This window comes from Lentilactobacillus parafarraginis DSM 18390 = JCM 14109, assembly GCF_001435895.1.
GTDB classification, from domain to species: domain Bacteria; phylum Bacillota; class Bacilli; order Lactobacillales; family Lactobacillaceae; genus Lentilactobacillus; species Lentilactobacillus parafarraginis.
This window is the reverse complement of sequence record NZ_AZFZ01000001.1, coordinates 1-57,671: the sequence shown is the minus strand read 5'-3', so window position 1 is coordinate 57,671 and position 57,671 is coordinate 1. Positions and strand designations below refer to the sequence as shown.

The following is a 57,671-nucleotide window of genomic DNA, read 5'->3' as shown; positions in this document are numbered from 1 at the left end:
ATAAAGGCGTTAAGGGCCTTCGAATTGGGATTCCGTCTGAGTTTATGGCTCAGGGGCTTGATGACGACGTCAAGCAAACGGTTTTAAACACCGCTGAAACCTTCAAGAAATTAGGAGCAACGGTTGACGAGGTATCATTACCACACACCAAGTATGGAGTTGCGGCTTACTACATCATTTCATCTTCGGAAGCTTCGTCAAACTTGCAACGATTCGATGGCATTCGGTATGGACGCCGGGCAAAAGATGTTAAGAACTTGGAAGACCTATACGTAAAGTCACGTTCTGAAGGCTTCGGTGACGAGGTTAAGCGCCGAATTATGCTGGGGACATTTTCATTGTCTGCCGGTTTTTATGACGCCTACTTCAAGAAGGCTGCTCAAGTTCGAACGTTGATGATTAATGACTTTAATAACGTCTTTAAAGACTTCGATTTGATTTTGGCACCAACCGCACCAACACCAGCATACGGAATTGGTGAAGATGTTTCTGATCCAATGACGATGTATATGAACGATGTGTTGACCCTTCCGGTTAATTTGGCCGGACTTCCGGGAATGTCAGTTCCAGCTGGCTTCTCAAAGGGTTTACCGGTTGGCGTTCAGTTAATCGGGCGCCCATTTGATGAATTGACGGTTTACCAAGCTGGTAATGCATTTGAACAGGAAACTGACTTCGGCAAACAAACCCCAACGATGGGAGGTAACAACTAATGAATTTTGAAACAACGATCGGGCTTGAAGTCCATGTTGAATTAAAGACCCACTCAAAAATTTTTAGCCCTTCTCCCGTAGAATTTGGTGATGAGCCGAACGCCAACACCAACGTGATTGATTGGGGCTATCCAGGTGTTCTACCAACGACCAATAAAGGTGTCGTTCATGACGGGATTATGGCTGGTTTGGCATTGCATGCCCAAATTGAACGACAACCCCACTTTGATCGGAAGAACTATTTCTATCCTGATAATCCAAAGGCTTATCAAATTACACAGTCGGAAACGCCAATTGCGCATGACGGCTGGGTTGAAATTGAAATTGACGGCCATAAAAAGAAAATCGGCATTGCTGAAATGCATATTGAAGAAGATGCGGGTAAAAATACCCATGCGACCGATCACTCATACGTTGACCTTAACCGTCAAGGAACGCCATTGATTGAAATTGTTTCCAAACCCGACATTGCTTCTCCTGAAGAAGCCTATGCCTACTTGGAACAGTTGCGACAGATCGTTCAGTTTACTGGCGTTTCCGACGTTAAAATGGAAGAAGGTTCCATGCGGGTTGATACGAACATTTCAATTCGGCCAGTTGGTCAAAAAGAATATGGAACAAAGGTCGAAATGAAGAACATCAACTCCTTCAACTATGTGCGTAAGAGTCTTGATTATGAAGAACAGCGCCAACAGCGGGTTTTGATGTCTGGCGGCTCGATTCAACAAGAAACCCGCCGGTTTGACGAAACGACTGGGCAAACTGAATTAATGCGGGTCAAGGAAGGCTCCGATGATTACCGGTACTTCCCAGAACCTGATCTGCCGGTTCTGACGATTTCACAAGAGTGGATTGATCAAATCGAATCTGAATTACCTGAGCCACCCGCAAAGCGTCGTGAACGATACGTTAACGAGCTGGGAATTACCGATTATGATGCGATGGTTATTACCCAGACCAAAGAAATGTCGGACTTCTATGAAGCAATGATTAAAGCCGGAGCCGATGCGAAGTTGGCAGCTAACTACCTTCAAGGCGACGTCAATGCATACCTCAATGATAATCAGGTTGAACTCCAAGATACGAAGATTACGCCTGAACATTTGGCGACGATGATTAAATTGATCACTGACGGCACGATTTCATCCAAAATGGCCAAGAAGGTTTTCAAGGCCATTACAAAGGGTGACGAGCCGAAAAAATTTGTTGAAGATAAAGGAATGGTCCAGCTTTCAGATCCGGCTCAACTTCAGCCACTAGTTGATAAAGTAGTTGGGGCCAATCCGCAATCGGTTGAGGATTTCCATAATGGTAAGGACCGGGCGATCGGCTTCTTAGTTGGTCAAATCATGAAGGAAACTCATGGTAAGGCTAATCCTCAAGTGGTTAACAAATTATTAAAGGACTCCATGAACAAGTAGAAGGTCAGGTTGTTATGCGAAAACGGGCAAGAGTGATTTACAACCCTACGTCAGGTAGGGAAATATTAAAGCAAAAAATGGTGGATATTCTGGATGTGTTTGAACACGCAGGATACGAAACCAGTGCATTTGCCACAACCCCGGAGAAGGATTCGGCTAAGAATGAAGCCCAACGAGTTGCCAAAGACGGGTTTGAATTAGTGGTTGCTGCTGGCGGTGATGGGACAATCAATGAAGTCGTTAATGGGATCGCACCATTAAAAAAACGGCCATTGATGGCGGTCATTCCAGCCGGAACAACCAATGATTATGCTCGGGCACTTCACATTCCGCGGGAAGACCCGGTTGAAGCTGCAAAACTGATCTTCAAAAAGCAGACCATCAAAATGGACATCGGCCATGCCGGCGAAAATTACTTCATTAATATCGCTGCCGGCGGATTGCTGACCGAGTTGACTTATGATGTTCCTTCAGATTTAAAGACGTTCTTTGGATATTTAGCCTACCTGGTCAAGGGGGCTGAACTGTTACCGCGGATCAAACCAATTGACATGGATATCAAATACGACGATGGTGAGTTTAAGGGGAAGGCTTCCATGTTTTTCCTCGCGCTAACTAATTCGGTTGGGGGATTTGAACAGATTGTCCCCGATGCCTCTCTGGATGACGGCAAGTTCACGTTAATCATTGTCAAAACAAGTAATTTGGTTGAAATTCTGCACCTTGCTTCGAAGGTCATTAACGGCGGACGTCACGTTGACGATCCAAGAATTATTTATAAAAAGACCCGGAAAGTGACAGCTCGGCCTGCCAAAAATGGCGATCGAATGCTGATTAATCTTGATGGCGAATACGGTGGTGATGCGCCGATGACCTTTGTTGATCTCAAGCAACATATCACCTTTTTCGCCAATACTGATGAAATTCCGGATGACGCATACTCTGAAGAAACCATTGAGATGAAACAGGTTGAAAAGAACTTTATCAAAGGTGTTGACAAGTTGCCTGATAAAGAATAGTTTAATAGATTGATGAAAGAAATTGCGAAGCGAATTTTCGTCTCGCAATTTTTGTTTGCAGGTCAAAAATAGGTGAATAAATGAAAACACAAGTACCAGTACAAAAGAATAAACAGTACGACGTTGAAGTTTCGGATTTAACGTATCAAGGACTGGGCGTTGCTAAGATCGATGATTTTCCAATTTTTATTGAAGATGCGTTACCAACTGAACTTGTTACGATACTCATCACGAAGGTGAAGCGGAACTTTGCCTTTGCCAAGGCTCTAACGATCAAGCGGAAGAGTTCTGATCGGGTTGATCCGGTTGATGGGGCGTATACCCAAACTGGCATTGCGCCGTTACAGCATTTAGCTTATCCAGCTCAACTGACGTTTAAACAACATCAAATCCAAGTTGATTTTGATAAAATGAAAGTGCCCGTTGAGGTTGCGCCAACCATCGGGATGGACAAACCCTTTCAATATCGGAATAAAGCGCAAATCCCCGTGAGAATGATTAACGGCAAACTCCAAACCGGTTTTTACCGCAAGCACTCCCATAGCTTAGTACCAATTGAGGATTTCTATATTCAGGATCCGAAAATTGACGAAGCCGTTGTGGTTGTTCGTGATATTCTTCGCAAATTTGGGATCCAACCTTACGATGAGGAGACTCACAAAGGGGTTATCCGAAATATCATGGTTCGTCGGGGCCACTATTCTCATGAAATGATGATCGTCCTGATTACTCGGTCGCGAAAGCTGCCGAGCCAGGCAGAAATCATCACCGAAATTATGGATCAGCTTTCGGAAGTTAAGAGCATTGTTCAAAACATTAATTCTAAAAATACCAATGCGATTATGGGAACTCGAAATATTGTCCTCTATGGTAAGGGGACGATTACTGATCAACTAATGGGATTGGATTTCGAAATTTCGCCGAATTCCTTTTACCAGGTCAATCCAACTCAAACCGAGAAGCTTTATCAGCTGGCCATTGAAAAAGCGGAATTGTCCAAGGACGACGTTGTGATTGACGCCTACTGTGGGATTGGGACAATTTCGCTGTCGCTGGCAAAAGTTGTTCGAAAAGTTTACGGTGTCGAAATTGTTCCCGAAGCCATTGAAGACGCTAAACGAAACGCTAGAATCAACCACATTAAGAATTGTAAGTTCGTGACCGCTAAAGCTGAAGACCAGTTGGCAAAATGGCAACAAGATGGTTTGGATCCCGATGTGATCGTGGTTGACCCGCCTCGTAAGGGGTTGGATGAATCATTAATCGACAGTGTCGCAGAAATGGGTCCTAAGCGCCTGGTTTACGTGTCCTGCAATCCAGCAACCCTTGCCAGAGATGCGCGGCTGTTAACCGCTAAGGGTTATCAAATTAACCAGCCAATTCAGCCGGTTGATCAGTTCCCCCAAACGGTCCATGTGGAATCAATTACCGTTTTTGAACGTGAAGATTCAGTGACAGATTAAATCAAATAATTAACGAGTGTGATGGTAGGCGATTATTCCGTGTTTTGGAATGGTCGTCTATTTTGTCCATGAGCGTGATCAAGAAAGTAAATCGTGGCGCTGTCGGGATCTGGTAGTCGGGGCAGGATTCATTTTTTAGGGGACCTTTAATCGGCGTCGCATTTATCGATGGTTGCTGGTAATCGCCAATCTGTTTTATCCCGCGGTGATTGAAAGAAGAATTTTCCGGCTCAAAGTGAAATCAAATTTGAAGCATGAAATTTGCAATCTCCGAAATTTTATTATAAAAAATATTCCTTTTTAATTATAACGGTTCAAAACCCTTATTTATCACCGATCATCACGATACGGTGGCTTTCGGAAGCAAAAAGGTGATGAAACCGGTTTAATGATTGGTGGTAACCTGCTGAGGCAATCTTTTTTCAGTTCCGTCAGGACGGCATTCCAACGAGGTAAATGTTTGAATCAAAACCGAATTTTTGTTACGGTAGAATAGTTATAATTTTTACGAAACCCGATATGACACCCCCTACGAGTGCCATTTTTTATCGGGTTATCGCGATGAGGAGGATCACATGACAGAAAAATTAAAAGTAGAACATCTTACCAAAATTTTTGGCAGAAGGATCCAAAAAGCCCAGGAATTACTTAATGAAGGTAAATCAAAAGCTGAAATTTTAAATGCCGTTGGGGCCACGGTCGGGGTTAACAACGCCTCTTTCACAGTTAATGATGGTGAAATATTCGTGATCATGGGACTTTCCGGAAGTGGTAAGTCCACGATTATTCGCATGATCAATCGGCTCATTGAACCGACTTCGGGGAAGATTTCCATTGACGGTGATGACCTGACCAAACTCGATAAGAAAGAGCTTCTTAACGTTCGGCGCAAAAAAATGAGTATGGTTTTTCAGAACTTTGCCCTCTTTCCGAACAGAACGATCGTTGAAAACACGGCGTACGGTTTGGAAATTCAGGGAGTCGATAAAGATACGCGAATTAAAAAGGCCCACGATGCCCTTGAACTGGTTGGGCTTCATGGGTACGACAACCAGTATCCAACCCAATTATCTGGTGGGATGCAACAACGAGTTGGCCTTGCCAGAGCGCTGGCCAATGATTCGCAGATCTTATTGATGGACGAGGCGTTTTCTGCCCTAGATCCGTTAAATCGTAAGGACATGCAGGATGAACTCCTGGATCTTCAGGAAAATCTGCATAAGACCATCGTTTTCATTTCTCATGATTTAAACGAAGCACTGCGGATTGGCGATCGCATCATGATCATGAAGGACGGGGAAGTTGTTCAGATTGGGACGCCTGAAGAGATTCTGACGCAGCCTGCTGACGAGTATGTTGAACGGTTTATTGAGGATGTTGATCGGACCAAGGTGCTGACCGCGGCAAACGTTATGATCCGCCCGAACACGGTGAACATTGACAAGGATGGGCCGCGGATTGCGATGCGGCGGATGCTTGAAAATGAAATTTCATCGGTCTACGTCGTTAATAATAAGCGGGAGTTTATCGGAATTGTGGATGCCAGCCACGTGATGGATTTAATCCGCCAAAAGGTCACGAAGTTGGACTCGGTTGTTCAAAAGGATGTGCCGACGACGAAACCTGATACACCAATTACCACAATTATGGAAAAGATTTCTGAAACGTCAATTCCGTTTGCGGTTGTTGACGATCAAAAACATTTATTGGGAATTATCATCCGGGGCGCCGTCCTTGGAGCAATTTCCGGAAACGAGGTGAATGCCGATGCCTAACATTCCACAAATCCCAGTTGCTGACTGGGTCAATCATTTTGTTAACTGGTTGGAAGGATTTACCGGCTTCTTCAATGCCATCACCAACTTTATTGGTGGGATCATCAATGGTTTTCAATGGATTTTTGATCTGATTCCAATTTGGCTGTTTATTGTGCTAGTGATTGGCGGCACATACTGGCTCAATCGTAAGACCAAGCATTGGACACTGATTGGGTTTGAATTAATTGGCCTGTTATATGTTTGGAACCAAGGTTACTGGCGGGACATGACCCAGACACTGACATTGGTATTGACTTCAAGCTTGATCGCGCTGGTTATTGGGGTTCCGCTGGGAATTTGGATGGCAAAATCCAAGACGGTTGAAGTGATTGTCAAGCCAATTCTTGACTTCATGCAAACCATGCCAGCCTTTGTTTATTTGATCCCAGCGGTTGCCTTCTTCGGCATCGGGATGGTTCCCGGTGTCATTGCGTCAGTCATTTTCGCAATGCCGCCAACAATTCGAATGACCAACTTGGGAATTCGCCAGGTACCTGCTGATTTAATTGAAGCGGCCGATTCCTATGGATCGACTTCTTGGCAAAAACTCATTAAGGTGCAGTTGCCGCTTGCCAAGTCGACGTTGATGGCCGGGGTCAACCAAAGTATGATGCTGTCGTTGTCGATGGTTGTGATTGCGTCAATGATTGGTGCCATGGGTCTTGGAAACAAGGTTTACTTCGCCGTTGGTCGAAACGACGCCGGAAGCGGATTTGCCGCCGGCTTGGCGATTGTGATCTTGGCAATCATCCTGGATCGAATCACCCAAGCGATTAATCGGAGCAAAACACCCAAAGCTTAGAAGGGAGTCAAAATGAAGAAAATTAATTTAAAATTATTTGGCTTTATTTCGGTCCTCTTTTCAATCGTGCTGCTCTCAGGCTGTGCCAGCCAACAGGCTAAGTACAATCCCAAAGAACCGGTTGGTAAGCAAATCAACTACACAATCACCGGGATTGAAGCTGGTGCCGGTGAGATGGCGACCACGCAGAAAGCAATGAAAGCCTACGGACTGGATAAGGGAAATTGGCAGCTGCAAACCAGTTCCACGGCAGCCATGCTGTCAACACTGGGTAAGTCGATCCGATATAAAACGCCAATTGTCATTACCGGTTGGACGCCGCACTGGATGTTCACAAAGTATAAATTGAAGTTCTTGAAGGATCCCAAAAACATCTACGGGAAAACCGAGCATATCAACACGATTGTTCGAAAGGGCTTGAAACAGGACAAACCAGAGGCCTATCAGCTTTTGAACCGCTTTAATTGGCGGCCGAAACAGATGTCTTCAGTCATGTTAAAGGTTAATCACGGTGAAAGCCCGAGGAAAGCTGCTAATGATTGGATTCGCGAAAATCGTCAGCAGGTTGATTCGTGGACTAAGGGGATTAAACACGTTCATGGCCAATCCATCAAGTTAACTTACGTTGCCTGGGATTCAGAAATTGCGTCAACCAACGTTGTTGCTAACGTGCTTCGGTCATTGGGATATAAAGTAACCATCCAAGCGATGGAGCTTCAGCCAATGTGGACGTCAATTGCCACCAAGGCAGCTGACGGAACGGTTAGTGCCTGGCTGCCAAACACGCAGGGCCTTTACTATAATGACTTTAAGGGCCGCTTCGATGATCTGGGAACCAATTTGAATGGTGCCAAGGTTGGCCTGGCAGTTCCAACGTATATGAAAAATGTTAATTCAATCGAAGATTTGAAGTAGTAACAGAAAGGGCCATTTTGTTGACAGCGCGTCGACGGAGTGGCTTTTTGTGATTTCAACCCATTGTCAAAAGCGGTTTTGCGAGAAATGGTTAGAATATGCCGATTTTCTTACCATGCAAAGGAGAAATCGCCCGGATGTAACGACCACTGATATTTCCAAGCTTGATGAACAAACAATGAAACTTCATAATCCGCCGCGGCTGGGATCAAGCATTTCTTGAAGGTTGAAATTTGCGGACCTGCTAAAGCCACCATCACGCCGTATCAGTCATTCAACGATCCATGGGCCTGCTCTTCGCGATCTTAGGCGCCATTCTTTGGTCATCAAGGTAAGTAAAGAAAACTTTTTCTCATTTTTTTGAGAATCCGCTTTATTTCCCAAGGTATCGGGGTTTTAATAACGTGAATTTAAGTTCTCATTCGAAAGGTAGTTTGATAATCAAACTATTTTAGTATATGATGTGTCTTGTTCAATTAATGAACGACGTGATGGCCATTTTTTGACAGTTTTTTTAAATAAATAGTTTGATAATCAAACTATTATTTGTTTCATCAGTTTGTTGCTGAAAGGAAGAAACCAATGAGTGTATTAGATGCTTCGGAAATTATGGATTTGATTCCCAACCGTTATCCGATCCTGTTTATGGACCGGGTTGATGAACTCAATCCTGGAGAGTCGATTGTTTGTACCAAGAACGTCACGATTAACGAAGAGTTTTTTCAGGGGCATTTCCCTGGGAATCCCGTTATGCCAGGGGTCTTAATTATCGAATCGTTAGCCCAGGCGGCGTCAATTCTGATTTTAAAGACCGAAAAGTACCTCGGCAAGACTGCCTATCTTGGTTCAATTGATAATGCTAAGTTTAGAAAAGTTGTTCGTCCCGGCGACGTTTTGAAATTGCACGTTGATATGGAAAAACAGCGTGACAACATGGGCAAGGTAAAGTGTGAAGCCAAGGTTGACGATAAAGTTGCCTGCTCGGCGACACTGAGTTTCATTGTGCCGGATCCCAAAAAGAAAATTTAAGTCGTCTCAGAAACTAGGAGAAAACCAATGAATGCTACGAGTGATGAAATTAAAGCTGACTACAACTTTATCAGCGATGCGCTAATCGACATTTATGACCAGATTATGCGAATTGAAGAAAGCGAGATTCGAAAGAGTCGTTTTAAGGACATCACTGCAAAAGAGTTGCATTTGGTTCATACGATCGGCCTACACGACCGGAAAACGACGTCGGAAGTCGCCCGGATTCTCCGCTTGAGTAAGGGAACCCTTACGGCAAATTTAAATAATTTGGAACGGAAGGGCTACATCACCCGGATTACCAACCTTCAGGATCGGCGAATCATCAACCTTGCGCTAACAAGTAAGGGGCGGCTGCTGTATCGGGCCCACTACGCGTTTCACCGAAAACTCGTTGAGCAGTGTCTCAAGGGATTCGGGGGTGCCGATATTAAAAAAATGAAACAGGCATTGTTAAATGTCGAAGATTTTATTGGCGAGGTCTCATCAAAATGAAGTTTGAAGATTTCAAAATTATGGCAACGGCCGCCGCGGTTCCCGACCACGTTGTTGACAATGATCAATTGTCAACGATGATGGATACATCCGATGAGTGGATCACCCAGAGAACCGGCATTAAGCGGCGGCACATTGCTACTCATGAAACCACCAGCTCGCTGGGGACAGCCGTTGCCAATCAGCTGCTGAAAAAGAGCGGCTTAATGGCTCGAGACATTGACCTGATTGTGGTCGCGACAATGTCACCAGATTATCTGACTCCGGCTACGGCCGCAATCGTGCAGGGAAACCTGGGGGCGGATAACGCGGTTGCAATGGATCTTGACGCTGCTTGTTCGGGGTTCGTCTATGGCCTCAAAGTGGTTCGCCAGATGTTGATGGGCGATCAACGCAAACACGCGATTTTAATCGGTGGGGAAACGCTCAGTAAACTGATTGATTGGCATGACCGGTCGACCGCCGTCCTGTTTGGCGACGGTGCTGGCGGTGTTCTAATTGAAAATGCCGAGAAGTCCGCCGGATCGTTTCGGGCCGAAGACTTGAAGACACTTGGCAGCATGGGACAGTACCTGACGGCTGGCCAAACCGGTCAGCCGACACCGTTCACCAAGGATCAGACCGCTACCAACCCGTTCTTTAAAATGAACGGGCGGCGGGTTTATCGGTTCGCGGTTAATGAAGTCCCCCAATCCATTAACCGGGCTTTGGCCCAAGCTTCTCTAAGCGTTGCCGACATCGATCATTTTGTGCTTCATCAGGCCAATAGTCGAATTGTTGAGCGGATTGCGGCGACGCTGAATGTGGCACCGGAAAAATTTCCCGTCAACATCGATGAGTATGGCAATACCGCCGCGGCCAGCGAGCCGATTTTGCTGAACCAGCTGGTCAAAGACGGGATTATCAAGCGCGGTGATGTCATTGCGCTGTCGGGATTTGGCGGCGGCTTAACGGTCGGCACCATGATCTTGACGTATTAACTTGTGTTTCACGCACCACTTAAAAGGGTTCAAAAAACTAAAAACTAACATTAAATTCGGAGGAATTACAAAATGACTAAAGAAGAAGTATTCAACCAAGTAAAGAATATCGTGGTAGACCAATTGGACGTTGACGCAGACAAAATTAAGGAAGATACCAACTTCAAGAATGATTTGGATCTTGACAGCTTGGACATCTTTGAAGTTGTTGACAAAATTGAAGATACTTACGACATCGAAATCGAAACCGATGATGGCATGGAAACGGTTGACGATTTGGTAAACTACGTTTTGAAGCAAAAAGCTGAATAGTGGGTTGATATTTTGAAACTAAGTTATTTATTTAGCGGCCAAGGCAAGCAGTTTGCCGGGATGGGCCAGGATATTTATCAGCAAGAATCGATCTACCGCGACACCATTGAAGAGGCCTCTGATATTTTACACTTGGACCTTCGCAATCCAGACGTGATGAGCGATCCTAAGAATACGCAGGTCGCAATTGTGACGATGAGCACCGGGATTTACCGCATCCTTGAAAAAGATGTTGGGGCCCCCATCGGCGCTGCCGGCCTGAGCTTAGGCGAATATAGTGCGCTGATCGCCGCCCGCGGAATTCAATTTGAAGATGCATTGCCATTGGTTCACGATCGCAGTCAATATATGGACCGGGCTGGACAAAACCATCCCGGAAAAATGGCCGCCGTGCTAAAGGCCAATCCCGATATTGTCCGGGAAGCTTGTCGTGTGGGTTCACAGGCCGGCGAGATTTATCCGGCTAACTACAACACAACTTCTCAAATTGTGATTGGCGGTTCGGAAGCGGGCCTTGCTGCCGCAACTGATTTTCTGCATGAACACGGGATTAAACGGGTGGTACCGCTCAAGATGACGGTTGCCTCCCACACCCCGTTTATGCAGGAAGCCAGCGATTTGTTGGCTGACCGGGTTGTCAATGTCGCATTTCATGATTTTAAATTCCCGGTTATCAGTAACACGACTAAGCAGCCGTTCGAACTGGCACACGTGAAGCAGACGTTGGTTGATCAACTGGTCAACCCAACGTATTTCGTCGACTGTCTGCAAGCCCTTCACAACCTTGATAGTCAGGCAATGATCGAGATCGGCCCTGGCGATACGTTGATGAAGTTCGCGTTGAAATCAATTCCCAACGTCCAGGCCTACCACGTGGATAGCGTGGCAACCCTAAACGAAGTAAGAACAAACATGAAGTTGGTGAAATAATGAGTGAGAAACAAGTAGCGTTAGTTACCGGTGCTGCCAAAGGAATCGGGTTGGCAATCGCCAGTCGATTGCTTCACGATGGCTTTTCGGTGATCATCAATAGTCATCATCCGTTAAGTGATGAGGTGAAGCAACAGTTGGCTGAGTTTTCCGATCAGTACATTAATGTGGTCGGTGACGTTGTTGACGAAGATGACGCTAAATCAATGATTGACACGGCCGTTGAAACCTATGGCCAACTTGACGTGCTGGTGAATAATGCCGGCATCACCAAAGATAAATTGTTGAGTCGCTTAAGCCTTGAAGATTTCAAAGCGGTTCTAGATACCAATTTAGTTGGCGCGTTTAACATGACTAAGTTTGCCATGAAGGTGATGCAAAAGGCGCGATCCGGCGCAATTGTGAACATTTCAAGTATTTCAGGGCTTCACGGAAACTTAGGTCAGGCCAACTACTCGGCCAGCAAAGCCGGCCTTGTGGGCTTAACCAAAACGGCTGCTCGTGAAGGCACACTGCGAAACATTCGCGCAAATGCGGTTGCTCCCGGCATGATCCGCACGGCCATGACTGAAAAGATGAGTGATCGCCGGCAGAAAGAATTTGCCGACCAGATTCCGTTGAAACGTTTTGGTGAGGCTGATGAAATTGCTGATACGGTCGCATTCTTGATTCACAATCAATACATCACCGGGCAGGTTGTTACCGTTGATGGCGGCCTGACGATCTAGGAGTAAAGGAGACATTTCATGAACAGAGTAGTTGTTACCGGAATGGGAGCCGTTACCCCCATCGGAAATGATGTTGAGACATTTTTAACCAACCTCTTTAATTCAAAGGTTGGGATTAATAAGATTACAAAGTTTGATTCTGAACCGACCGGAATTACGGTTGCTGGTGAAGTCAAAGACTTTGAACCAACCAAACGGGTGGATAAGAAATTTGCCAAACGGAACGATCTTTTCTGTACTTACGCGCTGTATTCAGCCAAGGAAGCAATGGAAGATGCTGGCTTGGACGAAACCAACGTTGCCCCCGAGGACTTGGGGGTCATCTATGGCTCCGGAATTGGTGGCCTGACAACTATCGAGCAGCAGGTCATTAAGATGCATGATAAGGGACCTAAGCGGGTGTCCCCACTCTTTGTGCCGGATTCAATCATTAATATGGCCGCCGGAAACATTTCAATTGCTTTTAACGCCCAAAATACCAGCCAGGCAATCGTAACTGCCTGTTCTTCAGGAACCAACGCGATCGGCAATGCTTTTGAGCAGATTAAGCTCGGTAAGGCTAAAGTCATGATTACCGGTGGTACCGAGGCCTCAGTCAATGAAATTGGGATCTCTGGATTTGCTTCACTGACCGCTTTATCAAAGGCCGAGGACCCAACAAAGGCTTCGATTCCGTTTGATAAGGATCGAAACGGCTTCGTAATGGGGGAAGGTTCAGGCACCTTAATTCTTGAAGATTACGATCATGCGAAACAGCGTGGTGCCAAAATTTTGGCTGAAATTGTCGGTTACGGAACTACCAGTGACGCTTACCACATGACTGCCCCTGATCCAGAAGGTAAGGGTGCCAAGCGGGCCATGCAGATGGCCATTGACGAAGCTGGCGTTGCCGCAGAAGACGTTGATTATATTAATGCCCACGGGACTAGTACCCATGCAAACGACAGTGCTGAGTCAAAAGCCATTAGTGAGGTCTTCTCAACTAACGATCACGTGAAGGTCAGCAGCACCAAAGGCATGACCGGTCATGCACTGGGCGCAGCCGGCGCGATTGAAGCCGTTGCCACGATCGGGGCCATTCAACGTAACCAGATGCCGGTTAACGTTGGGGTGCAGCACCAAGATGAAGAATGCACCGTCAACCTGGTTAATGATGACAATAAAAAGGCACCCGTTAACGTCGCAATCAGTAATTCATTTGGTTTTGGAGGCCATAATGCGGTGATTGCATTTAAGGGATGTGACTAATAATGGACGAGAAAGAGATTGAACGTTTATTAGAGAAGTTTGATAAATCAACACTTAAAGATTTTAAGCTGAGTCAGGACGACTTTCAGTTGGCGTTCAGCAAGCGAGAAGCTGCTGAACCGGATCAAACACCGCAGCCAACTGAAGTTGTTACCAGTAATGGGACACGGCCTGTACAAAACGGTCAGGAGCAACAATCCCAGACCACTACCAGTGGCCAACCAGTCGACGACAACGTTGCCGAAATCACGGCACCGCTAGTGGGCGTGATCTACTTTGCGCCAAGTCCGGATAAACCGGTTTTCAAAAAACAGGGAGATCAGGTAAAGAAGGGCGACGTCGTCTGTGTGATTGAAGCGATGAAGATGATTAATGAGGTTAAGAGCGACGTCACCGGAACGATTTCAAACGTGTTGGTCAAGGATGGCAGCATGGTTGAATATGGTCAGCCGCTATTTCAAGTAACGAAGGGGTAATCAGATGAAACCAGAAGTAAATGACATGATTCCACAGCGCTATCCCTTTCAAATGATTGACCGGTTCTTGGATGTTGAACCTGGAAAATCCGCCGAGGCGGTTAAGTTAATTTCAATTAACGAATGGTTCTTTGAGAATCAAAAACCCGGGCAACTAGTGGTGCCCAGACCAATCATGATTGAAGCGATGGCCCAAACCGGGGTTGCCGCAATTTTGAGTCTGTCTGAGTATCACGGCAAAAATGTGTTCTTTGGCGGCATCAAGAATGCCACCTTCAGCGACGATTTTCGGCCGGGTGACAAGTTGATCTTTAATGTGGAAATGAAGAAGCTCCGGATGAACATCGGCCTTGGTCACGGTAAAATTACGCGTGACGGTCAGGTGATTACTGAAGCTGACCTCATCTTTGCCGTTGAATAGCAGCGGGGCGGTTTTGCCGCCTAGATTTGATTGAACAGTAATTTGTAACTCGTTACGAGAGGTGAGCGTATGTTTAAAAAAGTATTAGTGGCAAATCGTGGCGAAATTGCGGTTCAGATTATTCGGGCCCTTCATGATCTGAATATTGAAGCGGTTGCGGTTTATTCAAGTGCTGACAAGGATAGTTTGTTTGTTCATTTAGCGGATGAAGCGATCTGCATTGGCGGTCCCCAGCCCGGGGATTCCTATCTGAACATGACGCAGATTATCAGTGCGGCAACGTTAACTGGCTGTCAAGCCATTCATCCCGGATATGGATTTTTGTCCGAAAATGCCGAGTTCGCGCAGCTATGCGAAACTTGCCATATTAAATTTATTGGCCCCAGTCACCAGTTAATTTCATTAATGGGTGATAAGGCCAATGCGAGAGAAGCAATGAAGTCTGCCGGCGTGCCCGTCATTCCTGGCAGTGAAGGGGACGTGACGTCGATTGCCCAGGCTGAGAAAGTCGCTGAGCGCATTGGGTTCCCAGTATTATTGAAGTCAGCTGCCGGTGGCGGTGGCAAGGGAATTCGCGAGGTTGATCGCCCTGATCAGCTGCGCGACGCTTTTGCTCAGGCGCAACGGGAAGCTCGCGCGTCATTTGACGACGACAGTATGTACGTGGAAAAGCTGATTCGGCACGCCAAACACGTTGAGATGCAGGTGATCGCCGATGAATTTGGTCACGTGGTTTACCTCCCGGAGCGGGATTGTTCACTACAGCGAAATCATCAAAAGGTGATTGAAGAAAGCCCCTGCGTCTTGATTTCTGCCGCTGAACGCCAAAAGCTCGGTGAAATTGTCGCCAATGCCACCCTGAAGTTGGGATATACCAACACGGGCACCTACGAATTTCTCATGGATGATGATCATCACTTTTACTTTATGGAAATGAACACGCGCCTTCAGGTTGAGCATACGATTACCGAAGAGGTGACCGGCATTGAACTGGTTAAGGGTCAATTGGAAGTTGCCAGTGGTGAAGCACTTTCCTTTACCCAAGAAGACGCAGCCGTTAAGGGACATGCACTGGAATGCCGTTTAAATGCCGAGGATCCGGACCACAACTTTGCTCCGCAGCCGGGAAAGATTACCCATTTATTCTTCCCAGATGGGTCGCTGGGCGTCCGGATTGACTCTGGCGTGACTAACGGCAGCTTCATTTCGCCATTTTACGATTCAATGATTGCCAAGCTGATTGTTCATTTGAACAATCGTGACGCCGTCATTTCCAAAATGAAACGGGTATTAGGTGAGCTCGAAATTACTGGGGTAACGACGAATCAGTCGTTCCTGTATGATTTGATTGCCACCGACCAATTTAACCAAGGAACCTACTCAACCAGCTTCATTGAAAACGACGTCCTTAATAACGGGAGGGGATTAGATGCTGCAAAGTCGGTTTAAGATGCCGAGCCGGGAAGAATTGAAGAAGCGGATGGACAACATCCCCGACAATATTATGAAGGAATGTCCGGTTTGTCATTCAACGTTCTTTTCGATGCGCGCCGGCAAGCAGCGAACTTGTCCGAACTGTGGCTTTGGATTTCGAATTACTGCCAAACGCCGGGCAAAAATTACCTTTGACTCCTTTGAGGAATTGGATAGTGATGTCACCGTTCCCAAGCAGTATACCGATGAAAAGTATATGGCCAAAGTTGCCAAGGCAAAGAAGGTCACCGGCATTAAGGAAAGCGTGCTGACTGGAATCGGGACGCTTGCTAAGATGAAGGTTGCTGTCGGGATTATGGATCCGTTCTTTGTAATGGGAAGCCTGGGCAGCGCAACTGGTGAGAAGATTGTCCGCTTATTTGAACGGGCAACTCGTGATCAATTGCCGGTGGTGATGTTTACCGCTTCAGGCGGGGCCCGGATGCAGGAAGGAATCAATTCCTTGATGCAGATGGCTAAAGTTTCTCAGGCCGTCGAAGCCCACAGTAAAGCCGGTCTATTTTACCTGGTTGTTCTGTGCGATCCAACAACCGGTGGGGTGACGGCCAGCTTCGCGATGCAGGGCGACATTATTTTGGCAGAGTCCCACGCGTTGGTTGGGTTTGCCGGTCGGCGCGTGATTGAGCAGACAATTATGAAACAGCCGCCAAAGGATTTTCAGCGAGCTGAAACCGTGATTCAACACGGCTTCATCGACGCCATTGTTCCCAGAAGCGACATGAAAAAGACGTTAACCAACCTGTTATCCTTACATACAAAGGAGAACGCGAATGGCGAATAAAACAGCTTATGAACGGGTCACCGCTGCTCGGAGTCCCAAAAAAATGACCACTGATGAACTAATATCAGGATTAATTTCCAACTTTTTCGAACTTCATGGCGACCGGTCTGATGGGGATGATCAGGCCGTCATTGGCGGCGTTGGCCGGTTAAATGATCAGCCGATTACGGTTGTGGGCATTCGAAAAGGCACCGACACGGAGGAAAATATCAAGCGCCACTTTGGCAGTCCGGAACCAGAAGGCTACCGGAAGGCGTTGCGTTTGATGAAGCAAGCAGAAAAGTTTCACCGGCCAATTTTGGCACTGGTGAACACGCCGGGGGCCTGGCCGGATGTTGATGCCGAATATCACGGCATTGGCTCGGCAATTGCCCAGTGCTTACAAGTCGGCATGCAGTTACGGGTGCCATACATTAGTATCATTGTTGGTGAAGGCGGCAGTGGCGGCGCAATTGCTCTGGCGTGTGGCGATCGGGTCTTCATGTTTGAAGACAGCATTTATTCCGTGCTATCTCCGGAAGGTTACGCAAGCATTATGTGGAAGGATTCGGCAAAGGTTAAAGAGGCCGCCGAAGCGCTGAAATTGACCCCGGAATGGTTATTGAAAACTGGTATTATTGATCAAATTATTCACGAATACCATTCTGGCGACGATTTGGAGCCGTTACGGGACTTTTTAGCTAATCAATTTAATGAATTAAAGAATCTGCCCGTTGATGAATTAATGCGTCAACGCCATAACCGTTATCGTAAGTTCTAGTGAAAATTAATTTGGAGGCCGAAATGATGAGTGGCTTTTTAGATGGAAAAACAATTGTAATTATGGGTGTTGCCAACAAGCGCAGCATCGCATGGGGATGTACCCAAGCGATTTTGGACCAGGGTGCCAACGTGATTCTGACGTATCAAAATGATCGAATTAAGAAGAGCCTTGAGCGCTTCGTGCCCGAAGATTCCGAATTGGTTGAATGTGACGTTTCAGATGACAAGAACATTGAAAAGGCGTTTGCAGAAATCGGGGAAAAGCACGGGAAAATTGATGGCGTGATTCACGCGATTGCCTATGCGGATAAGGACACGTTGACGTCGGGCTTAGTGAATACGACCCGTGACGGGTATGATTTGGCTCAAAACATTAGTGCTTACTCACTGATTGCGGTGAGTCGCTATGCCAAACCATTCTTGACCAATCCCGGAAGTATCTTGACGTTGACCTACTTTGGGTCAACCCGGGCAATTCCGAACTACAACATGATGGGGGTTGCCAAGGCTGCCCTCGAATCAAGCGTCCGCTATTTAGCATCTGATCTAGGGGATGCCGGTGTTCGCGTTAACGCCATTTCTGCTGGCGCGGTTAAGACACTGGCCGTTACCGGAATCAAGCACCATGGGGAACTCCTGAAGGAATCTCAATCACGAACCGTTGATCAGAAGAGTGTGACCACCGCAGAAATCGGCAATGTTGCCGCCTTCTTGATGAGTGATTTGGCAACTGGGATGACTGGCGATATTGTGTATGTTGATAAGGGTGTTCACTTAATTTAAAATTTATGGGAAAAGTCGCCGATCGAGAAGAAGAGGGAATGCTGAAGTGTCAGACTATCAATCACAAATTCTACATGAGCTTCTCAGATGCGATCGGCGATACGTTTCCGGTAATGATCTCGCAAAAAAGCTCAATATCAGTCGGCCGGCTGTCTACCATAATATCCTTAAATTGGAACGTCAGGGCCACACCATTATCACCAAGAAGGGACTGGGGTACGCTTACAAATTCTCGAGTACCTTTGACCCCCAGGTGATTGCCCACCACCGACTAACCACATTTCCGGTGGATGTGAAGTGCTTTAAAACCCTGACCTCGACGAATGACTATGCAAAGGCGTATAGTTCGACCTATCCGCTGGCCAAGCCGGTGGTGTTTGTGACTGATACGCAAACCCGCGGCCACGGCCGTTTAGGCAGGCGTTTTTATTCACCTCCTCAGACCGGGATCTATATGAGCGTTCTGATCCCGCTGCAGGACCGGCGAGAAATTCACTCCGGCCTAATTACCACTGGGACGGCGGTCTGCGTGATCCAGACGCTGCAGCATTTTTTCCCGGAAGTTGATTTTCGGGTAAAATGGGTGAATGACATTCTGGTGCACCATCGAAAATGTGGCGGCATTTTAACCGAAGCCATTTCCAGTTTGGAAGATGGGGTTCACGAAAACGTGATCGTCGGCATCGGTCTCAACGTTAGTTCCAGTGACTTTCCCTGTGATATTCGGGACAAGGCTGGCGCGGTCGTCCGGCAAAGTAACGTGGATCGTAATCAGATTGTGGCTGGAATCATTGATAACTTTTTCTATATGTATCAGACATATCATACCGGCCAGTTCTTGCCGGAATATGCTAAATTATCCGAAACTCTGGGTCAAAAAGTTGAGATTATCATGGGCAATCAGACCATCGTCGGCACGGCGATCCGGTTTAACGATCAGGGAGCTTTAGTGGTTCAGCAAGAAAATGGCCTGCAGGTCACCGTTAGCAGTGGTGAGGTTAAAAAAGTTTTCATGCCAAACAGTCACTATCATGGCTAATCAATTGCGCTTGATTGTGAATCAGTTTGTTAGTGATGGGCGCTGAGACAAAAGCATCGATTGTCTTAATGGCGTTATCCCACCATGGTAGCGAACCATTTTTTCTCTCACTCGCGATTTTATTGGAGGTTTACGTGAAAATTCATGACATGACTCAAGTTGCTCTGATGACGGCAGTGATCATCATTCTCGGGTTGATTCCGCCGATCCCACTGGCTTTTGTCCCGGTACCAATTGTCTTGCAGAACCTCGGGATTATGATTGCCAGCATCGTCTTGGGACCAAAACGGGGAACCATCGCCGTCGGATTATTTCTGTTACTCGCCCTACTTGGGTTTCCAATTCTAAGCGGCGGCCAAGCGGGACCGGCCGTCTTTGTGGGTCCCACGGCTGGCTATTTAATTGGTTGGCTGCTAACGCCGGCATTTATCGCCAGTGTCAACGCGAGTGCGTTCATGCATCATCCCGGTCGTCAGGCAGTGGGGACCTGGATTGGGGCCGTTCTTCTGGTTGACATTCTCGGCTCCCTTTGGCTGATAATTGGCTCGGGGATGCCTTGGCTGCCAGCGGTAATGGCCAATCTGGCCTTTATCCCCGGCGATACGCTCAAAGTAGCTGTTGCCGTTATCGTGGGGCAGCGGGTGCGAATTCCAAGAATTAATCGGGTATAAGGACTTAAAATAAATTAATAAAAGTAAGCGATCCACCAGTCAAACCATTGTTGGTTACTGGTGGGTCGCTTGTTTTACGAGAATTGGTTAATCACGCTTCGATTTCATTGAGAGGTTATCGTTGGGCCATTACGGCCAGTGCCTGGTTCAAGTTGGCCAGATCCAAGGACGTGATTTGGCCAGAGGGGGTAATCTTCAGGATTGTGGGCAACGATTGCTGTTCAAATCGGGTGGGAATGAGTGACGGATTGGAAGCAATCGCCGGATTTGCCTCATAATAGCCGCTCTCAACTGAATTGGCGGCAATTGCGAATAGAATCTTTGGCATTGTCAAACGGGCCGCCTGAGACGTTTGGTTGCCAATGATCACCAGTGGGGGAATCCCTGATCGAAGGGCGGTTTCAAATTCAGCGTGTGAAAGCCGCGTTACCCACTTCGACTCGGCTATGGAAGCCCGGTAACGATGGATTTCAAGCTTTTGGACCAGTATTTTGACGATGGGTTTACCCATCAATTGACTGAAAATCAGTCCCAGGGCAATTGGTATTGCGATAATGTAGGCCAATAACCCGCTCAGCAGCTGATTAATGAATCTGATGGGAAGAATGCCGAAACTTCCCGGTATTAATGGGGCAATGAAACTGGATTGGACGGCTGTGTAGAACGTCGCGCCAGCGTTGGCACGGACAGTGGAACTTTGGCTTGGCTGCCTCTGGGTTGGCTGGTCGCGAAACTTTGCGATTTGATTTTTGAGGGTTAGATAGGTTATCGGAAAAATCAGAATACCGTTAATTAGGTTGAGCCAGTCAAACCAAGTAAAGTTACCGGCAAGGTGGTCAAGGGATTTGATGTGGGCGATCAGGTAAACACTGAGAAAGCCCATTCCGCTGAGGGGGATGGTTGAAATAATTTGTCGGAATCGATGCATCAGAAATCGCTTCTTTCGAAAGCTTTATTGGGCTAGTATAGCAGAATGGGGCTGCCGGAAACAGGCCAACCACTTTAGCCAAAAAATGATTCCCAAAAAGGGATTGACGCGAGTTTTTACTTTGCGTCAATCCCTTAATTTTTTTGATCAATTAAATTCCAGAATAATCAATTACGCTAACCATTTTAATGGAAGAATAGATTCATGACCATGACTAACGCAATCCCGACAACCGATATGATCGATTCAAGGACTGTCCAAGTCTGAAGGGTTTGCTTGATTGTTAAATCAAAATATTCTCTAAACATCCAGAAGCCGGCATCGTTAACGTGAGATGCGGCAAGTGAACCAGCACCGATGGCCAGTACCATTAGGGCCGGGTCAACACCGGAAGCCGCCATCAGTGGGGCAACGATTCCGGCGGCCGTCAATGAGGCAACCGTTGCGGAACCCAGGGCGATTCGCAGAACAACGGCGATCAACCAGCCAAGAAGCAGTGGTGACATTGAAGAACCCAAGAAGATCTTGGCAACTTCTTTACCAACACCGCCATCGATTAGAACCTGCTTGAAGGCGCCACCACCACCAATAACCAAAAGCAGCATGGCAATTGATTTAACGGCGTTTTCAAGGGATTCCATAATTTGAGCAGTCGTTCGTTTCCGAGCCCAACCCATTGACCACATTGCGAAGAATAATGAAATTAACATGGCAATACTTGGTGAGCCAATGAATTCAATGATTGAGTCCAGAAGTGACGGGTTCTTTGGTGTTGCACCACCGTTAACGGCCATTTTATAGATCGTCGCGATTGCCAGCAATAGAACTGGGAATAGGGCGGTTAAGACTGAAAGCCCAAACGATGGGGATTCTTCAGGAGTGAATTGCTTCACTTCACCAATTGATGATAAGTTTCCTCGACGATTAAAGGCCTCCGGAGCGTATTTACGCGCTAATTTGGAGAAAAGTGGTCCGGCAATGTAGGCAGCGATGATGGCGATGATAAATCCGAATAGCAATACTCGGCCATCATTGGCGCCCAATACTTGCGCAATGGCAACTGGTGCCGGGTGGGGTGGCAAAAATCCGTGGGTAACTGACAAAGCAGCTGCCATTGGAATTCCTAGATAAAGAATTGGCACACCGGCTTCAACGGCAATTGCGAAGACGATTGGAACCAGTAAGACCATCCCGACTTCGAAGAACAACGCAATCCCAAGGATGAACGAAGCAATCATAACAGCGATTTGAAGGCGGGCCTTACCAAATCGTTTGATCAGCGTGTTGGCGATCATGTAGGCACCACCTGAATCAGAAACCAGGCGGCCAAGCATGGCCCCAAACCCGAAGACCATTGACAATTCACCTAACTGGCTGCCAATTCCGTTGGTGATCGAATCAGCAATTTTTCCCAGCGGCATGCCAAGCATGATTGCCGTTACGGCAGCGGTTAATACCAACGAAACGAAGGTATTAATTTTGAATTTGATGATTAAAACCAGTAAGAATATGATACCGATTAATAGCGCAAGAAGTTGCATTTCATCAATCTCCTTTCGAATTTAAACCCTTTTGTATTCTTTCGTACTTATTTTCCCGATAAGTCGTCTTTGTGTTCATGACGTCGTTGATAGTCAGCGATATTCTTGTATTCCGGCTGCAGCGAACGACTCAGCCGAATGTAGATTGGGATTAATTCCCGGTAGGCTGGGAAGTTCTTTGGATCCGGATGATGGACAACCGTCGTGCCCACAAAGTTTGAAACGTCTGAAAGATTGTCAATAAGGCCAAGGCTGTACATCCCCAGTGTGGCAGCTCCGAGTGCGGTACTTTCAAAACTTTCAGGAATGGCAACGTCCTGTTCAAAAATATCCGTGAGCATTTGCCGCCAAAGCGGGGAACGGGCGAAGCCGCCATTTGCCTGGATACTGGTTGGGCGCCCAACCACTTCTTCAAGCGCAAGCATCACGGTGTATAGATTATAAACAATTCCTTCGAGGACGGCACGAATCATGTGCGCTCTGGTATGGGTTCGATTGAGGCCGAAGAAGGATCCCCGGGCGTTTGCATCCCAGATTGGCGCTCTTTCGCCACCCAAGAATGGGAAGAACAGCAGGCCGTCAGAGCCGGCTGGAATTCGGCCGGCAATTTGGGTTAACAGGTCGTAAGGATCAATGCCCATCTGTTCGGCAGTGACCTTTTCAGGGGCGCATAATTGATCGCGGACCCAGCGGAAGACCACGCCGCCGTTGTTAACGGGGCCGCCGATGACCCACATGTTCTTGGCAAGGTAGTAACAGAAAACCCGGGCCTTTGGATCGGTATGGGGTTTGTCTGTAACCACCCGAACGGCGCCGGAAGTACCAATGGTAACGGCGACGACTCCCGGTTTGATCGCGTTAACCCCAAGGTTTGCCAGCGGACCATCGGAAGCGCCGATAATAAATGGCGTATTGGCATCAATTCCCAAAACCTTGGCATACTGGTCGTGCATTCCCTTGAGCTGATAAGTGGTGTCAACCAGCTCTGGTAACTGATCGCGGGTAACGCCAGCCAGCTTCAAGGCCTGCTCATCCCAATCCATGTTATAGATGTTAAACATCCCAGTCGCGTTGGCGATCGAATAATCTTCCTTTAAAACCCCAAATAGGCGGTAGAGAATGTATTCTTTGATGCCAACGAACCAGCGCGCTTTTTTGAATAATTTCGGATGATCGTTTCTCAACCAGATCAGCTTGGTTAACGGCGTCATTGGGTGAATCGGGGTGCCGGTATGCTGATAAATTTCCATGCCTTCGGGACTGGCCTTCAAGTCGTCGGCATACTGAACTGCTCGGTTATCCCCCCAAGTAATGGCTCGGGTGAGCGGCTTGTAATCCGAATCAAGAAGAATCAGACTGTGCATCGCGCATGAAAGTGCAACCCCTTTCAATTCTCCAGACTTTAAATTGGCCTTACGAATCAGTTCGGTGATGCCATCCTGCATTGCAGAAAAAATTTCTTCTGGATCCTCTTCAGCCATGTCCGGCGTATCCTGATAGAGGGGATAACCGTTGTTGGAGTACCCATGGACCTTGCCATTGGTGTCATAGAGCACTGTCTTAACACTTGTTGTCCCAATATCGACACCCAGTGTATAATCCATCAATATAACTTCCTTTCTGTCTTAAACTGATAATTTTCGGTTGGCGAACATGAAAAATGACGGTAAAATGATTAAGATAATGGCCAAGAAATGGATTTGTTCATAGTGTTTTCAAATCCATAACCAAGTAAATAAAATTCGCAACCGCCCTCAACTAAATTTACCATGTTGGTTAAATTGCATCAAATATAAGCATCTTAAAGTTCACCTCATGTAAGCGACTTCAATATTATATGAAAATCAATTTCACAATGCAAGCATTTTGTTGTAAAATATTTACAATAGCTATCCGTTACTTCTACTATAATCTGTCAGTAACTAATTCAAGAAAAGAAGGGTGATTAAATGAGCTCGCCAGTTCAAATGCTCAAACAGTCGTTTGACAATTTAAGTCGAACAAATAAGAAAATTGCCAAGTACGTCATCGAAAATCCCCAAGCGGCCTCAGAGGCCAACATTGAAGATTTGGCCGCGGTGACCGAAACGTCAACGGCCTCGGTTTCACGACTCGTCAAGACGTTGGGATTTGCCAACTTCCGGGAATTTACCCTCTCGCTTGCTTACACGCAGTTGCGGCCCCAAAACCTACCAATTTTTAAGGATATCGATGCTAACGATACGTTGGCAACAATTGCCGATAAGATTTTTACCAGTTCGCAAAGAGCCATTCAAGACACGCGGGAAGGCATTGACGAATCTGAATTTGCCCGGGCGGTTCTGCGAATCATTCACTGCCGCCGACTGGGATTCTTCGGCCTTGGCGGGTCGTCGGTTGTTGCGTTGGACGGTTATCACAAGTTTTTGCGGACTTCGATTGATTCGTTTTATTATCCTGACTTTGACGTCCAGCTCATGGAAGCGGTAAAATTGACAGAGGACGATTGCGCGATTGTGATATCCCATTCTGGAAAGAATCGGCAGACAATTAAAATCGCCGAAACCCTGAAGCGCCGGAAGGTTCCGGTTATTGGGGTGACCAGTTATCAGGACTCCCCGTTAGCCACTCACTGTGATATGGCTTTTATTTCATCAAGTGACGAGTCAAATTATCGCTCAGAAGGGATGTATTCGCTGCTTGCCCAAATGACCATCGTGGACACCCTGTTCATGATGGCGTCGGTTCGAATGGGACCAGCCACTGAAGATACAATCCGCAACGTCCAAAATATAATTGAAAGTACCAGGGGCTAAAATAAGCGTCAGGTCTTTGTTTGAATGGATCACGCTGCCCAGCACCAACCCGGTCATGATAATAAACCCGTGGCCGACCCCTGTAACTGAGATGACGATATTAAATGAGACGTAAAGACGTTCAACCAATTTATGCTGAAACTTACCGACGGCGTGTCCGAACTCGGCGGGTTGTTTTCGGCATTTTTTTGGTGATTTTGGCCCTTGTGGCGGCCTTTTCAATTTGGCGTTGGCACGCTCAACAAGAATTGAAAAAGTATCCAATTAAGGGCGTCATGATTGATCAGAGCAACGGCTACATTGATTTTGAAAGTTTAAAGAGCGATGGGGTGAAGTTTGTTTATTTAAAGGCAACTCAGGGAGCGGCCTTTACCGACGACAATTTTCAAAGTAACTTTCAGCGCAGTCAGGGTTCTCAGCTGCCAATCGGGGTTTACCACTACTTTAGCTTCACCAGCTCCGCGACCGCCCAGTTCAAAAACTTTGTTCGCCAGGTGACGACCAATACCGGGGGACTGCCAATTTGCATTGCCGTTCAGTACTATGGCACCTTTGACGCGAGTTCGCTTCACTGGCCCCTGGTTCGAAAACGCCTGCGGCAGCTAATGGATGAATTACACCGCTACTATCAGCGGCCGGTCATGATTTCTGCCTCACGGGATATTATTTCCCGCCTTAAAATTGCCGCGACTCATAAGCACCAATTCTGGGTGACCAATGGGCAACTCGGCAAACCGAATGCCGATGATACGTTTATTCAGGTAACCGATAAGCAGAGTTTTAAAGTTGACCGACAAATCCTCTTTTTACCGATGACCGTGTTCAACGGTAACGAGAAGCAGTGGGCCCGGTACTTAGACGAAAACTAACCAAACACAAGTTGTGGCTTGGATATTATGGGCCGCAAACCAAAAAATCAGCAACCATCCATAATTGGATAATCGCTGATTTTGATTTTTCTGGGCCTAGTTAAGCCTCGCTGAATCGGGTCGCAAGTCGAAGGTCATGTTTTCTGATTCATCATAAAATTTTACTGGCCGCGTTTCATTAGCCCGAATTTCTAATTTATAACCATAGCGGTCAATATACGAAACTTCGTACTTTTGAATCTCTGAGACCTTAGCTGACAAATTTTCCCCATCAATTGTCAGCTGTAAATCCGGGCCAATCTCAATTCGATGTTCTCGTTTCCGCCGATCCGTAAAATACCAGGTACCGGCAAAGAAAAGCGGATCAATCTGGTCGGTCGACTTGGCCGGCCGTTTCGGGGTGTGAAAAACCCCCACTAAAAATGACACTAAAAAAATAGCAAATTTACTTTTGCGCAACAAAAACATCCCCTACAATCAATAATTGCAACCCAGTAGCATTATAGACGTTATTATATATGCATAGAAGGCATTTTAGATGTTAATCACGTTAAAACCTTGTTACAATTTAATCAGGAAAGGCGGTTATCTAAATGATTAAATTAGGCATTATCGGTACCAACTGGATTACCCAGCAATTTGTTGAGGCGGCTCAAGCAACCAAGCAGTACCAATTAACCACGGTTTATTCCCGGCATCAGGACACAGCAACCCAATTTGCTGAAAAGAATGGCGCCACGGCAACCTTTGATGACTTGAACGCGTTCTTTTCTTCGGATCAATTTAATACGGTTTACATCGCGTCGCCCAATAGCCTGCACTTTGAACAGGCAAAGCAGGCGATTGCCCATCATAAGAACCTGATTGTTGAGAAACCGGCATTCATGAATCAGAAACAAATGGCTGAAATTCAACGACTGTTAGATCAGAACCCTGACGTTATGTATTTTGAAGCTGCTCGAAATATTCACACCCCAAACTTTCACGCGATTGCCAAGCAATTAGGTGAGTTAAAGACCGTTTCCGGTGCGGAATTTACCTATTCCAAGTACTCTTCGCGCTACGATAAGGTCCTCGCCGGGGAGGTTCCCAACGTCTTCTCACCGAAGTTTGGCGGTGGCGCACTGCAGGATCTCGGCGTTTACACGGTTTATGATGCGGTGACACTCTTTGGCATGCCCGAAGAAGTTGCCTACTTCCCGCAGTTAATTCGGACCGGTGTTGATGGCAAGGGCACCGCCGTGCTCAGCTATCCTGAATACACAGTCACGTTAAACTTCTCCAAGATCTCCAATTCTCACATGACATCTGAAATTTATGGGTTAAAGGACCTCATTGAAATTGACGATGGTGGTGAAATTCAGCACGTTAACTATGTGGATGCGGACGGTCAACGCCACGTCCTTGGTGAGGATGACGGCACTAATCCGATGATTCCCGAGGCTCAGGATTTTGCCCGGGTGATCAATGACCCCGAAAATCCTCAGAATCAAAAGGACTACGCATACTGGCGTCAATTAAGTGTTTACGTGAATAAAATTCTGTTTAACCTTCGTCAAGATGCCCACATTTTCTTTGTTGGCGAGGGCGAGAAGGTGATTGGAGATCAACGTGATTAGTGAATTTCAAACGCATGCCGAAAAGTTAGGTTACCAATCATGGACCGCAATTCAAAAAGCGGTTTATGAACCGTTACTTGCCGGGCAGAATGTCGTCGGGATTGCCCCGACCGGCTCCGGGAAGACGGTGGCCTTTACCTTGCCGTTGTTATCAAGGATCAAACCTGAGGACGACACCGCCCTGATTGTGGTGGAACCTTCTGCAGAACTTGCCATGCAAACTGAGAAGACAATTCAAGAGTGGGGCCGACTGATCAATTTAACCACTCAGGGAATTGTCGGTGGCGCAAACATGAAACGCCAGATTGAACGACTGAAAGATCACCCCAACATCATTGTTGGCACAACCGGACGGCTGATGGATCTGATTAATTTAGGCAAGCTGAAGTTAACAAACGTGCAGACGATTGTGATTGACGAGGCCGATAACTTACTGAGTGAGGACACGCTACCGGCGATTCGTGAATTGGTCGATAAAGCGCCTGAAGCCACTCAGTTAGGCTTTTTCTCGGCGACTGAAAATGATATTCTTAAAAATGTTAATCGGTGGTTTGTTCAGGATATGAAAACCTTCGACGTGAGTGCCATCGATGATACCCAAGGAAACGTTAAGCATGGTCAGCTGCAGGTATCCAGCCATAAAAAGGCGCAGATGTTACTGCGGTTTCTGCACATGAAAGATTTTAAAGCGTTGGTTTTCTTTGATCAGCTCAATACGTTACAGAAGGTTTCCGGGTTTCTCATTCACCGCCACGTCCGTGAGGCTGCCAAATTAACCAGCGAACAGAGTCAAACCAGCCGCCAGAACGCCCTTCGCGATTTTCGTAAGGGCAAGGTGCGCCTGCTTTTGACGACCGACGTTGCCGCCCGGGGAATTGATGTTCCTAAATTGCCGGCGGTGATTAACTTTGATCTGCCCAGGGATGCCAAGACCTATACCCATCGGGTTGGGCGCACCGGGCGGATGCACGAAGATGGCCTGGTCATTAATATGGGTGACGATCATGATCTGCGTCGTTTAAAGCAGATGGTCCGCGATCACTTTGACCTGCAGAACATCTACTTTGATGGGAACCAACTTTCCGATACCAAGCCCGAGATGTCCGAAAAGTTATCCGCAGAAGATGAATCTGGAACCTCGCAACCCGAAACACCGCCAGCTACCAAATCACCGACCCACAAGAAAGCTGACAAGCCTCGGGGGCATCAACTGAAGCCTAGACCTCATCATAAGAAGAATAAGCACTCAAAGCGCAAGGGCATGCACCATAAGCGCACTGAAAAATAATTCGCTTTACATGCCTGCTAATAAATGAGAAAATTGTTGTGGTTGTTTTTGGCCCCATAGCACAACTGGATAGGGCACCCGCCTCCTAAGCGGTTGATCCCGGTTCGAGTCCGGGTGGGGTCATAAAATGGTCACACTAAAAGAATAGAGAATGCCGGAAACGTTGATGTTCCGGCATTCTCTATTTTAATTTCCATCGAAAAATGGTCGCCCCCCAAAACAATTACTGGCTTTTTCGCCGCTGGCAATTGTTTCTATGATTGGGGAAAAACAGATTCCAGCCGTGACACCATCATAAGCATGGCCTCGCCAACCGGCATTTATCCTGTTAAGCGCGGGCCTTTTAAATCGTAAGTGGAAACAATTGAAATCCCTGGTTTCCTATCGTAAACTCTAGCTAGTTTCTTATCAAAGATGATCGCTAGTTAGAGGAGGCCGATAAAAATGCCAAAAAAATTAACTACTGAAGCAGGTCAACCCTGGGCCAATAATAACCATTCCCAAACCGCTGGCGAGCGTGGCCCGGTTTTAATGCAGGACTACGCATTGCTTGAAAAATTAGCCCGTTTCAACCGGGAAAGAATTCCTGAACGGGTTGTCCATGCAAAGGGTGCAGGCGCTAAAGGGTATTTTAAACTCACTCACGATATGTCAGCTTATACCAAGGCGGATTTATTTAACGGTGAAGGTAAGAAAACGCCTGTACGAGTAAGATTCTCACAGGTTGCCGGAGAATCCGGTTATCCAGATACCATTCGGGATGTTCGTGGGTTTGCCATTAAGTTTTATACCACCGAAGGCAACTATGACATTGTCGGTAATAATACGCCGATCTTCTTTATAAATGACCCGCTCAAGTTTCCGGATTTTATCCACTCGCAAAAAAGAGATCCGCAAACCCATCTGCGGGATAATGAGATGCAGTGGGACTTCTGGGCTCACTCACCTGAAAGTACTCACCAGCTCACCTATTTGATGGGAGATAGAGGCAATCCAGAAAGTTATCGAACCATGAATGGGTATGGAAGCCATACCTTCAAGTGGGTCAACGCTGATGGAAAGGCGTATTGGGTGAAGTACCACTTTATTAGTGAACAAGGGGTTCATAACATGAGTGCCGAAACTGCGGCAAAGGCTGCCAGCCAGGACACGGATTACCTGCTGCACGATTTATACGAGGCGATCGATCAAAAAAATTACCCTAAATGGGATGTTGACGTTCAGATCATCCCGTATGATGAAGGATTCGATTATAAATCTGACATTTTTGACGTGACCAAGGTTGTTTCTCACAAAGATTACCCCTTAATCAAAATTGGGGAATTCATTCTCAATGAAAATCCACTCAATTATTTTGACGAGGTTGAAGAATTGGCCTTTTCACCAGCCAACTTTGTTCCGGGAATTGAAGCGTCTCCAGATAAATTACTTCAGGGCCGATTGTTTGGCTATAAGGACGCGGCTCGGTATCGCTTGGGATCAAACTATGAGAGCCTTCCAGTTAATCGGCCCCTTAACGAAGTTGCCAATTATGAGCGGGACGGGTTTATGTCTTCCGGCCAAGACAACAGCGTGAATTATGAGCCGAATAGTAAGGGCGGGCCCCAGGAAGACAATGAGGCTGAAATTCACGGCGACAAGGTTGAGGGGGTTACTGGGCATTTCAAAGCTTATGACCAGGACTTTTACTCCCAAGCCGGTGATCTGTATCGACTGATGACCGCGGAGGAGAAAGATCGCTTGATTCAGACAATTGCTGACTTGTTTGGGACGTTTAATAATGATGAAATCAAAACCCTGGCGATTCAGAATTTTTATAATGCCGATCAGGAATATGGTGAACGAATTGCCAAGGCAGCTGGCATTCCGATTGACAAAATAAATACCAAATGATCATTGGCGAGAATTGACGACGTTCTTAAGTGAGATTCTGGCGAATATAAAGGATCCGGCGGCGAGCTTTTACAGCTCAGCGGCGGATCCTTTGCGTTTATGATGATAAGTTACATTAACGCTTTAGCGGCGAATACAAGAATCGCAATAATAATTGCGGCCATTCCCAACAGCTTGAAGCCGTCGGCAGTGGTGTAAAACCCTTCCGGAAATTCTTCCCGGCGTTTACGTAATGTTTGTCGGTTAATGTGACGGGGCATGCCAAGGCCTCCTTAATTAAAAGCTTCGGTAAAGTTATTAGTGACTCATTTTTTTCTTATCCCGGAAGACGGCCCATTTAGACCAGAAGTAGTTTAAAATCACCACGATAACGTTGTCAATGATTTTGACAATGAAGGGGCCGCCATGCATCAGGGTGATTCCGACGAACAGGATTCCTTGTTCGAGCACCAAAACGGCCAGGCGTCCGCCAAAGAACGACGTAATCTCGCGGAGATAGGCACTCAGGCCGGTGGTGGTCGAATGGAAGACGTATGCCCGGTTGGACAGGTACGCAACCAACACGCTAATGAACCAGGCGATCGTGTTATTAATCATGTAATTCCAATTGGTGAAGACTTGGAAAATCTGGAACACCGCCAAATTGACGACGGTGGTGACGACTCCCCAAAAGAGATATGAAATGACTTCCTGGTATTGATGGTAAAGGGTTATGATTTTTTTCATGGCCTATTTTCTTTCTGCAATAATGAACTTTGGTCGATGTTTGGTTTCCAGATAGATCTTACCAATATACTTGCCAACAATTCCGAGACAGAATAACTGGACCCCGCTCAAGAAAAGGATGATTGATACCAGTGAAGCCCAACCGTTAACGGATCCGCCAAAGAAGATTGCCCGAATGACAACGAACAACAGGCCAATGACTGACAGAAAACTAATGATTCCGCCAATTAAAGTGGCCATTTTCAGCGGAACGTCTGAAAAGTCAACGACGGCCTCCAAGGAGTATTCAAACAACTGGAAAATCGACCAGGAACTGGTGCCGGCTGCCCGGGGAACCCCTTCGTACTTCAGGTACTTTGTGTTAAACCCAACCCATGAAAACATGCCTTTACTGAACCGATTATATTCAGGCAGCTCCAGTAACGCGTCGACGTACTTGCGGGTCATTAAGCGGTAATCGCGGACGTTTTGTCTGATTTGAACCCGGGACATTTTATTGATGACCTTGTAGAAACTGGCGGACAAAAATCCCCGAATGGGGTTTTGTTTCCGCGATGTTTGAACGCAGCCGACAACTTCGTAGTCCTGGTTTGGGTCTTCCAAAATCGCCACCATTTTAAGCAGCAGCTCTGGGGGGTCCTGCAAATCCACATCCATGACGGCAACGTAATCACCGTGGGCGTTGCTGAGCCCGGCTGCTAATGCTGACTCCTTACCGAAGTTCCGGGAGAACGAGAGGTAGTGAACCGTTTCCGGATGGGCCTGATGCAGTTTGCGCATGACGGCGAGGGTTTTGTCAGCCGATCCGTCATTTACAAACAAGTAATCGGGTTGATACCGTTCCTCACGAGTGTCATTCAGCTTTTGAAATACCTTTTCTGTTGTATTAAAGAATAACTCAACAGTCGGTTCCTCGTTATAACAGGGAACAATTAGACTGATTGTCTTCAAAATAGAGCCTCCAATATTTTCGATCTACGAACGTGATTGTAACGAGATGCTTGATTTACCAGGGATAACGACCTGAGTAAAATTCGGATGGGAATGATTATCCAGCGCCAATCCCACCCTTTGGAAAAAATGATCCCTATGTACAACAAATGATTATACCATATACATAAATTCGAAAAGTTTACGGAGTGGTTAATTTTTGATAAATAAGCGCCTAGCTGATTGATTTAGACGGTCGGAAACTGAGTGTTCAAGGGCCCCGTTTGCCAAAATTTAAGTTAGGGTCGTCATCGATGTCGATTTTGTTAGTGACTGGTCTTTTTCAACTGCTAATTTTTGCTATAATGAAATCACATGTCAAAAGGAGCGCTATATATTGAAACCAATTAAAGTCATGACAATCTTTGGAACCCGCCCGGAAGCCATTAAAATGGCTCCGATTATTTTACTGATGAAACAGCAGGACGACTTTGAGCCAATTACCGTTGTTTCCGCCCAGCACCGGGAAATGCTCGACCAAGTGTTAGATATTTTTCACATTCAGCCGGACTATGATTTAAACATCATGAAAAAAAATCAGACCCTGAGTGACATTACCACCCGGGTTTTGACTTTATTAGACCCAATCGTGGCCGAAGCCAAACCGGATATCATTCTGGTTCATGGTGACACGACCACCACCTTCGCGGCAAGTGTCAGCGCGTTTTATCATCAGGTTGAAATTGGCCATGTTGAAGCTGGTCTGCGGACGTGGAACAAGCTGTCGCCGTATCCCGAAGAAATGAATCGGCAACTCACCGACGTGCTTTCTGATTTATACTTTGCGCCAACCCAGGTCAGCCGGAATAATTTGTTGAAAGAAAATCATCCGGACGACAAAATCTTTGTGACGGGTAATACCGCCATCGATGCGTTGAAGCGAACCGTCTCGGCCGACTATCAACACTCGGTCCTTGATGAGCTGAAAACCAATTCGAAGATGATTCTCCTGACGATGCACCGGCGCGAAAATCAGGGAGAGCCAATGATTCGGACGTTCAAGGCAATTGCTGACGTCTTAAAGAAACATCCGGATGCCGAAGTTGTTTACCCGGTTCATTTAAGCCCGGTTGTGCAGAAAGCCGCCCATCAGGTGTTTGACGGCAATCCGCAAGTTCATTTGATTGAACCGCTGGACGTGCTAGACTTTCACAACATGGCCGCTCGAAGCTACTTCATCATGACGGATTCCGGTGGCGTGCAGGAAGAGGCGCCCTCGTTGAAGAAGCCGGTACTGGTTCTTCGCGACACCACTGAACGGCCGGAAGGGATTAAAGCAGGGACGCTTCGGCTAGTGGGGACCGATCCCCAAGTGATCCGGACGAACATGGAAAGCCTTCTGGATGATCCCCAGGAATATCGTCAAATGGCTGAGGCGCAAAACCCGTATGGAGATGGGAAGGCGTCAATGCGCATTTTGGCTGCCATCAAAAATCAATTTACCAAATCAGATAGTTGAACCAGGTAATCAATGATGAAATCATTTTTTCTGAAAACCAAACAATTTATTCAATTGTTAATCAGCCATTATTCACAGGGAGACGTGTCGGATTCCGCGGCAGTCCTCGCATTTTATTCGCTGTTATCAATTTTTCCAATTCTTTTCATTGCCGGCAGTATTTTGAATTTGTTTCATTTTCATACCGCCGACATTATGCTGTATCTGGAGCCCATTTTCCCGGACCGCATTTACGCCATTCTGAAGCCGGTGATCGATTCAACCCTTACCAGCGGTGGCACCAGCCAATTATCAATCGGGCTGATTGTGACGATTTGGTCTGCCAGTCGGGCAATTGCGGCCTTTCAGCGCAGTATTAATAAGACTTATGGGGTGGCGGTCAATCAAAATGCCATCTCTAATCGGGTGATTTCATTTCTATGGATGCTGGTCCTGATTGTGATTGTTGTGGCCGTCATGCTGGTATTCGCATTTAGTCAGTTGGTCTTTAACTGGCTGTCACCAATTTTACAGATTCCAACCTGGATTATTAGTTTTATTTCAACTGCCAAGTGGCCGACAACCTTTCTCATTGTGTGGCTGCTATTAAGTGTGTTGCTTTACGTTGTGCCAACCGCGAAGGTGAAATTTCGTTACGTCTGGGTCGGCGCGTTGCTGGCAACGCTGGGGTTAATGTTGCTGGCCCAGGCGTTCACAATTTACCTGGGATTTTTTGCGCACCGAATTGATACCTACAAAACAATCGGGACCTTCATTGTGCTCATGTTCTGGTTGGACTTTTCGGGCGTGATTATGTTGTTTGGCGGCGTTGTTAACGCAACGATTCAGGAACTGCGCCTGGGTAAAATTCCCGAACAGCAGGATGCGTTGGAAACCGTCATTCGCCGGGCCAACTCTGCGCGCAAGCACCATCATAAGCATCGCTAATTACCTGTGGCAGGACTTGCTGGCCACCATTCAGTGAGAACCTAATTGGACACAAAAGGAGGTTGCCGCAAAACGAACCGTTTTGTGGCAGCCTCCTTGGAGTTGACTCATTGAAATTACTGATTCTTCTTGGCTGCTTCAATCAATTTGTCGGTGAACGCATCCAGCTTCTTGATGTCGTCTTCGTCGGGCTCCAAATTAATTTTGACCGAATCGGCCCCCTTGGTAGCACCGGTTTTTTCGAACGTTTCTTCGAACTTATCGACCGAAACATTGTAGTATTCTTCATAGAACGTGTCGCCAGAGCCAGCAACGCCATATACTTTACCGGAGAGGTCCTCATCGGCTAAATCTTCATAGAAGTCCAGCCCTTCTTCTGGCAGGGCGCCTTCATCGTAAGTGTAGGGACAAACGACGCAGATGTCGACGTCCTCAAATGCTGAGGGGTCTGTTTGGGAGATTTCGGTTTCTTCAACCTTGACGCCGCCGTCTTCGAGATGCTCGGTGACAATGTCGGCGATATCTTCATTGTTCCCGGTAATGGTTGCAAAAACAACGTGTGCAGTTATCATATTTTATGCCTCGATTTTTTTAGTTTAGCTCATTCAAATTATTTTCAGTATAGCAAATTCATCCCTTAAAGTGAACGGAATCTGAAAGATGACATAGAAAGGACCGACATGATGCCTAAGTCAATTACCAAAATTGAAGCTCAAAAACGCAAGGGGCGCTTTAACGTGTACGTAGATGGCCACTATGCGTTTCCGGTGAGTGAGGAAGTGCTGATCAAATTTCGATTGTTCAAGGGAATGGAAGTTGACGATCCGCTGATTGAAAAGCTCAAGGCCGCTGATAACGTGTCTAAGCTTCATAATCGGGCCCTAAACTACCTCGCTCACCAATTACGAACCGAAAACGAGGTTCGTACCAAATTAGCCGAAATTACCGAGGATCAGGACGCAATCGATGCGGTGATCGCTAAATTAAAGGACCAGCAGCTGGTTAACGACCAAAAGTATGCCGGCAGCTATGTTAGAACGGTGGTCCGGGAGGGGAAAAATGGCCCCAATTGGATTCGCCAGCGGCTCGGCCGGAAAAAAGTTGCCAAGCCAACGATTGAAGCGGCTCTGGCTGATTTTTATCCGGTTGATCAAGTGATTGAAGTCGGCGTCGCGGTTGCCCAAAATTTAATCGCTCATCACAAGCAAGATTCCGAAAAGATGGCCGTCAATAAAACCAAGGAAACGTTGGTTCGCCGGGGGTTCGGATTTGACGTCGTCGGTGAGATTATGACCCAAGTGGACACGAGTGAATTGGCGGGGCAGGATCAAGAACTCATTGGTAAAGTTGCTGAAAAATATTGGCAAAAGTATGCCAAGCTCGAAAAATATCAGCAGCTGCAAAAAACCAAACAGGCACTTTTCCGCAAGGGATTTGCGATGGATGACATTTCACAAGTCTTGGAATCCCTTAACGCCGATTAAATTCATTCGGCAATTATGCATTACTCTGATATAATTACCAATGGATTAGTCACAACTCGTAACTAATCGGTTAATCAGAAAGTGGGTCACACAATGCCACGTGAACAAAAATCACCGAAGGAAGGCGACTTCATTGCGATTCAGAGCTACAAGCACGATGGTAGCCTGCATCGGGTCTGGCGAGACACGATGGTGTTGAAAAACGGCGAGAATTCGCTTATTGGTTGTAATAATCATACGTTGGTTACCGAAGATGACGGCCGTCATTGGGTAACCCGGGAACCCGCCTTGGTTTATTTTCATAAACATTACTGGTTCAACGTTGTCGCGATGATTCGTGAGGACGGAATTGCCTACTACTGTAATTTGGCATCTCCGTATGTATTGGACAAGGAAGCATTGAAATACATCGATTATGATCTGGATGTTAAAGTTTTCCCGGATGGCCGGCGGAAATTGTTGGATGCTGATGAGTATCTCGCGTTCAGCAAGCGCTGGAATTACGGGCCGGAGATTGATCGGATTCTCAAGCGCAACGTTCGAATTCTTGTGGACTGGATTGACAACGAAAAGGGCCCGTTTTCCAAGGCCTTTATCGCAATCTGGTACGAGCGCTATTTGGCACTTTCTCGTCAACAATAATGAAGCCCCAAGAAGTGACCGGACAGTTAATTGTCACGGTCATTTTTTATTGTTGTCAGTGCGGCTGGCTGAAATTCAAGGCAATGGCATTTTTTGGGGACCATTGTTGGTACTAAAATTATGCTACAATAACGATATTAACTTATTTTGAGATAGGAGAGGTCGCTGAATGTTTGATAGATTAAAAAATTCTCCCCTCATGTTTTGGTCCCTGGAAATCTTGTTGGTCGTCGGGATCATCTGGGGATGTACGCAAATCAGCTTCATTTTCTCGCCAATCGGGGTCTTTTTCTCGACCATCTTTGTCCCGATCCTTCTGGCAGGTATTTTATTTTACATGTTAAATCCAGTTGTTAATCTGATGATCAAGGTGCCTCTGGGCAAGCGGCATATTTCACGAACGTGGGCTGTTACCCTGGTATTTCTGCTGCTCATCGGCGTGATTGTGCTGCTGGCGACCGTCTTCATTCCCAAGCTGCTGAATCAGATTGTTAATTTAGCCAATACCGTTCCCGGAGCGGTAAATGATGGTCAACAAATTCTGGATAAGATTTTAAAGGAAATGAACTCTCAGCAGATGCTCAAATCCATCGACCTTTCTCAGCTGACCAAGAAGTTTACCACCAACATTACCGATTATGCCAACAGCTTCTTTAACGGCTTAACCAGTGGGATTGGGGGAATCATTTCTGCGGCGGCCAATGCGGTGATAATTGCGGTGACCGTTCCGGTGGTTCTGTTTTATATGTTAAAGGACGGCAATCGCCTGGCCCCAAACATTAAGCGAATTCTCCCAGCCCGTCACCGGGAGCAAACGATGGAGCTGCTGGCTGCCATGAACAGAACCATTTCAAAGTATATTTCCGGTCAGATGATCGAATGTTTATTTGTCGGCACGTTTACCGCCATTGGCTATCTGATTATTGGGCTGCCGTACGCGCTGCTGCTGGGAGTCATTGCCGGTATCTGCAACATTATTCCTTACCTGGGACCTTACATCGGCATTGCGCCGGCTTTAATGGTGTCATTTTCCCACGGTGGGTGGATGAGCCTCGTTTACAACGTCATTATCGTCTTAATTGTTCAGCAGATTGATGGGAACCTGGTTTACCCGAACGTTATTGGAAAATCCTTAGAGATTCATCCGCTAACAATTATCATTATCCTGCTTGCAGCTGGTAACATTGCCGGACTGATGGGCATGATTTTAGCCATTCCCCTTTACGCAATTGTAAAGGTCATTTTAGTTCATCTCTATAACATTTATCAACTGGACTAAGTTTAATTATTATTAATAATGGTTAATTCATATTGACGTTGAACCTGGTTATGCTACTATTTAAGTTGTGTTTATTTTAATTTTACGAAACAGATAAGTAGGAGATTTTATGAAAAAAGTAATTACGTACGGGACGTTTGACCTGCTTCACAAGGGGCACGTCAGACTATTGAAGCGTGCCAAAGCGCTTGGTGATCATCTGACAGTGTGCCTGTCTTCCGATGAATTCAACGCTGAGAAGGGCAAAAAAGCCTATACATCATATGAAGATCGCAAGTACATTTTGGAAGCCATCAAATACGTTGATGAAGTGATTCCCGAAACCAATTGGGATCAAAAGATTCACGACGTCCAGGACCGCAATATCGATGTCTTTGTGATGGGTGACGACTGGGAAGGCAAATTCGACTTTTTAAAGGACTATTGCGAAGTCGTTTATTTGCCACGAACGGAAGGCATTTCAACCACTAAAATAAAGGAAGATTTGGGCCTGACAGATACCAAGGATTGGCAAGCTTAGATTGACGAAACCGAAAAGAGGCTGTTCGCAAAACAAGGTGTTTTGCACCAGCCCCCTTTTAGTATGAGGAGGATAATAATGAAACGGGCAATTTTCTTGGTGACCACCATTCAGGGGATCAGAAAGCCAACTTTTTTAAAGCAATTATTGAGTTTGATTAATGACAAGTTTGAAATTGCAATTTTGTTTGCAATGATTAACTTCGATGAAGTATGGCAGGCCCAGTGGGAATTCACTGACATTCAAACGCGGGAACATTTAACCGGGATTCGAATGATCACACTGGCAGACGTCTATGCAAACCACACCGGCATTCCGTTGAAGGAAACTGAGGTGCTCAAGCCGGATTTAGCCAAGCTGACCCCGTATGAAACGCATTCTGGTAAGAATAAGGTGACCCGATACGTCAACACCGATGGTAATATCGTTGCCGAAGCCCTCTTTGATGAACAGGGCAGTCGGTTACATACCATTTTCTTTGATGATAACAGTCGCATTCGCCAAATTAATAATTATAATTCGCAGGACCAGCTGACCGGCATTGAAAAATGTCAGGATGATGAATTAGTTGAAAGCTTGCTGCTGAATGCCAAGTCTGAACTGGTTTTTCGCTTCACCAACTATGTGATCCCTCAAAAAGTCAATTACGGGGTGGCTGATACCTCATTGATCCCGGTTCCGGCGGGACTCTCCGAAATTGAAAAAAATAGCAAGGAGGATCCGTTGACCCATTACGAAGCAAAGGGCCAGCTAACGGTGACCAAGGCGACATCATATAGTGACTATCACCGCTATGACGACATCAATGCTTTCTATCATCAAGTGTTGGCGAATTTAAATACGGATGATGCCAGAATTTATCTGGATATTAATAATATGATCGATGCATCCAAGTATCTGCCTGGAAAACAAATCTTTAACTATTAAGGGGACGTAAAAATTGCGAGCGATATTGTCGGGAGTCCATCAAAAAAGGGGCACCCAAGTTTTAGAATTTGAGTTACTGGACGTCACCAGCTCTTTAGAACACGCATACATGCTGTTTGTTGAAAAGAATAGTTTGGCTTCGGTAATGAAGCCGATTACGAAGCTGCTCAACCACAACATTATCCGGGTTAAAATCAACGCCCAGGATTTTCACTTTGAAGCCGCTGATCAGACGGAGTTTGAATGGCAGATTTTCTTAGTGGATAACGCGACCGATCAAAAAAATGTGATTCAGGTTGAAAGTGAATATTTAAGTGATCGCCACCAGCTTGAATTAACGAGTTACTACCAGTTCAACAGTGATGCGGCGGGGATGGCGTTGTTTAACATTCGCACCCACCAATCCGATCAGGACTTCATGATTAACTCGGTTAACTTGACCGATACCGATTTGGAAATTACGGGTTATAACAAGATTAACGGAACCCCGATTAAAGACCAGCGGATTATTCTGAAGAATCGGGTTAACGATGGCAAGTTGGATTATCCGGTTTCTCAAACTATGTTTGCGGGGATGTTCAAAGTTGCGATCCCGCTAACCGATATTCCCAAGGATTCTGTCGGCGAACTCTTTGTGGAGTACACATTAAATGATCGGCAGATTCTCCAACGGATGATCATTTCCAAATCACTGGCTGGCCAGTCGGTTGAAGCCGACTTACCGAATAACCGGGTGATCACCATTGAGAAGCGGTTTGACAATGGCATTCTTGTTAAGGAGTTCCAGGGCGCATCGCTGCTGCAAAAAGTTGCCGCTGCCGGTGGAAAAGCCCACGGTGTCCTGGATGTCTGCCGAATGGTTCAGGATAAGCTGAACTTAGCCAGAATGCGATTCCTCTTCAAATCTGGGCATTCACCCTATGAGAATACCACCATTATTTTTGAAAGTTTTGGCGGTCGGCAGGTCAGTGACAGCCCCTACGCCATTTACCAGTTATTTAAAACGCTCTATCCGGGAATCCGGATGGTTTGGTCAATCGATCGTTCGCAGAAAGCCTTTTGTAAACAGAATCAGATTAGCTACGTGATTCGGCGGACCAATAAATGGGTGCGGGTTCTGGAAAAATCCCAGTTTTGGATCAGTAACGCCCGCTTCCCGTCATGGGTTAAGAAGCCCAGTTATGTAACCTATATTCAGACCTGGCACGGAACGCCGCTCAAGAAGCTGGGCCTGGACATTGAAAACGTTTCAATGCCAGGAACAACAACGGCTAAGTATCATCGTAACTTCGTTAAGGAAGCCAACCGATGGGACGCGTTGGTATCACCTAACGATTATTCCACCCAAATTTTCCGGTCGGCATTCGGGTTTAACAATCAGATCCTGAAGATTGGTTATCCACGAAATGACGAGCTTATCAATACGGCTCCCGATGATATTACGGCAATCAAGAACCAGCTTGGAATTCCGCTGGACAAGAAAGTGGTCATGTACGCGCCAACCTACCGGGATAATCAGTTTGCCGAGAAGGGGAAGTACACCTTTGAGTTGCCGTTTAGTCTCGATGATTTTCGCAAGTCGTTTGGTGAGGACACCGTCTTAATTCTACGAATGCACTATCTGATTTCCAACGCCTTGGATATTTCGGACTATTCGGACTTTGTTTATGACTTTTCAAACTATCCAAATATCAGTGACCTGTACCTGGTGTCAGACCTTTTGATCACTGATTACTCGTCAGTCTTCTTCGACTATGCGTATTTGAAACGGCCAATTCTGTTCTATCCTTACGATTACCATCTGTATAAGGAAGAATTACGGGGCTTTTACCTTAATTACGAACGAGATTTACCGGGCAAAATCGCCCATAACTCCGAAGAGTTGCTGGCAGAAATTCACCACGCCCTGGGGCATTCCGATATGAGCGCCAACCAGCGGTTTATGAACTTCTATAACCGGTTCTGCGCGATCAACGATGGGTTGAGTTCGCTAAAGGTTGTTAATTATGTCATGCATCAAATTGAAAGTGGCGTTTAATCAACTTTCTTTGAAGCGCGTGAGACAAAAAGCGAGTTATTTATCCGGCAGGAAGTTGCTTTTAGTCGCCCGTTTTGTCATAGAAGATTCGGACAGATGCGAAAGGGCTGAGACAGGATATCGGTTTGTCTCAGCCACTTTTTCGAACTGAACTGTGTTAAACTTAATGAGTTATTTTACGCTTGAAAGGAAGGCAACATGAGTAATCAAACATTACAAACCAGGGACAACACGCGGCGGACCTTTGCGATCATCTCCCATCCGGATGCCGGAAAGACGACGATTACCGAGCAGCTGCTGTTGTTTGGCGGGGTGGTTCGTCAAGCCGGAACCGTTAAGGCCAGAAAGACCGGTAACTTTGCCAAGTCAGACTGGATGGAAATTGAACAGAAGCGGGGCATCTCAGTTACCAGCTCTGTGATGCAGTTCGACTACGGTGGTAAACGGATTAACATCCTGGATACCCCTGGACATGCGGATTTTTCAGAAGATACTTATCGAACGTTGATGGCTGTTGATTCAGCTGTCATGGTAATCGATTCCGCAAAGGGAATTGAGCCGCAAACGAAAAAATTATTTCAAATTTGTAAGATGCGGGGGATCCCGATCTTTACCTTTATGAATAAACTGGATCGGGATGGCCGTGACCCAATGGATCTCATTGACGAATTGGAAACGGTTTTGGGGGTCCAAGCTTACCCCATGAACTGGCCAATTGGAATGGGCAAGACACTTGAGGGAATCTTTGATCGGTATAATCACCGCGTTGAACTTTATACCCATGAGCAGAAAAGCAAAATGGTTGCCCTGGATGATGACAATAATCCAGTAGATAATCCGGAATTAGCCGAAGATGACCAGTTCAAGGAAACCAAGGATAGCGTTGATTTATTAGATATGGCGGGCAATAAATTTGATGAAGCAAAGATCGCGACTGGGGATTTAACCCCAGTGTTCTTTGGCTCAGCCCTAGTTAACTTTGGGGTGAAGACTTTCTTCGATGCCTATCTTAAATATGCGCCAGCGCCAAGCGCCCACAAAACTCAGGAGGGCAACGTGATTGCTCCCGATGCTCAGCAATTTTCTGGATTTGTGTTCAAAATTCAGGCGAATATGAACCCCAACCATCGGGATCGGATTGCGTTCGTGCGAATCTGTTCCGGTGAGTTTGAGAAGGGAATGGACGTTAACCTGTTTCGGACCGGCAAAAAGTTACGTTTATCCAATGTGACTGAATTTATGGCCAATACTCGGGAAAATGTCAATACCGCCGTTGCCGGCGATATTATTGGGCTGTACGATACTGGCAACTTTCAGATCGGCGATACGATTTATACCGGGAAATCTCCGGTTGAATTTGAGAAGCTCCCGCAATTTACTCCCGAGCTTTTTGTGCGGGTTTCTGCGAAGAACGTGATGAAGCAAAAGTCGTTTCATAAGGGAATTAACCAGTTGGTCCAAGAAGGAGCGGTTCAGCTGTACAAGTCAACGACCACGAATGATTACGTGCTTGGGGCCGTTGGCCAACTGCAGTTTGAAGTGTTCCAATTCCGGATGAAAAACGAATATAATTCCGACGTTAACATGGAACCACTGGGGCACAAAATTGCCCGCTGGGTTAATCCTGATCAGTTGGATCCAAGAATGGCCTCATCGAGAAACCTGCTGGTCAAAGATCGGGCGGGTCAGCCACTCTTCTTATTTGAAAATCAATTTGCAATGCGTTGGTTCAAAGATAAGTATCCCGACGTTGAATTAACGGCTAAACTATAATTTTTGAAAGAAGCGATTCTTAATGGCATCAAAGCATTTATCAGCTTGTACAACGGTATTGGTAGGAAAGAAAGCATCGATTGACGGATCGACCATGATCGCCAGAAATGACGACACATTTCTCCCGTTAACCCCGCAGCGCTTTTATGTGAACCCAGCGGTTTCTGACCGGCACGAAACTTGGAAATCCAATCAAAATGGGTTCACGGCGCCATTGCCGACCAGCGGCTACCGCTATTCACTGACCCCCAACGTTGAGGTTGACAAGGAGGGCGTATACGCTGAAAGTGGCTTTAACGAGAAAAACGTTGCCATGAGTGCGACCGAGAGTGTCTACGGGAATGAACGGGCGCTGGCATATGATCCGCTGGTTGTTGACGGGCTTGCCGAAGACTCATTACAATCGATGGTTCTGCCGTACATTGACTCCGCGCGTGATGGCGTTCAGTACCTCGGTAAATTAATTAAGCAGTATGGTTCCCCTGAGGGTAATGGGGTGCTCTTTAGTGACAAGGATGAAGTTTGGTACATGGAAATTGTGACTGGCCATCACTGGGTTGCCCAGCGAATTCCTGACGATGCTTACGCAATTGCTGCCAATCAAGTTGCGATTCAACAGGTTGACTTTGATGATCCGGATAACTTTATGTATTCTGACGGTATCCAGGCGTTTGTTGAAAAATATCATCTTAACACCAATCACAAAGGATTTAATTTCCGGCGGATATTTGGAACCGATAACGAAAAGGATCGTCATTACAACACGCCACGCGTTTGGTTTGGCCAACGTTATCTCAATCCGGAAATTGCCCAGTCACCGACATCGTCCGACCTGCCCTTCATTTGCCGAACTGACAAAAAGATCAGCGTTGAAGATGTTGAGTATATTTTAAGTTCTCACTACAATGAGACCGAATACGATCCGTTGAGTCGGGGAAATGAAGAAACTAAGACCCTCTTTCGCCCGATCTCAATGAACCGAACTCAAAATTCCCACGTTTTGCAGATCAGAAACGACGTGGATACGGATTGTAGTGCGATTATGTGGTTGAACTTCGGTGTTCCCGCATTTTCACCATACGTCCCATTCTTTGCTAATTCTGACCGGACTGATGAGAGTTACGAAAACACTCCGGTTCACTGTGATGACAAGAGTGCGTACTGGATGTATCGGAAATTGTCTGTCTTGGTTGAGGCCCACTATTCGGAGCTGATTCAAGACGATGTTGATTTCTTGACTGATTCTAAGGAAAAGCTACGCCGACATGTTCAAGAAACCATCGATGAGGCTGCTGGCCTTTCAGGGACTGAATTATCCAACTATTTGACTGAGCAAAATCATCAAATGGTTAAAATGATGCGGATTGCCACTGAGCACATGATTCACACCCTTTTTGAAAAGTCACTCAATCTCTCAAAGTTAACGTTTAACATGGATAAAAATCTATAAAAAACCAACGATAAAACGAAGTGCCCACCAATGATTAGACTGACTTGTCTAAGCATTGGTGGGCACTTTCAATTTTCTGCCAGTTTATTGGGGGCTTTAGAAGATAACGTGTGGACGGTTTGCCATCCGATGAGACCCGCCAGCTAATAACAATGCCGGCGGGTAGTCACGGGGATCATAGGTATTTGAAATCGATTTTTCCCCTTATTGATCAATTTTCAGATATCGTTGGGGAACAATGCGATGATCCGCCAGCTCGTACCAAATTAAGTCCTGATCGTCCACAATCGTCGCCGAAATTGACACGCGACTGCCGTCCGCTAAAGAACCGACTTGATTGCCATATGGCTGATCGAAGAGGGCAATCGATTTTCCGGGCACAAATGAAATGGTGCCCGCCAGCCGGACGGGGTTTCGTGATGTTTTGGTAATGTCGGCAACCAGCGCGTAACTCGGTAAATCACTGGGTTCCAAGTTGGCATTTAAAATCCATTCGGAACCGCCAATATTCAACCAGCTAACATCATCAGTTGTGTCAATGCGGGCAAAGATTTTAATAATCACGTTTGCCGGAAGGCCTGTGCGCAGTGCTTGACCGCCCGGATCGCCAAAGACTTGGTGATTGGCGGTTAACTTAACGTAATAGGTCACTGGTTGGACAACCCGCCAGTTGGATTTTCGATAGTAAAAAACAATACCGTGAGTTTGATTGTCGAAGTTGCCATATGTCTGACCAGCACTGCTGGTTAACCGATAGCCGTCAATTTCTGGAGCCGTTACCGAATAGTGTTTTCCAAGTTTTCCCGACAGCAGTTGCACCGACTGTAAAATGGTGCGGGTATCGGTGTCCATGGTGTAAACCATCACAGGTAAGCCCTCTTTTCGGGCAAAGTGAAGGGTGATTTCCTGATCCTGAGAGTCAAAGGTCGCCGTAAAGTTGTCAATCGCGGTGAGGTAGTAGTCGGAAAAATCCGGAATTTTGAAATGAATTGGTTCGCCGGCAACCCCGTTTAAAATGTCGGATTGACCAATTGGGGCATCGTCTTCGTCTAGGTAGCTGAAGATGACCCGTGAATTGGCTGCGGGGCCGCTGGTGGCCTGTTTCGCTGCCGCAGTGGGCCTCTCACCATTGAGCTCATCGTTTTGGTTTTGGGTATCGGGCTGAGGCTTAGTGGGCGCCTCAGGTTTTGAAGCCGAATTTGGCTCGGTGAATTTTACCCGTTTTTTGCGATGGTAATCCATGTGGCGAGCGTGGCGCCGGTGTTCGGCTGGATGGATACTCGGTGTAATGATGTTTAGTTGTTTTTTTATCCAACTCAATAGTGTCATGTCAATTTGCCCCCAGGAAACGTCCTACAGAAAATTATATCATAGCCCGCTGACCGGAAAAGCTTCGGAGCCGTTTTTGATAATTTTTTTAAAAAATGAGCTGGGCGATTGTATGTATTAAAAAAGGCGAACCGTAGTCCGTCTTTTTTTGATAATTTTACTTACTTTTTAGTGTCTGAAGCCGTTGAGGAAGCGGTTTGACTCTGACTGTCAGTGGTAATAAAGATATTTCCATCTTTATTGACGTCAGCAGTTAAGCGAGCCGAACCTTCATGATCGAGATAGAAGTCAGCGACCTTATCTTCAATTTGTTCCTGAATGACCCGCCGAAGGGGACGAGCCCCCATTGCAGGATTGTAACCAAGATCAACTAACTTAGCCTTTGCCTTGTCAGTCACGTTGATGAACAGTCCTTGTTGTTTGAGCATGTCGTTAACTTCATCAATCATCAGAGAAACAATCTTTTGCAGGTTGTCCTTGGTGAGTGGGTTGAATTCAACGATATCATCAAATCGGTTGAGCAATTCTGGTTTGAAGTAGTTGGTTAACTTGTCCATGATGGAATGGGTCTTGCCGGAAGCGGCTGCCCCAAAGCCAACGTTGGCTTCCGAATCACCCTGACCGGCATTACTGGTCATGATGATAATCGTGTCTTTGAACGAAACCGTTCGTCCCTGACTATCAGTTAAGCGACCATCATCAAGAATTTGCAGGAACATATGAAGCACATCCGGATGGGCCTTCTCAACTTCATCCAGTAAAATCAAGCTGTATGGGTGGCGACGAACCTGTTCAGTTAATTGACCAGCTTCTTCGTAGCCAACGTAGCCGGGCGGTGAACCGATCAATTTAGCGACTGAATGTGGCTCCATGTACTCGGACATGTCAAAGCGAATCATGGAATCCTTCGAGCCAAACAGCTCATAAGCTAATTGCTTAGCTAATTCGGTCTTACCAACACCGGTAGGACCAATGAAGAGGAATGAACCAATTGGCCGGCCGGTGCCGTTGAAGCCAACCCGGTTACGACGAATTGCCCGGGCAACCTTTTCAACCGCTTCATTTTGACCAATCACGTGTTTCTCAAGGTTTGGTCCAAGATTTCGAAGCTGTTGCTGTTCTTTAGCCTGCAGTTCGCCGACTGGAATTTCAGTCTTCTCTTCAACGATCTTTTCCATATCTTCAGCGGTTACTTCTGGCGTATCGGCTGAATCAATGTTGTCAGATTTAGCGTTCTTTTCAAGCTTGTTTACCTGATCACGGTAGTAGGCGGCCTTTTCATAGTCTTCACTCTTTAGAGCAGCCTGCTTCTGTTTTTCCGCGCTTTGAATCTTTTCTTCAACCGTGTGCGGATCAACCGCATTGATGGTGAGATTCTTGCGCGAACCAGCTTCATCCAATAAATCAATGGCTTTATCTGGCAGGAAACGATCCTGAATGTAACGATCAGAGAGTTTAACCGCTGCTTCGATGGCGTCATCGGTGTATTTAACGTGGTGGTAATCTTCGTAGCGCTTCTGAATTCCCTTAAGGATCTTGACGGATTCCTCAGGCGAGGGTTCGTCAACCGTGACTGGCTGAAGCCGGCGGGCTAAAGCTGAATCTTTTTCAATGTCCCGGTATTCCTTGAGGGTGGTAGCACCGATTAACTGGAACTCACCACGCGCCAAAGCCGGCTTCAAAACGTTACCAGCGTCCATGCCGCCTTCAGCATTTCCGGCGCCGACAATTTCGTGAATTTCATCGATAAAGAGGATGATGTCCGGATTATCCTGAACTTCTTTAATCAGTTGTTGCATTCGTTGTTCGAACTGACCACGAATTCCGGTTCCCTGAACCAGTGAAACGACGTCAAGTCTGATAATTTGCTTGTTTTGAAGTTTTGAAGGAACGTTGCCGGAAACAATTTCCTGAGCAAGACCTTCAACAACGGCCGTTTTACCAACGCCGGCCTCACCAATCAGGACCGGATTGTTCTTCGTCCGCCGGTTTAAGATTTCGATAACCCGCTGGATTTCGTTGTCACGACCAATGACCGGATCAATTTTACCGTCCTTGGCCATTTGGGTCATGTTAATCCCATATTGACCGAGTAGGGTGTTGCCGCCGGAGCGACCCCCATTACCACGGCCATTATTGGGCCCCATTGGCTGAGTAGGCGGGGTTTGTGGCTGCTGGTTTGGATCAACGTTTCCGCCTTGCATTGCACGGAAAATGTCATCCAGGCCACCAAAGCCGAATGGATCTTGTGCCATATCTTGAGCACCTCCTGTATTCCGTTGTTTATTAGAGAGGAGTTGATAGCAATTTTGGCAAAGATTAATCGTTTGCCGTTGGCCATTCACGTTCGTGTAGAGGTGGATGGTTGCTGGATTCTTATGGCAATTTTGGCATAGCATTAATTGCTTTCCTCCTTTAGTATAGAAAGTAAAAGGACAAATAAGTGGCTGATGAATCACTGACCAACTTTGACCTTTGACTGTAATTATACAACATCATCAATCGGAATCAAGTAATTGAACCTCCCTTCGATATTTGATTAGTTTCCTAGTTTTAAATTGGCACCCCGGCGGGCAATCCCATATAATAGAGGATAAGGAAGTGATCAATTAATGGCAGAAGAAACCGACTATCCCAAATTACTAGAACAGTTGGCTAACGGCGATATCGACAAGTTTACCGTTCATCCAGAGGATTTCATGGCGTTTCAGGTGGCCTTTATGAACTTTGACAAACGAAAGCGGGTCATCGGCACTGCTGATCAGGGCGGGGTGGTTACTTACGTTTTTGAGAGTAATCCCCAGGAGAAAAAATCCTAAAAACCCTGTAAGCGGTTAATGTAAAGCTTGTATTTTCGCTGATATATTGCTATTCTTAGATGAGTAAGGAATAATTTTTAGAAGGTCAATTCGAACATCCGTGCTTTGCTGGGGTACCAGCTGGCACGGTCACTGTTTTTTGAATCTTCCTTCTTATTATAGACCAGAGGAGAATGATTGAAATGGAAAAACGTCAGTACAACATCACTGCAGAAACCGGGATCCACGCCCGTCCAGCAACTTTATTAGTTCAGACTGCCAGCAAATTTAACTCAGATATTACCCTTGAATATCAAGAAAAGTCAGTAAATCTGAAGTCAATTATGGGTGTTATGTCACTGGGTGTTGGTCAAAGTGCGTCCGTTACGATCACTGCAGACGGTGAAGACGAAAAGGAAGCTCTTGATGCCATTAGCGAAACGATGAAGAGCGAAGGATTGACTGATTAAGTTCATGACAATGTTTAAAGGGATCGCCGCAAGCGACGGAATTGCAATTGCATCTGCATTTCGGTTGACTGATCCTAATTTGAGTTTCGACAAAAAAACCGTCGATGATTCTGACCATGAAATGAGTCGGTTGCATCGGGCAATCGATATTTCTAAGCAGGAGCTTCGAACAATTCAACAACGCACTTTAAAAGACCTCGGCATTCATGAATCTGAGGTCTTTAAAGCACACATTGCGATTTTGTCGGATCCTGAGTTTCTTAAGCGGATCGAAAATACAATTTTGTCGCAACGCGTTAACGCAGAATATGCCTTAAAAACCGTGTCTGACGGCTATGTTAAAATTTTTAATTCAATGACTGATAATGATTACATTAAACAGCGGTCGACCGATATTAACGACGTGACTAAGCGTGTGCTTTCTCACTTGTTAGGGGTCAAATTAACCGACCCGGCCTTAATTGATCATCAAGTGGTCGTGATTGCCCATGACCTGACGCCCAGCGACACCGCTCAGTTTGTGCCGAATTATGTTAAGGGCATTGTGTCAGATATGGGCGGGCGAACATCACATTCAGCCATTATGTCACGCAGTATGGAAATTCCGGCAGTGGTTGGCTTTCAGGGTGACCTCGCAGATATCCACAATGGTGATGAGGTCATCGTTGACGGGTTAACCGGCAACGTGATTGTCAGACCAACGCCAGAAGAAAAACACCGTTACCAAGCGAAAATTCGTGATTTTCAGGCCCGAACGAGTCAGCTGGCTGCCTTTAAGGATGAAGCAACGACTTCTTCGGACGGCAAGCATCCCATTTTAGCAGCTAATATCGGTACTTTGGATGATTTGCAGGCCGCCATTGAAAATGGGGCCGAAGGGATCGGCTTGTTTCGGACTGAGTTTATTTATATGGATTCCGAGAGCCTACCGACAGAAGAATCTCAATTCAACATTTATAAAACAGTTGTCCAAAAAATGGCTGGCAAACCGGTTATTTTTAGAACCGCCGATATTGGCGGTGATAAGGATCTGCCGTATTTGCATACGCCTCACGAAGCCAACCCATTTCTGGGCTACCGGGCGATTCGCATGAGTTTGGATCAACCGGATATTTTCCGGACGCAGCTGCGCGCTTTGCTGCGGGCTTCGGCGTATGGAAATTTGTCAATTATGTTTCCAATGATTGCAACAACCATCGAATTTCAGCATGCAAAACGCATCTTTGAAGATGAGCGGCAAAAGCTGCTTGAAAAGGGCGTTGCGGTTGGGGATATTAAATTGGGCATCATGGTTGAAGTCCCGGCGGCTGCCATTTTGGCCGATCAATTCACCAACCTGGTCGATTTTATTAGTATTGGCACCAATGATTTGATCCAATACGTGATGGCGGCCGATCGGGGGAATCGCCGAGTGTCATATCTGTATCAGCCATACAATCCGGCAATTTTGCGGTTGATTAAGCATGTGATTGATGCCTGTCATGAGAATCAGACACCCGCTTACATGTGTGGGGAAATGGCTGGCGATCAAAAGGCAATTCCCATTCTTGTTGGCATGGGACTCAACGAGTTTTCAATGAGCGCCACGTCAATTCTGAAATCGCGGGCCCTAATTAAAGAATTGGACTCCAGGGAAATGGTGACCTTGGCAAATAAAACGGTCAGTATGGCCAGCACGAGTCAGGAAGTTCTGAAATACGTCCACCAGGCGCTTGATGAATCCTAGATACTTATAAATAACTTAAAAACAAGCTGCTAACGGCGTTCTAATGCTGTTTGGCAGCTTGTTTTGCTTATTTCACTGGTTTGCAATCACCCAGTTAAACAAATATAATTACAATGATTGTCAGCGCGGCACGGCGAGGCTTTTCAACGTTCTCGCATTTGCTGGATCGGTGGTTATGATGTTTGGCCAGTTAATGGCTGGCTTAACATCACAAACCAATCCGACAGCCAAGCCTGAAAAGGTTTCAGGCCGAACGCAATTCAGAAAGGAGGGGTTGTTCAATGAATATTGGGATCTTTACGGACACCTATTTTCCTCAAGTAAGTGGGGTTGCAACCTCGATTAAAACGCTGAAAAATGAACTTGAACGTGAGGGAAACCAGGTTTACATCTTTACCACGACGGATCCACACGTTGATAAGGATACATATGAACATAATATTTTTCGCTTTTCCAGTATTCCCTTCATTTCGTTCACTGATCGGCGGATTGCCGTTCGTGGGTTATTTCAGGCGTACGAAATTGCCAAGGAATTGAATTTGGATATTGTTCATACCCAGACTGAATTTTCGATGGGGATGATTGGCAAGTTTGTTGCTAAAAATTTAAACATTCCCTGTGTGCATACCTATCACACGATGTACGAAGATTACTTGCACTATGTGGCCAACGGCAAGCTGTTGAAGCCGGTTCACGTTAAGGAAGGGACACTGGCATTTTGCTATCACCTTGCCGGCGTCATTGCCCCGTCCGATCGGGTGTTGGATAAGCTCACCGAATACGGTGTGAAATGCCAGATGCGCATCATTCCTACCGGTATTGATGTGGGGATGTATGCCAAGACAGTGGACGATGACATTCGGGCGAAATATGGGATTGCTCAGGACGCCCCCTTGATGCTGTCGATTAGCCGGTTGGCGTATGAAAAGAACATTACTGAGATTATTAAGCTGCTGCCAGAGATTGTTCGCCAGGTTCCCACGGTGAAGTTGATGATTGTTGGCGACGGCCCGGCTAAGGAAGACTTAGAGCAGCAGGTAGTCGATTTAAAACTGGAGGCTCACGTTATTTTTACCGGTGAAATCAGTAATGATCATGTCAACGCGTTTTACCAAGCCGCTAATGTGTTTGTTTCAACTTCGGAATCCGAGTCTCAAGGGCTCACCTACATTGAAGCGATGGCTGCTGGATTACCCGTCGTTGTGACCGCAAGTGATTACACGGACGGCTTATTGAGCAGTGTGACACTCGGCCGCACGTTTACTCAACCAACTGAATTTGTCGATATTGTAACCGAATATCTTGAACATCCCGTTGATACGCATAATTCCAAGGCCAAGGCCCTTTTAACTCGTAAGCTTCATGAAATCTCAGCTGAGACCTTTGGCAAACGGGTTGTGGATTTCTACCAAAACGTGACGGTTGAGCAGCAGCTGCAGAAAAACTCAACCGCCTCGAATCTTGAATCATAATTGTTAAAGGAGTTAGTATGCTTAAGATCAATATGTTCTCAACAGCTACCAAGGTGAAGGGTCAGGGCGTTGGCAGCGCCTATTCTGAATTGATTGCCATGCTCGAAAAACATTTCCCGAATGAGTTTTCAATTAAGGTTAACGATTATTCGCCAGCCGATATCAGCCACTACCACACGATCAATCCCAGTTTTTATTTGTCGACCTTTTCAAAAAAACGGGGGCGCAAAATTGGCTACGTTCATTTTCTGCCTGAAACGTTGGAGGGCAGCGTTAAGATTCCCCAGCCGTTTCGGCGGATCTTTTACTGGTACGTCATTGCCTTTTATAAACGAATGGATCACATTGTGGTGGTCAACCCGTCGTTTATTCCCAAGCTGGAAAAATACGGGATTGCTGCTGACAAGATTACCTATATTCCTAACTTTGTGAACCGGGAGGAATTTCATCCGGGTGATCAGGCAACAAAAATTGCGCTGCGTCAGGAGCGGGGGTATGACCCGAAGCGCTTTACCGTGCTCGGCAGCGGTCAAATCCAAACGCGCAAGGGCGTTTTAGATTTCATTAAACTTGCCAAGTTAAACCCGGCCATCCAATTTATTTGGACCGGTGGTTTTTCTTTTGGTAAGATCACTGAAGGCTATGCGGAGTTGGAAAAATTTGTTAAGGATCCCCCAGCCAACCTCTCGTTTCCGGGCATTATTGACCGGTCGAAGATGGTTGACTATTACAATATGGCCGACCTGTTTATTTTGCCGTCCTATAACGAACTGTTTCCGATGTCTGTTCTGGAGGCTTTTTCCACTCAGACACCGGTGATGCTTCGAGATCTTGAGCTGTATAAGGCAATTATTGCGGGGTACTATTTGCCGGCAAAGAACGTTGATGATATGAATCAGAAACTTCAGAACCTGTTGACGGCTCCCGACGAGCTTGATAAACTCACTCAAAAAGCGGTTATTGCAAGCCAACGTTATTCGGAAAGTCATTTGGCAAAAATTTGGTATGACTTTTACACTCAGCAGGCTACGGAAGGGTAAGTATGTCTCGAAAAAATAAACTCACGTTCTTATTAATGGTTTTAATTGGAATTCTCATCATTGGCTATTCCATTAGGGATGTCAAACTGAGCGTTCTAATCCACGACTTCTTCACGTTGGATCCTTGGTGGCTGTTGGTCGCCTTTATCTGCATCTGTGTGTACTTACTGGTTGAGGGGATTATTACCAAAGTTTTAGTATCCAACCGAGTTCCCAATTTCACCTTCAAGGATGCGCTGCGCGTGCCGCTGGTCGAACAGCTGTTTAACGGAATTACCCCGTTTTCATCTGGAGGACAGCCCGGACAGTTGGTCGTCATGCTGCAAACCGGCGTTGATGGTGGCCGGGCCAGCTCGGTGCTGTTGATGAAGTTTGTGGTGTATCAAGCCATGATCGTTGTCAATTTTTTTATTAGTTTAGTGATTGGGTTTCATTTTGTTGCCACAAAAATGCAGTATCTGTCATTGTTCGTGCTTTTTGGCTTTTTGATTCATTTTTTTGTCATTGTCGCTTTGCTGCTGGTGATGTACTGGCCGTCGTTTACCAAGCGGCTTACGAAAATCCTGTTTCATCCCGTTAAGTGGTTTGTCAAGGATCAGAAGTATTATCAGATGCAGATAACGCTGTTTGAAAAGATTGATAATCTGTACGAGGAAAGCGTGCGGATTGGTCGGCAGCCGGTTTTAATGGTGAAGGTTGTCTTACTGACGCTGGTTCAATTGACGTTTTACTACTTAATTCCGTATTTTATTATGTTGTCGCTGGGGTACTATAACGTCAATGTGTTCATGGTTACCAGTCTTCACATCATGATTGTCATGATTATTTCGCTGTTTCCAATTCCCGGTGGTTCAGGAGGTGCCGAATTCAGTTTTGAATCGTTATTTGGCAGCTTTATTTCCAGCAACAGTAAGCTGGTTTTGGCCATGATTCTATGGCGGATTTTGACATACTATTTTGGCATGATCGTGGGCGCAATTGCCTTACTTGTAAAGCCTGATAAAATTGACGATACCAAGAAGTCGTCTTCCACGTCCGGCTAGTTATGAGGCAGCGTCGCAATATGTTTTACAGATAAAATGCAAATTTGACCGCTGATTGTTCAGTGGCGGTTAATCATTTGGAGGAACCAGAATGATACCCGAAAAGAAATATCGTCTCTCAAATTTCTTTAATACCCGATTGGGCTTTTTTACACTCGCAGTTGTTCTCTTTTGTATTAAAACCTATATTATTTACCAAACTAAATTTACGCTTGGTGCTAAGGGAGGCATGCAGCAGTTTCTGTTGGCTGTGAACCCAATTCCTGCCGCAATTCTCACCTTTGGGATTGCGCTGTATTTCAGTGGTCGTTTATCTTACTGGCTGATGCTGGTGATTGATCTGTTAGAGAGCATTTGGATCTTTGCCAACATTGTGTATTACCGGGAGTTCTCGGATTTTCTCTCCATGGGGACGATTAAGGGCAGCGGCAGCGTTCAAAATAACCTTGGGAAAAGCTTGATGGAAATCATCCGTTTTAGTGACTTCTTCGTGTTTTTGGATGTTGTGATTCTGGTCTTGCTCTTGGCGTTTAAGGTGATCCGCATTGACGCGCACCCCTTTAAAAAGCGGTACGCGCTCATTGTCTCTGGGCTGTCTGTTCTGTTGATGGTCGGAGAGTATGGATTGGCGAATAGTGATCGGTCTGGCCTGCTGACCCGGACGTTTGACAACAACTATATCGTGAAGTATTTGGGCCTTAATGAGTACGCTGCCTTTAATGCTTATCAAACACATAAGGAATCCACAACACGTTCTCAGGCCAAGGCCAGCGATATGAATTCTATTTTGAAATATTTGAAAAATAATCGGGCAAGTGCCAATCCTGAGTATTTTGGTAAGGAAAAGGGTAAGAACGTCTTTATCATTCACTTGGAGAGCTTTCAGCAATTTTTGATTAATTATAAGGTGGATGGCAAGGAGGTTACTCCCCATCTCAATGCATTCTTCAAGAATCGGCATACTCTGAGCTTTGACAATTTTTATCATCAAGTGGCCCAAGGAAAGACTTCCGATGCTGAAATGATGTTGGAGAATTCCCTGTACGGTCTGCCTCAAGGGTCCGCAATGGTGACCTATGGCGCTCAAAATACATTTCAGGCGGCCCCGGCGATTCTTGATCAGCACGGGTACACGACGGCGGCATTTCACGGTGACGTTCCCAGCTTTTGGAATCGGGATAGCACCTATAAATCATGGGGATATCAATACTTCTTTAGTTCACAGTACTATAAGTCCAAGCCTTCGTATAATGTTGGTTATGGGATGAAGGATAAGATTTTCTTTAGGGATGCGGCTAACTATATTCAGCAGTTGCCACAGCCGTTTTATGCCAAGCTGATCACACTCACCAATCATTATCCTTATTTGCTGGATAAGCAAAACAAGGATTTCCCTGCTACCACAACTGGGGATAATACGGTTGATCCGTATGTTCAGACCGCCCATTATTTGGATCAGGCTTTTGCTGAGTTCTTGAATTACCTCAAGAAAACGGGCCTTTATAAAAACAGCATGATTGTTTTGTATGGTGATCACTACGGCATTTCTAATAACCATCGGCCGGCGATTGCCCAGCTGCTGCATAAGAAGTCTGTTAATAGTTATGATCTGGCCCAATTCCAGAAGGTGCCGTTCATGGTTCACGCCCCGAATCTCAAGGGCGGTATTCGCCATACTTATGGCGGCGAAATTGATGTTCTGCCAACACTGCTCCATTTGTTGGGTATTAAGGATAATAATACAATTCAGTTTGGTACGGATTTGTTATCAAAACAACATGATCAGCGGGTTGCTTTTCGGGATGGTGATTTTGTCACCCCCGAGTATACGAAAGTTGGCAGTACGGTCTATCTAACTAAGACGGGAAAAGAAATCACCCCGAATGCGCGGCAGAAAAAGCAAATTGCTGCCATTCAGAACCATGTGACGACCCAACTGTCGTTGTCGGATCGAGTCATTTATGGCGATTTGCTTCGGTTCTACACACCGAAGGGCTTTAAAAAGGTGAACCCGAAGGACTTTACTTATCAGTATACAAAGGGCATCGCCAATTTGAAAAAGGCCCAGAAGCAGCATCCAACAAGTATCGAGGCCAAAAATGATGGTAAGTCGACGATGAACCTATACCGAACCGATGCCCCTGAATTGAAGTAGGCCAGTGTGGTATTTTTCAGACTAATATTGAACCAATTATCCGAGCTTTGGGGTAATTGGTTTTTATTTTGTTACGAGACGTTACTCTAGAATATGGTAAATGCCGGCGTGACGCGGGTTAAAAGATTGTCGCGCCGAAGATAGAATCTTTTTTTGAAAATCCCTTGACGAAACGCTGAATTTTAGGTATA

54 protein-coding genes and 1 tRNA gene (1 of these 55 running past the window's edge) are annotated in these 57,671 nt (G+C 46.1%); 45 read left to right on the top strand and 10 right to left on the bottom strand.

The window, feature by feature from the left end; translation table 11 throughout:
* The 22 genes from gatA to FD47_RS00165 all read left to right on the top strand — a co-directional run.
* Positions 1–713 carry the 3' portion of an Asp-tRNA(Asn)/Glu-tRNA(Gln) amidotransferase subunit GatA gene (gene gatA, locus FD47_RS00270; protein WP_056979904.1) on the top strand. Its footprint begins 751 nt before the window's first position, so the window shows 713 of its 1,464 coding nt (coding positions 752–1,464); the start codon falls outside the window, past its left edge; its stop codon occupies positions 711–713.
* The gene (gene gatB / locus FD47_RS00265) at positions 713–2,134 is read left to right on the top strand and encodes an Asp-tRNA(Asn)/Glu-tRNA(Gln) amidotransferase subunit GatB (RefSeq protein WP_056979903.1); all 1,422 of its coding nucleotides are present in this window, start codon (positions 713–715) and stop codon (positions 2,132–2,134) included. The genes gatA and gatB overlap by 1 nt, the downstream gene beginning before the upstream one ends.
* Positions 2,135–2,148: 14 nt before the next feature.
* Positions 2,149–3,153, top strand: a complete 1,005-nt coding sequence (locus tag FD47_RS00260) for a diacylglycerol kinase (RefSeq protein ID WP_054732105.1) — start codon at positions 2,149–2,151, stop codon at positions 3,151–3,153.
* Positions 3,154–3,233: 80 nt separating this feature from the next.
* Positions 3,234–4,616, top strand: coding sequence for a 23S rRNA (uracil(1939)-C(5))-methyltransferase RlmD (gene rlmD / locus FD47_RS00255; RefSeq protein WP_054732106.1), 1,383 nt, complete (start codon positions 3,234–3,236; stop codon positions 4,614–4,616).
* 575 nt (positions 4,617–5,191) lie between these two features.
* Positions 5,192–6,391, top strand: a complete 1,200-nt coding sequence (locus FD47_RS00250; RefSeq protein ID WP_008211892.1) for a quaternary amine ABC transporter ATP-binding protein — start codon at positions 5,192–5,194, stop codon at positions 6,389–6,391.
* Positions 6,384–7,235, top strand: a complete 852-nt coding sequence (locus tag FD47_RS00245; RefSeq protein WP_054732109.1) for an ABC transporter permease — start codon at positions 6,384–6,386, stop codon at positions 7,233–7,235. The genes FD47_RS00250 and FD47_RS00245 overlap by 8 nt, the downstream gene beginning before the upstream one ends.
* A gap of 12 nt (positions 7,236–7,247) precedes the next feature.
* On the top strand, positions 7,248–8,150 hold the full coding sequence (locus FD47_RS00240; RefSeq protein ID WP_054732111.1) for a glycine betaine ABC transporter substrate-binding protein: 903 nt from the start codon (positions 7,248–7,250) through the stop codon (positions 8,148–8,150).
* A gap of 582 nt (positions 8,151–8,732) precedes the next feature.
* Entirely contained in the window at positions 8,733–9,179 is a 447-nt protein-coding gene (gene fabZ / locus FD47_RS00235; RefSeq protein ID WP_008211905.1) for a 3-hydroxyacyl-ACP dehydratase FabZ, read from the top strand.
* A gap of 27 nt (positions 9,180–9,206) precedes the next feature.
* Positions 9,207–9,674, top strand: coding sequence for a MarR family winged helix-turn-helix transcriptional regulator (locus FD47_RS00230; protein ID WP_008211907.1), 468 nt, complete (start codon positions 9,207–9,209; stop codon positions 9,672–9,674).
* Positions 9,671–10,654 (top strand): beta-ketoacyl-ACP synthase III, encoded by a 984-nt coding sequence (locus FD47_RS00225; RefSeq protein WP_054732113.1) that lies wholly within the window; start codon positions 9,671–9,673, stop codon positions 10,652–10,654. The genes FD47_RS00230 and FD47_RS00225 overlap by 4 nt, the downstream gene beginning before the upstream one ends.
* Before the next feature lie 72 nt (positions 10,655–10,726).
* A complete protein-coding gene (locus FD47_RS00220) occupies positions 10,727–10,966 on the top strand; it encodes an acyl carrier protein (RefSeq protein ID WP_008211909.1) in 240 nt (79 codons plus the stop codon).
* Between the two features lie 12 nt (positions 10,967–10,978).
* Complete coding sequence (locus tag FD47_RS00215) at positions 10,979–11,896, top strand: ACP S-malonyltransferase (RefSeq protein ID WP_008211910.1); 918 nt, start codon at positions 10,979–10,981, stop codon at positions 11,894–11,896.
* Positions 11,896–12,624, top strand: coding sequence for a 3-oxoacyl-ACP reductase FabG (fabG, locus tag FD47_RS00210; RefSeq protein ID WP_056979902.1), 729 nt, complete (start codon positions 11,896–11,898; stop codon positions 12,622–12,624). The genes FD47_RS00215 and fabG overlap by 1 nt, the downstream gene beginning before the upstream one ends.
* A gap of 18 nt (positions 12,625–12,642) precedes the next feature.
* Positions 12,643–13,872, top strand: a complete 1,230-nt coding sequence (fabF, locus tag FD47_RS00205; protein WP_054732115.1) for a beta-ketoacyl-ACP synthase II — start codon at positions 12,643–12,645, stop codon at positions 13,870–13,872.
* 2 nt (positions 13,873–13,874) lie between these two features.
* Positions 13,875–14,348, top strand: coding sequence for an acetyl-CoA carboxylase biotin carboxyl carrier protein (gene accB / locus FD47_RS00200; protein WP_056979901.1), 474 nt, complete (start codon positions 13,875–13,877; stop codon positions 14,346–14,348).
* A gap of 4 nt (positions 14,349–14,352) precedes the next feature.
* Positions 14,353–14,769, top strand: coding sequence for a 3-hydroxyacyl-ACP dehydratase FabZ family protein (locus tag FD47_RS00195; protein WP_054732118.1), 417 nt, complete (start codon positions 14,353–14,355; stop codon positions 14,767–14,769).
* 69 nt (positions 14,770–14,838) lie between these two features.
* Entirely contained in the window at positions 14,839–16,218 is a 1,380-nt protein-coding gene (locus FD47_RS00190) for an acetyl-CoA carboxylase biotin carboxylase subunit (RefSeq protein WP_056979900.1), read from the top strand.
* Entirely contained in the window at positions 16,199–17,044 is an 846-nt protein-coding gene (locus FD47_RS00185; RefSeq protein ID WP_054732120.1) for an acetyl-CoA carboxylase carboxyltransferase subunit beta, read from the top strand. Before FD47_RS00190 ends, FD47_RS00185 begins: the two co-directional genes overlap by 20 nt.
* Positions 17,034–17,804 carry a carboxyltransferase subunit alpha gene (accA, locus tag FD47_RS00180; RefSeq protein ID WP_056979899.1) on the top strand — a complete coding sequence of 257 codons (771 nt, stop codon included), beginning with the start codon at positions 17,034–17,036 and terminating at the stop codon, positions 17,802–17,804. The genes FD47_RS00185 and accA overlap by 11 nt, the downstream gene beginning before the upstream one ends.
* A gap of 26 nt (positions 17,805–17,830) precedes the next feature.
* Positions 17,831–18,589: an enoyl-ACP reductase FabI gene (gene fabI / locus FD47_RS00175; RefSeq protein WP_054732122.1), complete on the top strand. Its 759-nt coding sequence runs from the start codon at positions 17,831–17,833 to the stop codon at positions 18,587–18,589.
* A gap of 46 nt (positions 18,590–18,635) precedes the next feature.
* On the top strand, positions 18,636–19,628 hold the full coding sequence (locus FD47_RS00170; RefSeq protein ID WP_054732124.1) for a biotin--[acetyl-CoA-carboxylase] ligase: 993 nt from the start codon (positions 18,636–18,638) through the stop codon (positions 19,626–19,628).
* Between the two features lie 134 nt (positions 19,629–19,762).
* On the top strand, positions 19,763–20,299 hold the full coding sequence (locus FD47_RS00165) for a biotin transporter BioY (protein ID WP_056979898.1): 537 nt from the start codon (positions 19,763–19,765) through the stop codon (positions 20,297–20,299).
* Between the two features lie 115 nt (positions 20,300–20,414).
* Here the strand turns inward: FD47_RS00165 and FD47_RS00160 are convergent, their stop codons facing one another.
* From FD47_RS00160 to gntK, 3 genes are all read right to left on the bottom strand, one after another.
* Positions 20,415–21,227, bottom strand: coding sequence for a hypothetical protein (locus tag FD47_RS00160; RefSeq protein WP_054732126.1), 813 nt, complete (start codon positions 21,225–21,227; stop codon positions 20,415–20,417).
* A gap of 185 nt (positions 21,228–21,412) precedes the next feature.
* The gene (locus FD47_RS00155) at positions 21,413–22,768 is read right to left on the bottom strand and encodes a gluconate:H+ symporter (RefSeq protein WP_056979897.1); all 1,356 of its coding nucleotides are present in this window, start codon (positions 22,766–22,768) and stop codon (positions 21,413–21,415) included.
* A gap of 47 nt (positions 22,769–22,815) precedes the next feature.
* On the bottom strand, positions 22,816–24,372 hold the full coding sequence (gene gntK, locus FD47_RS00150) for a gluconokinase (RefSeq protein WP_056979896.1): 1,557 nt from the start codon (positions 24,370–24,372) through the stop codon (positions 22,816–22,818).
* 345 nt (positions 24,373–24,717) lie between these two features.
* On the opposite strand from gntK, the gene FD47_RS00145 reads away from it, so the two are divergent.
* A complete protein-coding gene (locus FD47_RS00145) occupies positions 24,718–25,563 on the top strand; it encodes a MurR/RpiR family transcriptional regulator (RefSeq protein WP_056979895.1) in 846 nt (281 codons plus the stop codon).
* Between the two features lie 104 nt (positions 25,564–25,667).
* Positions 25,668–26,432 carry a GH25 family lysozyme gene (locus FD47_RS00140; RefSeq protein ID WP_054732128.1) on the top strand — a complete coding sequence of 255 codons (765 nt, stop codon included), beginning with the start codon at positions 25,668–25,670 and terminating at the stop codon, positions 26,430–26,432.
* Positions 26,433–26,528: 96 nt separating this feature from the next.
* On the opposite strand, the gene FD47_RS00135 is transcribed toward FD47_RS00140, so the two are convergent.
* Positions 26,529–26,900 carry a DUF4828 domain-containing protein gene (locus FD47_RS00135; RefSeq protein WP_054732130.1) on the bottom strand — a complete coding sequence of 124 codons (372 nt, stop codon included), beginning with the start codon at positions 26,898–26,900 and terminating at the stop codon, positions 26,529–26,531.
* 125 nt (positions 26,901–27,025) lie between these two features.
* Between FD47_RS00135 and FD47_RS00130 the strand changes: the two genes are divergently transcribed.
* The 4 genes from FD47_RS00130 (at position 27,026) to FD47_RS00115 (ending at position 31,232) form a co-directional block, all read left to right on the top strand.
* Positions 27,026–28,051, top strand: coding sequence for a Gfo/Idh/MocA family protein (locus FD47_RS00130; RefSeq protein ID WP_054732132.1), 1,026 nt, complete (start codon positions 27,026–27,028; stop codon positions 28,049–28,051).
* Positions 28,044–29,339: a DEAD/DEAH box helicase gene (locus tag FD47_RS00125; RefSeq protein ID WP_054732134.1), complete on the top strand. Its 1,296-nt coding sequence runs from the start codon at positions 28,044–28,046 to the stop codon at positions 29,337–29,339. Before FD47_RS00130 ends, FD47_RS00125 begins: the two co-directional genes overlap by 8 nt.
* 50 nt (positions 29,340–29,389) lie before the next feature.
* Positions 29,390–29,462: transfer RNA gene (locus FD47_RS00120), tRNA-Arg, on the top strand.
* Positions 29,463–29,783: 321 nt separating this feature from the next.
* Positions 29,784–31,232: a catalase gene (locus FD47_RS00115; RefSeq protein ID WP_054732136.1), complete on the top strand. Its 1,449-nt coding sequence runs from the start codon at positions 29,784–29,786 to the stop codon at positions 31,230–31,232.
* Positions 31,233–31,342: 110 nt separating this feature from the next.
* Here the strand turns inward: FD47_RS00115 and FD47_RS15605 are convergent, their stop codons facing one another.
* From FD47_RS15605 to FD47_RS00105, 3 genes are read right to left on the bottom strand one after another with little or no spacing between them, the layout of a single operon-like run.
* Entirely contained in the window at positions 31,343–31,492 is a 150-nt protein-coding gene (locus FD47_RS15605; RefSeq protein WP_008211941.1) for a hypothetical protein, read from the bottom strand.
* Between the two features lie 37 nt (positions 31,493–31,529).
* Positions 31,530–31,958, bottom strand: a complete 429-nt coding sequence (locus FD47_RS00110; RefSeq protein ID WP_054732138.1) for a GtrA family protein — start codon at positions 31,956–31,958, stop codon at positions 31,530–31,532.
* A 3-nt stretch (positions 31,959–31,961) separates the two neighbouring features.
* Positions 31,962–32,909 (bottom strand): glycosyltransferase family 2 protein, encoded by a 948-nt coding sequence (locus FD47_RS00105; RefSeq protein WP_054732140.1) that lies wholly within the window; start codon positions 32,907–32,909, stop codon positions 31,962–31,964.
* A 376-nt stretch (positions 32,910–33,285) separates the two neighbouring features.
* On the opposite strand from FD47_RS00105, the gene wecB reads away from it, so the two are divergent.
* Positions 33,286–34,407, top strand: coding sequence for a non-hydrolyzing UDP-N-acetylglucosamine 2-epimerase (gene wecB, locus FD47_RS00100; RefSeq protein ID WP_162230578.1), 1,122 nt, complete (start codon positions 33,286–33,288; stop codon positions 34,405–34,407).
* A 12-nt stretch (positions 34,408–34,419) separates the two neighbouring features.
* Entirely contained in the window at positions 34,420–35,334 is a 915-nt protein-coding gene (locus FD47_RS00095) for a YihY/virulence factor BrkB family protein (protein ID WP_008211946.1), read from the top strand.
* Positions 35,335–35,450: 116 nt separating this feature from the next.
* Here FD47_RS00095 and FD47_RS00090 read toward each other — a convergent pair whose 3' ends face one another.
* Entirely contained in the window at positions 35,451–35,906 is a 456-nt protein-coding gene (locus tag FD47_RS00090) for a flavodoxin (protein WP_054732142.1), read from the bottom strand.
* Positions 35,907–36,014: 108 nt separating this feature from the next.
* On the opposite strand from FD47_RS00090, the gene recX reads away from it, so the two are divergent.
* The 8 genes from recX (at position 36,015) to FD47_RS00050 (ending at position 45,447) form a co-directional block, all read left to right on the top strand.
* Positions 36,015–36,818 carry a recombination regulator RecX gene (recX, locus tag FD47_RS00085; protein ID WP_225352670.1) on the top strand — a complete coding sequence of 268 codons (804 nt, stop codon included), beginning with the start codon at positions 36,015–36,017 and terminating at the stop codon, positions 36,816–36,818.
* A gap of 93 nt (positions 36,819–36,911) precedes the next feature.
* Positions 36,912–37,460: a nucleoside tri-diphosphate phosphatase gene (gene ntdP / locus FD47_RS00080; protein ID WP_008211949.1), complete on the top strand. Its 549-nt coding sequence runs from the start codon at positions 36,912–36,914 to the stop codon at positions 37,458–37,460.
* Positions 37,461–37,629: 169 nt separating this feature from the next.
* Entirely contained in the window at positions 37,630–38,739 is a 1,110-nt protein-coding gene (locus FD47_RS00075; protein ID WP_225425045.1) for an AI-2E family transporter, read from the top strand.
* Positions 38,740–38,848: 109 nt separating this feature from the next.
* Entirely contained in the window at positions 38,849–39,259 is a 411-nt protein-coding gene (gene tagD / locus FD47_RS00070; protein ID WP_054732143.1) for a glycerol-3-phosphate cytidylyltransferase, read from the top strand.
* Between the two features lie 78 nt (positions 39,260–39,337).
* Positions 39,338–40,186, top strand: a complete 849-nt coding sequence (locus FD47_RS00065) for a hypothetical protein (protein WP_054732145.1) — start codon at positions 39,338–39,340, stop codon at positions 40,184–40,186.
* A 13-nt stretch (positions 40,187–40,199) separates the two neighbouring features.
* Complete coding sequence (locus tag FD47_RS00060; RefSeq protein WP_054732147.1) at positions 40,200–42,224, top strand: CDP-glycerol glycerophosphotransferase family protein; 2,025 nt, start codon at positions 40,200–40,202, stop codon at positions 42,222–42,224.
* A gap of 198 nt (positions 42,225–42,422) precedes the next feature.
* Entirely contained in the window at positions 42,423–43,997 is a 1,575-nt protein-coding gene (locus tag FD47_RS00055; protein ID WP_008211959.1) for a peptide chain release factor 3, read from the top strand.
* Between the two features lie 22 nt (positions 43,998–44,019).
* On the top strand, positions 44,020–45,447 hold the full coding sequence (locus FD47_RS00050) for a C69 family dipeptidase (RefSeq protein ID WP_054732149.1): 1,428 nt from the start codon (positions 44,020–44,022) through the stop codon (positions 45,445–45,447).
* A 204-nt stretch (positions 45,448–45,651) separates the two neighbouring features.
* Here the strand turns inward: FD47_RS00050 and FD47_RS00045 are convergent, their stop codons facing one another.
* Together FD47_RS00045 and FD47_RS00040 are read right to left on the bottom strand one after the other, a co-directional pair.
* Complete coding sequence (locus tag FD47_RS00045; RefSeq protein ID WP_054732151.1) at positions 45,652–46,776, bottom strand: MucBP domain-containing protein; 1,125 nt, start codon at positions 46,774–46,776, stop codon at positions 45,652–45,654.
* A gap of 161 nt (positions 46,777–46,937) precedes the next feature.
* Complete coding sequence (locus FD47_RS00040) at positions 46,938–49,175, bottom strand: ATP-dependent Clp protease ATP-binding subunit (RefSeq protein ID WP_056979894.1); 2,238 nt, start codon at positions 49,173–49,175, stop codon at positions 46,938–46,940.
* A gap of 213 nt (positions 49,176–49,388) precedes the next feature.
* Between FD47_RS00040 and FD47_RS00035 the strand changes: the two genes are divergently transcribed.
* The 7 genes from FD47_RS00035 to FD47_RS00005 all read left to right on the top strand — a co-directional run bounded on the left by FD47_RS00035 (position 49,389) and on the right by FD47_RS00005 (position 57,480).
* On the top strand, positions 49,389–49,595 hold the full coding sequence (locus FD47_RS00035; protein WP_008211966.1) for a hypothetical protein: 207 nt from the start codon (positions 49,389–49,391) through the stop codon (positions 49,593–49,595).
* Positions 49,596–49,777: 182 nt separating this feature from the next.
* Positions 49,778–50,044, top strand: coding sequence for a phosphocarrier protein HPr (locus FD47_RS00030; RefSeq protein WP_040537668.1), 267 nt, complete (start codon positions 49,778–49,780; stop codon positions 50,042–50,044).
* Positions 50,045–50,048: 4 nt separating this feature from the next.
* The gene (gene ptsP / locus FD47_RS00025) at positions 50,049–51,770 is read left to right on the top strand and encodes a phosphoenolpyruvate--protein phosphotransferase (RefSeq protein ID WP_054732152.1); all 1,722 of its coding nucleotides are present in this window, start codon (positions 50,049–50,051) and stop codon (positions 51,768–51,770) included.
* Positions 51,771–52,051: 281 nt separating this feature from the next.
* Positions 52,052–53,242, top strand: a complete 1,191-nt coding sequence (locus FD47_RS00020) for a glycosyltransferase family 4 protein (RefSeq protein ID WP_054732154.1) — start codon at positions 52,052–52,054, stop codon at positions 53,240–53,242.
* Positions 53,243–53,259: 17 nt separating this feature from the next.
* The gene (locus FD47_RS00015; protein ID WP_056979893.1) at positions 53,260–54,282 is read left to right on the top strand and encodes a glycosyltransferase family 4 protein; all 1,023 of its coding nucleotides are present in this window, start codon (positions 53,260–53,262) and stop codon (positions 54,280–54,282) included.
* A 2-nt stretch (positions 54,283–54,284) separates the two neighbouring features.
* Complete coding sequence (locus tag FD47_RS00010) at positions 54,285–55,325, top strand: lysylphosphatidylglycerol synthase transmembrane domain-containing protein (protein WP_054732156.1); 1,041 nt, start codon at positions 54,285–54,287, stop codon at positions 55,323–55,325.
* A gap of 91 nt (positions 55,326–55,416) precedes the next feature.
* Entirely contained in the window at positions 55,417–57,480 is a 2,064-nt protein-coding gene (locus FD47_RS00005; RefSeq protein ID WP_054732158.1) for an LTA synthase family protein, read from the top strand.
* The last annotated feature ends 191 nt before the right edge of the window (positions 57,481–57,671 follow it).

What these genes read in the sequence shown, in the direction of transcription:
- FD47_RS00035 (WP_008211966.1), top strand. Translation starts at nt 49,389, where the DNA reads ATGGCAGAAGAAACCGACTATCCCAAATTACTAGAACAGTTGGCTAAC.
- FD47_RS00050 (WP_054732149.1), top strand. Translation starts at nt 44,020, where the DNA reads ATGGCATCAAAGCATTTATCAGCTTGTACAACGGTATTGGTAGGAAAG.
- FD47_RS00075 (WP_225425045.1), top strand. Translation starts at nt 37,630, where the DNA reads ATGTTTGATAGATTAAAAAATTCTCCCCTCATGTTTTGGTCCCTGGAA.
- tagD (WP_054732143.1), top strand. Translation starts at nt 38,849, where the DNA reads ATGAAAAAAGTAATTACGTACGGGACGTTTGACCTGCTTCACAAGGGG.
- FD47_RS00030 (WP_040537668.1), top strand. Translation starts at nt 49,778, where the DNA reads ATGGAAAAACGTCAGTACAACATCACTGCAGAAACCGGGATCCACGCC.
- gntK (WP_056979896.1), bottom strand. Translation starts at nt 24,372, where the DNA reads ATGGATTATACACTGGGTGTCGATATTGGGACAACAAGTGTTAAGACA.
- fabF (WP_054732115.1), top strand. Translation starts at nt 12,643, where the DNA reads ATGAACAGAGTAGTTGTTACCGGAATGGGAGCCGTTACCCCCATCGGA.
- accB (WP_056979901.1), top strand. Translation starts at nt 13,875, where the DNA reads ATGGACGAGAAAGAGATTGAACGTTTATTAGAGAAGTTTGATAAATCA.
- FD47_RS00225 (WP_054732113.1), top strand. Translation starts at nt 9,671, where the DNA reads ATGAAGTTTGAAGATTTCAAAATTATGGCAACGGCCGCCGCGGTTCCC.
- FD47_RS00220 (WP_008211909.1), top strand. Translation starts at nt 10,727, where the DNA reads ATGACTAAAGAAGAAGTATTCAACCAAGTAAAGAATATCGTGGTAGAC.
- FD47_RS00155 (WP_056979897.1), bottom strand. Translation starts at nt 22,768, where the DNA reads ATGCAACTTCTTGCGCTATTAATCGGTATCATATTCTTACTGGTTTTA.
- FD47_RS00015 (WP_056979893.1), top strand. Translation starts at nt 53,260, where the DNA reads ATGCTTAAGATCAATATGTTCTCAACAGCTACCAAGGTGAAGGGTCAG.
- FD47_RS00110 (WP_054732138.1), bottom strand. Translation starts at nt 31,958, where the DNA reads ATGAAAAAAATCATAACCCTTTACCATCAATACCAGGAAGTCATTTCA.
- FD47_RS00040 (WP_056979894.1), bottom strand. Translation starts at nt 49,175, where the DNA reads ATGCTATGCCAAAATTGCCATAAGAATCCAGCAACCATCCACCTCTAC.
- fabI (WP_054732122.1), top strand. Translation starts at nt 17,831, where the DNA reads ATGAGTGGCTTTTTAGATGGAAAAACAATTGTAATTATGGGTGTTGCC.
- FD47_RS00140 (WP_054732128.1), top strand. Translation starts at nt 25,668, where the DNA reads ATGAGACGTAAAGACGTTCAACCAATTTATGCTGAAACTTACCGACGG.
- fabG (WP_056979902.1), top strand. Translation starts at nt 11,896, where the DNA reads ATGAGTGAGAAACAAGTAGCGTTAGTTACCGGTGCTGCCAAAGGAATC.
- gatB (WP_056979903.1), top strand. Translation starts at nt 713, where the DNA reads ATGAATTTTGAAACAACGATCGGGCTTGAAGTCCATGTTGAATTAAAG.
- FD47_RS00115 (WP_054732136.1), top strand. Translation starts at nt 29,784, where the DNA reads ATGCCAAAAAAATTAACTACTGAAGCAGGTCAACCCTGGGCCAATAAT.
- fabZ (WP_008211905.1), top strand. Translation starts at nt 8,733, where the DNA reads ATGAGTGTATTAGATGCTTCGGAAATTATGGATTTGATTCCCAACCGT.
- rlmD (WP_054732106.1), top strand. Translation starts at nt 3,234, where the DNA reads ATGAAAACACAAGTACCAGTACAAAAGAATAAACAGTACGACGTTGAA.
- FD47_RS00005 (WP_054732158.1), top strand. Translation starts at nt 55,417, where the DNA reads ATGATACCCGAAAAGAAATATCGTCTCTCAAATTTCTTTAATACCCGA.
- FD47_RS00185 (WP_054732120.1), top strand. Translation starts at nt 16,199, where the DNA reads ATGCTGCAAAGTCGGTTTAAGATGCCGAGCCGGGAAGAATTGAAGAAG.
- ntdP (WP_008211949.1), top strand. Translation starts at nt 36,912, where the DNA reads ATGCCACGTGAACAAAAATCACCGAAGGAAGGCGACTTCATTGCGATT.
- ptsP (WP_054732152.1), top strand. Translation starts at nt 50,049, where the DNA reads ATGACAATGTTTAAAGGGATCGCCGCAAGCGACGGAATTGCAATTGCA.
- FD47_RS00130 (WP_054732132.1), top strand. Translation starts at nt 27,026, where the DNA reads ATGATTAAATTAGGCATTATCGGTACCAACTGGATTACCCAGCAATTT.
- FD47_RS00260 (WP_054732105.1), top strand. Translation starts at nt 2,149, where the DNA reads ATGCGAAAACGGGCAAGAGTGATTTACAACCCTACGTCAGGTAGGGAA.
- FD47_RS00160 (WP_054732126.1), bottom strand. Translation starts at nt 21,227, where the DNA reads ATGCATCGATTCCGACAAATTATTTCAACCATCCCCCTCAGCGGAATG.
- FD47_RS00250 (WP_008211892.1), top strand. Translation starts at nt 5,192, where the DNA reads ATGACAGAAAAATTAAAAGTAGAACATCTTACCAAAATTTTTGGCAGA.
- FD47_RS00065 (WP_054732145.1), top strand. Translation starts at nt 39,338, where the DNA reads ATGAAACGGGCAATTTTCTTGGTGACCACCATTCAGGGGATCAGAAAG.
- FD47_RS00195 (WP_054732118.1), top strand. Translation starts at nt 14,353, where the DNA reads ATGAAACCAGAAGTAAATGACATGATTCCACAGCGCTATCCCTTTCAA.
- FD47_RS00245 (WP_054732109.1), top strand. Translation starts at nt 6,384, where the DNA reads ATGCCTAACATTCCACAAATCCCAGTTGCTGACTGGGTCAATCATTTT.
- FD47_RS00090 (WP_054732142.1), bottom strand. Translation starts at nt 35,906, where the DNA reads ATGATAACTGCACACGTTGTTTTTGCAACCATTACCGGGAACAATGAA.
- FD47_RS00240 (WP_054732111.1), top strand. Translation starts at nt 7,248, where the DNA reads ATGAAGAAAATTAATTTAAAATTATTTGGCTTTATTTCGGTCCTCTTT.
- FD47_RS00010 (WP_054732156.1), top strand. Translation starts at nt 54,285, where the DNA reads ATGTCTCGAAAAAATAAACTCACGTTCTTATTAATGGTTTTAATTGGA.
- FD47_RS00190 (WP_056979900.1), top strand. Translation starts at nt 14,839, where the DNA reads ATGTTTAAAAAAGTATTAGTGGCAAATCGTGGCGAAATTGCGGTTCAG.
- accA (WP_056979899.1), top strand. Translation starts at nt 17,034, where the DNA reads ATGGCGAATAAAACAGCTTATGAACGGGTCACCGCTGCTCGGAGTCCC.
- FD47_RS00045 (WP_054732151.1), bottom strand. Translation starts at nt 46,776, where the DNA reads ATGACACTATTGAGTTGGATAAAAAAACAACTAAACATCATTACACCG.
- FD47_RS00020 (WP_054732154.1), top strand. Translation starts at nt 52,052, where the DNA reads ATGAATATTGGGATCTTTACGGACACCTATTTTCCTCAAGTAAGTGGG.
- FD47_RS00095 (WP_008211946.1), top strand. Translation starts at nt 34,420, where the DNA reads ATGATGAAATCATTTTTTCTGAAAACCAAACAATTTATTCAATTGTTA.
- FD47_RS00135 (WP_054732130.1), bottom strand. Translation starts at nt 26,900, where the DNA reads ATGTTTTTGTTGCGCAAAAGTAAATTTGCTATTTTTTTAGTGTCATTT.
- FD47_RS15605 (WP_008211941.1), bottom strand. Translation starts at nt 31,492, where the DNA reads ATGCCCCGTCACATTAACCGACAAACATTACGTAAACGCCGGGAAGAA.
- FD47_RS00145 (WP_056979895.1), top strand. Translation starts at nt 24,718, where the DNA reads ATGAGCTCGCCAGTTCAAATGCTCAAACAGTCGTTTGACAATTTAAGT.
- FD47_RS00230 (WP_008211907.1), top strand. Translation starts at nt 9,207, where the DNA reads ATGAATGCTACGAGTGATGAAATTAAAGCTGACTACAACTTTATCAGC.
- FD47_RS00055 (WP_008211959.1), top strand. Translation starts at nt 42,423, where the DNA reads ATGAGTAATCAAACATTACAAACCAGGGACAACACGCGGCGGACCTTT.
- recX (WP_225352670.1), top strand. Translation starts at nt 36,015, where the DNA reads ATGATGCCTAAGTCAATTACCAAAATTGAAGCTCAAAAACGCAAGGGG.